This is a genomic window from Pelosinus sp. UFO1, assembly GCF_000725345.1.
GTDB lineage: Bacteria > Bacillota > Negativicutes > DSM-13327 > DSM-13327 > Pelosinus.
Window position 1 is genome coordinate 610,001 of record NZ_CP008852.1, and the last position, 57,671, is coordinate 667,671.

49 protein-coding genes, 12 tRNA genes, 3 rRNA genes and 1 other annotated feature (2 of these 65 running past the window's edge) are annotated in these 57,671 nt (G+C 39.7%); of the genes, 58 read left to right on the top strand and 6 right to left on the bottom strand.

The window, feature by feature from the left end; genetic code table 11:
• From UFO1_RS02575 to rrf, 3 genes are all read left to right on the top strand, one after another.
• Nucleotides 1-999, top strand: a 16S ribosomal RNA gene (locus UFO1_RS02575) (it extends 560 nt beyond the left edge of the window).
• 308 nt (nt 1,000-1,307) lie between these two features.
• Nucleotides 1,308-4,239, top strand: a 23S ribosomal RNA gene (locus UFO1_RS02580).
• Nucleotides 4,240-4,330: 91 nt separating this feature from the next.
• A 5S ribosomal RNA gene (rrf, locus tag UFO1_RS02585) occupies nt 4,331-4,447 on the top strand.
• The 16S, 23S and 5S rRNA genes sit together here, the layout of an rRNA operon.
• Nucleotides 4,448-4,915: 468 nt before the next feature.
• On the opposite strand, the gene UFO1_RS02590 is transcribed toward rrf, so the two are convergent.
• Nucleotides 4,916-5,407 carry a rubrerythrin family protein gene (locus UFO1_RS02590; RefSeq protein WP_038667599.1) on the bottom strand — a complete coding sequence of 164 codons (492 nt, stop codon included), beginning with the start codon at nt 5,405-5,407 and terminating at the stop codon, nt 4,916-4,918.
• Nucleotides 5,408-5,545: 138 nt separating this feature from the next.
• Between UFO1_RS02590 and UFO1_RS02595 the strand changes: the two genes are divergently transcribed.
• From UFO1_RS02595 to UFO1_RS02615, 5 genes are all read left to right on the top strand, one after another.
• Complete coding sequence (locus UFO1_RS02595) at nt 5,546-7,588, top strand: sigma 54-interacting transcriptional regulator (protein WP_038667602.1); 2,043 nt, start codon at nt 5,546-5,548, stop codon at nt 7,586-7,588.
• 414 nt (nt 7,589-8,002) lie between these two features.
• Nucleotides 8,003-8,998 (top strand): dihydroxyacetone kinase subunit DhaK, encoded by a 996-nt coding sequence (gene dhaK, locus UFO1_RS02600; protein WP_038667604.1) that lies wholly within the window; start codon nt 8,003-8,005, stop codon nt 8,996-8,998.
• A 16-nt stretch (nt 8,999-9,014) separates the two neighbouring features.
• Nucleotides 9,015-9,647: a dihydroxyacetone kinase subunit DhaL gene (gene dhaL, locus UFO1_RS02605; protein WP_038667607.1), complete on the top strand. Its 633-nt coding sequence runs from the start codon at nt 9,015-9,017 to the stop codon at nt 9,645-9,647.
• A gap of 15 nt (nt 9,648-9,662) precedes the next feature.
• Nucleotides 9,663-10,055 carry a dihydroxyacetone kinase phosphoryl donor subunit DhaM gene (dhaM, locus tag UFO1_RS02610; RefSeq protein WP_038667610.1) on the top strand — a complete coding sequence of 131 codons (393 nt, stop codon included), beginning with the start codon at nt 9,663-9,665 and terminating at the stop codon, nt 10,053-10,055.
• Between the two features lie 180 nt (nt 10,056-10,235).
• Nucleotides 10,236-10,502 (top strand): HPr family phosphocarrier protein, encoded by a 267-nt coding sequence (locus UFO1_RS02615; RefSeq protein WP_038667614.1) that lies wholly within the window; start codon nt 10,236-10,238, stop codon nt 10,500-10,502.
• Between the two features lie 151 nt (nt 10,503-10,653).
• Here UFO1_RS02615 and speD read toward each other — a convergent pair whose 3' ends face one another.
• On the bottom strand, nt 10,654-11,112 hold the full coding sequence (gene speD, locus UFO1_RS02620; RefSeq protein ID WP_038667617.1) for an adenosylmethionine decarboxylase: 459 nt from the start codon (nt 11,110-11,112) through the stop codon (nt 10,654-10,656).
• A gap of 238 nt (nt 11,113-11,350) precedes the next feature.
• On the opposite strand from speD, the gene UFO1_RS02625 reads away from it, so the two are divergent.
• The 9 genes from UFO1_RS02625 to disA all read left to right on the top strand — a co-directional run bounded on the left by UFO1_RS02625 (nt 11,351) and on the right by disA (nt 21,310).
• Nucleotides 11,351-12,298, top strand: coding sequence for a nitronate monooxygenase (locus UFO1_RS02625; RefSeq protein WP_038667619.1), 948 nt, complete (start codon nt 11,351-11,353; stop codon nt 12,296-12,298).
• 38 nt (nt 12,299-12,336) lie between these two features.
• On the top strand, nt 12,337-13,527 hold the full coding sequence (locus tag UFO1_RS02630) for an FprA family A-type flavoprotein (protein WP_038667622.1): 1,191 nt from the start codon (nt 12,337-12,339) through the stop codon (nt 13,525-13,527).
• 93 nt (nt 13,528-13,620) lie between these two features.
• Nucleotides 13,621-14,145 (top strand): hypothetical protein, encoded by a 525-nt coding sequence (locus UFO1_RS02635; RefSeq protein ID WP_038667625.1) that lies wholly within the window; start codon nt 13,621-13,623, stop codon nt 14,143-14,145.
• Nucleotides 14,146-14,258: 113 nt separating this feature from the next.
• On the top strand, nt 14,259-14,705 hold the full coding sequence (locus UFO1_RS02640; protein WP_038667628.1) for a CtsR family transcriptional regulator: 447 nt from the start codon (nt 14,259-14,261) through the stop codon (nt 14,703-14,705).
• Nucleotides 14,706-14,717: 12 nt separating this feature from the next.
• Nucleotides 14,718-15,242 carry a UvrB/UvrC motif-containing protein gene (locus UFO1_RS02645; RefSeq protein WP_038667632.1) on the top strand — a complete coding sequence of 175 codons (525 nt, stop codon included), beginning with the start codon at nt 14,718-14,720 and terminating at the stop codon, nt 15,240-15,242.
• Nucleotides 15,243-15,245: 3 nt separating this feature from the next.
• Nucleotides 15,246-16,316, top strand: coding sequence for a protein arginine kinase (locus UFO1_RS02650; RefSeq protein ID WP_038667635.1), 1,071 nt, complete (start codon nt 15,246-15,248; stop codon nt 16,314-16,316).
• 1 nt (nt 16,317) lies between these two features.
• The gene (locus UFO1_RS02655; protein WP_038667637.1) at nt 16,318-18,759 is read left to right on the top strand and encodes an ATP-dependent Clp protease ATP-binding subunit; all 2,442 of its coding nucleotides are present in this window, start codon (nt 16,318-16,320) and stop codon (nt 18,757-18,759) included.
• A gap of 113 nt (nt 18,760-18,872) precedes the next feature.
• Nucleotides 18,873-20,237, top strand: a complete 1,365-nt coding sequence (gene radA / locus UFO1_RS02660) for a DNA repair protein RadA (protein ID WP_038667640.1) — start codon at nt 18,873-18,875, stop codon at nt 20,235-20,237.
• A complete protein-coding gene (disA, locus tag UFO1_RS02665; protein WP_038667643.1) occupies nt 20,234-21,310 on the top strand; it encodes a DNA integrity scanning diadenylate cyclase DisA in 1,077 nt (358 codons plus the stop codon). Before radA ends, disA begins: the two co-directional genes overlap by 4 nt.
• Nucleotides 21,311-21,335: 25 nt before the next feature.
• Here disA and UFO1_RS02670 read toward each other — a convergent pair whose 3' ends face one another.
• The 3 genes from UFO1_RS02670 to UFO1_RS02680 form a co-directional block, all read right to left on the bottom strand.
• Entirely contained in the window at nt 21,336-21,662 is a 327-nt protein-coding gene (locus UFO1_RS02670) for a hypothetical protein (protein ID WP_038667647.1), read from the bottom strand.
• Nucleotides 21,663-21,686: 24 nt separating this feature from the next.
• On the bottom strand, nt 21,687-22,850 hold the full coding sequence (spoIIP, locus tag UFO1_RS02675) for a stage II sporulation protein P (protein WP_038667650.1): 1,164 nt from the start codon (nt 22,848-22,850) through the stop codon (nt 21,687-21,689).
• Nucleotides 22,851-23,020: 170 nt separating this feature from the next.
• Nucleotides 23,021-23,413, bottom strand: a complete 393-nt coding sequence (locus UFO1_RS02680; protein ID WP_038667653.1) for a hypothetical protein — start codon at nt 23,411-23,413, stop codon at nt 23,021-23,023.
• A gap of 290 nt (nt 23,414-23,703) precedes the next feature.
• Here UFO1_RS02680 and UFO1_RS02685 point away from each other — a divergent pair, with 290 nt between their 5' ends.
• The 3 genes from UFO1_RS02685 to ispD all read left to right on the top strand — a co-directional run bounded on the left by UFO1_RS02685 (nt 23,704) and on the right by ispD (nt 26,895).
• Nucleotides 23,704-24,198: a CarD family transcriptional regulator gene (locus UFO1_RS02685; protein ID WP_038667656.1), complete on the top strand. Its 495-nt coding sequence runs from the start codon at nt 23,704-23,706 to the stop codon at nt 24,196-24,198.
• A 125-nt stretch (nt 24,199-24,323) separates the two neighbouring features.
• The gene (locus UFO1_RS02690) at nt 24,324-25,451 is read left to right on the top strand and encodes a PIN/TRAM domain-containing protein (RefSeq protein ID WP_038674847.1); all 1,128 of its coding nucleotides are present in this window, start codon (nt 24,324-24,326) and stop codon (nt 25,449-25,451) included.
• Between the two features lie 256 nt (nt 25,452-25,707).
• A complete protein-coding gene (gene ispD / locus UFO1_RS26095) occupies nt 25,708-26,895 on the top strand; it encodes a 2-C-methyl-D-erythritol 4-phosphate cytidylyltransferase (RefSeq protein WP_038674849.1) in 1,188 nt (395 codons plus the stop codon).
• Nucleotides 26,896-26,952: 57 nt separating this feature from the next.
• On the opposite strand, the gene UFO1_RS02700 is transcribed toward ispD, so the two are convergent.
• Nucleotides 26,953-27,510: a rubredoxin-like domain-containing protein gene (locus tag UFO1_RS02700; RefSeq protein ID WP_038667659.1), complete on the bottom strand. Its 558-nt coding sequence runs from the start codon at nt 27,508-27,510 to the stop codon at nt 26,953-26,955.
• A 192-nt stretch (nt 27,511-27,702) separates the two neighbouring features.
• On the opposite strand from UFO1_RS02700, the gene UFO1_RS02705 reads away from it, so the two are divergent.
• The 38 genes from UFO1_RS02705 to fusA form a co-directional block, all read left to right on the top strand.
• Nucleotides 27,703-27,969 (top strand): hypothetical protein, encoded by a 267-nt coding sequence (locus tag UFO1_RS02705; RefSeq protein ID WP_038667661.1) that lies wholly within the window; start codon nt 27,703-27,705, stop codon nt 27,967-27,969.
• Nucleotides 27,970-28,105: 136 nt separating this feature from the next.
• Complete coding sequence (gene gltX / locus UFO1_RS02710; RefSeq protein ID WP_038667664.1) at nt 28,106-29,569, top strand: glutamate--tRNA ligase; 1,464 nt, start codon at nt 28,106-28,108, stop codon at nt 29,567-29,569.
• A 110-nt stretch (nt 29,570-29,679) separates the two neighbouring features.
• Nucleotides 29,680-29,892: a binding site (T-box leader), on the top strand.
• A 52-nt stretch (nt 29,893-29,944) separates the two neighbouring features.
• Nucleotides 29,945-30,622 carry a serine O-acetyltransferase gene (cysE, locus tag UFO1_RS02715; protein ID WP_038667666.1) on the top strand — a complete coding sequence of 226 codons (678 nt, stop codon included), beginning with the start codon at nt 29,945-29,947 and terminating at the stop codon, nt 30,620-30,622.
• Nucleotides 30,603-32,048: a cysteine--tRNA ligase gene (gene cysS, locus UFO1_RS02720; protein WP_071841979.1), complete on the top strand. Its 1,446-nt coding sequence runs from the start codon at nt 30,603-30,605 to the stop codon at nt 32,046-32,048. The genes cysE and cysS overlap by 20 nt, the downstream gene beginning before the upstream one ends.
• Nucleotides 32,045-32,545 (top strand): Mini-ribonuclease 3, encoded by a 501-nt coding sequence (locus tag UFO1_RS02725; protein WP_038667669.1) that lies wholly within the window; start codon nt 32,045-32,047, stop codon nt 32,543-32,545. The genes cysS and UFO1_RS02725 overlap by 4 nt, the downstream gene beginning before the upstream one ends.
• On the top strand, nt 32,542-33,225 hold the full coding sequence (gene thyX, locus UFO1_RS02730) for an FAD-dependent thymidylate synthase (protein WP_038667672.1): 684 nt from the start codon (nt 32,542-32,544) through the stop codon (nt 33,223-33,225). The genes UFO1_RS02725 and thyX overlap by 4 nt, the downstream gene beginning before the upstream one ends.
• Before the next feature lie 472 nt (nt 33,226-33,697).
• On the top strand, nt 33,698-34,447 hold the full coding sequence (gene rlmB, locus UFO1_RS02735) for a 23S rRNA (guanosine(2251)-2'-O)-methyltransferase RlmB (RefSeq protein WP_038667675.1): 750 nt from the start codon (nt 33,698-33,700) through the stop codon (nt 34,445-34,447).
• Nucleotides 34,448-35,800 (top strand): VanW family protein, encoded by a 1,353-nt coding sequence (locus UFO1_RS02740; protein ID WP_038667677.1) that lies wholly within the window; start codon nt 34,448-34,450, stop codon nt 35,798-35,800. It begins immediately after the preceding gene.
• A 75-nt stretch (nt 35,801-35,875) separates the two neighbouring features.
• Entirely contained in the window at nt 35,876-36,391 is a 516-nt protein-coding gene (locus UFO1_RS02745; protein WP_038667680.1) for an NYN domain-containing protein, read from the top strand.
• A 143-nt stretch (nt 36,392-36,534) separates the two neighbouring features.
• Nucleotides 36,535-37,242: an RNA polymerase sporulation sigma factor SigH gene (sigH, locus tag UFO1_RS02750; RefSeq protein WP_038667682.1), complete on the top strand. Its 708-nt coding sequence runs from the start codon at nt 36,535-36,537 to the stop codon at nt 37,240-37,242.
• 335 nt (nt 37,243-37,577) lie between these two features.
• Complete coding sequence (pfp, locus tag UFO1_RS02755) at nt 37,578-38,837, top strand: diphosphate--fructose-6-phosphate 1-phosphotransferase (protein WP_038667685.1); 1,260 nt, start codon at nt 37,578-37,580, stop codon at nt 38,835-38,837.
• 181 nt (nt 38,838-39,018) lie between these two features.
• Nucleotides 39,019-39,822, top strand: a complete 804-nt coding sequence (locus tag UFO1_RS02760) for an undecaprenyl-diphosphate phosphatase (protein WP_038667688.1) — start codon at nt 39,019-39,021, stop codon at nt 39,820-39,822.
• A gap of 160 nt (nt 39,823-39,982) precedes the next feature.
• Nucleotides 39,983-40,058 (top strand) — tRNA-Thr (locus UFO1_RS02765).
• A 20-nt stretch (nt 40,059-40,078) separates the two neighbouring features.
• Nucleotides 40,079-40,163 (top strand) — tRNA-Tyr (locus UFO1_RS02770).
• A gap of 150 nt (nt 40,164-40,313) precedes the next feature.
• Nucleotides 40,314-40,389: transfer RNA gene (locus UFO1_RS02775), tRNA-Met, on the top strand.
• A 77-nt stretch (nt 40,390-40,466) separates the two neighbouring features.
• A tRNA-Met gene (locus UFO1_RS02780) sits at nt 40,467-40,542 on the top strand.
• A gap of 47 nt (nt 40,543-40,589) precedes the next feature.
• Nucleotides 40,590-40,665 (top strand) — tRNA-Thr (locus UFO1_RS02785).
• A 73-nt stretch (nt 40,666-40,738) separates the two neighbouring features.
• A tRNA-Met gene (locus tag UFO1_RS02790) sits at nt 40,739-40,815 on the top strand.
• Between the two features lie 79 nt (nt 40,816-40,894).
• A tRNA-Thr gene (locus UFO1_RS02795) sits at nt 40,895-40,970 on the top strand.
• Nucleotides 40,971-40,983: 13 nt separating this feature from the next.
• Nucleotides 40,984-41,068 (top strand) — tRNA-Tyr (locus tag UFO1_RS02800).
• A 150-nt stretch (nt 41,069-41,218) separates the two neighbouring features.
• Nucleotides 41,219-41,294, top strand: a tRNA-Met gene (locus tag UFO1_RS02805).
• A 47-nt stretch (nt 41,295-41,341) separates the two neighbouring features.
• A tRNA-Thr gene (locus tag UFO1_RS02810) sits at nt 41,342-41,417 on the top strand.
• 65 nt (nt 41,418-41,482) lie between these two features.
• A tRNA-Met gene (locus UFO1_RS02815) sits at nt 41,483-41,559 on the top strand.
• Between the two features lie 231 nt (nt 41,560-41,790).
• The gene (tuf, locus tag UFO1_RS02820; protein ID WP_038667690.1) at nt 41,791-42,993 is read left to right on the top strand and encodes an elongation factor Tu; all 1,203 of its coding nucleotides are present in this window, start codon (nt 41,791-41,793) and stop codon (nt 42,991-42,993) included.
• A 315-nt stretch (nt 42,994-43,308) separates the two neighbouring features.
• Nucleotides 43,309-43,458 carry a 50S ribosomal protein L33 gene (gene rpmG, locus UFO1_RS24255; protein WP_071841980.1) on the top strand — a complete coding sequence of 50 codons (150 nt, stop codon included), beginning with the start codon at nt 43,309-43,311 and terminating at the stop codon, nt 43,456-43,458.
• A gap of 22 nt (nt 43,459-43,480) precedes the next feature.
• Nucleotides 43,481-43,556: transfer RNA gene (locus UFO1_RS02825), tRNA-Trp, on the top strand.
• Between the two features lie 49 nt (nt 43,557-43,605).
• On the top strand, nt 43,606-43,821 hold the full coding sequence (gene secE, locus UFO1_RS02830; protein ID WP_038667693.1) for a preprotein translocase subunit SecE: 216 nt from the start codon (nt 43,606-43,608) through the stop codon (nt 43,819-43,821).
• Between the two features lie 40 nt (nt 43,822-43,861).
• Entirely contained in the window at nt 43,862-44,392 is a 531-nt protein-coding gene (gene nusG, locus UFO1_RS02835; RefSeq protein WP_038667695.1) for a transcription termination/antitermination protein NusG, read from the top strand.
• 87 nt (nt 44,393-44,479) lie between these two features.
• Nucleotides 44,480-44,905 carry a 50S ribosomal protein L11 gene (gene rplK / locus UFO1_RS02840; RefSeq protein ID WP_038667698.1) on the top strand — a complete coding sequence of 142 codons (426 nt, stop codon included), beginning with the start codon at nt 44,480-44,482 and terminating at the stop codon, nt 44,903-44,905.
• Nucleotides 44,906-44,964: 59 nt separating this feature from the next.
• The gene (gene rplA / locus UFO1_RS02845) at nt 44,965-45,666 is read left to right on the top strand and encodes a 50S ribosomal protein L1 (RefSeq protein WP_038667702.1); all 702 of its coding nucleotides are present in this window, start codon (nt 44,965-44,967) and stop codon (nt 45,664-45,666) included.
• Nucleotides 45,667-45,896: 230 nt separating this feature from the next.
• On the top strand, nt 45,897-46,427 hold the full coding sequence (gene rplJ, locus UFO1_RS02850; RefSeq protein WP_038667705.1) for a 50S ribosomal protein L10: 531 nt from the start codon (nt 45,897-45,899) through the stop codon (nt 46,425-46,427).
• 39 nt (nt 46,428-46,466) lie between these two features.
• Nucleotides 46,467-46,835 carry a 50S ribosomal protein L7/L12 gene (gene rplL / locus UFO1_RS02855; protein ID WP_038667708.1) on the top strand — a complete coding sequence of 123 codons (369 nt, stop codon included), beginning with the start codon at nt 46,467-46,469 and terminating at the stop codon, nt 46,833-46,835.
• A 513-nt stretch (nt 46,836-47,348) separates the two neighbouring features.
• Nucleotides 47,349-51,179, top strand: a complete 3,831-nt coding sequence (gene rpoB / locus UFO1_RS02860; protein ID WP_038667710.1) for a DNA-directed RNA polymerase subunit beta — start codon at nt 47,349-47,351, stop codon at nt 51,177-51,179.
• A 23-nt stretch (nt 51,180-51,202) separates the two neighbouring features.
• Nucleotides 51,203-55,150: a DNA-directed RNA polymerase subunit beta' gene (gene rpoC, locus UFO1_RS02865; RefSeq protein ID WP_038667713.1), complete on the top strand. Its 3,948-nt coding sequence runs from the start codon at nt 51,203-51,205 to the stop codon at nt 55,148-55,150.
• Nucleotides 55,151-55,560: 410 nt separating this feature from the next.
• Nucleotides 55,561-55,806, top strand: a complete 246-nt coding sequence (locus UFO1_RS02870) for a ribosomal L7Ae/L30e/S12e/Gadd45 family protein (protein ID WP_038667716.1) — start codon at nt 55,561-55,563, stop codon at nt 55,804-55,806.
• A 95-nt stretch (nt 55,807-55,901) separates the two neighbouring features.
• Nucleotides 55,902-56,276: a 30S ribosomal protein S12 gene (gene rpsL / locus UFO1_RS02875; protein ID WP_038667719.1), complete on the top strand. Its 375-nt coding sequence runs from the start codon at nt 55,902-55,904 to the stop codon at nt 56,274-56,276.
• 37 nt (nt 56,277-56,313) lie between these two features.
• The gene (gene rpsG / locus UFO1_RS02880) at nt 56,314-56,784 is read left to right on the top strand and encodes a 30S ribosomal protein S7 (RefSeq protein ID WP_007937795.1); all 471 of its coding nucleotides are present in this window, start codon (nt 56,314-56,316) and stop codon (nt 56,782-56,784) included.
• A 35-nt stretch (nt 56,785-56,819) separates the two neighbouring features.
• Nucleotides 56,820-57,671 carry the 5' portion of an elongation factor G gene (fusA, locus tag UFO1_RS02885; protein ID WP_038667723.1) on the top strand. It continues 1,227 nt past the right edge of the window, so 852 of the gene's 2,079 nt are visible here — the first part of the coding sequence; the start codon lies at nt 56,820-56,822; the stop codon falls past the right edge of the window.

Below are 57,671 nucleotides of genomic sequence, written 5' to 3' on the forward strand. Positions count from 1 at the left end.
TTGTCCGGAATTATTGGGCGTAAAGCGCGCGCAGGTGGGATAATAAGTCTGATGTTAAAGTTCGGGGCTCAACCCCGTGAAGCATTTGGATACTGTTATTCTTGAGTGCAGGAGAGGAAAGTGGAATTCCTAGTGTAGCGGTGAAATGCGTAGATATTAGGAGGAACACCAGTGGCGAAGGCGACTTTCTGGACTGTGTCTGACACTGAGGCGCGAAAGCCAGGGTAGTGAACGGGATTAGATACCCCGGTAATCCTGGCCGTAAACGATGGGTACTAGGTGTTGGGGGTATCGACCCCTCCAGTGCCGGAGTTAACGCAATAAGTACCCCGCCTGGGGAGTACGGCCGCAAGGTTGAAACTCAAAGGAATTGACGGGGGCCCGCACAAGCGGTGGAGTATGTGGTTTAATTCGACGCAACGCGAAGAACCTTACCAAGGCTTGACATCGTCTGATGATCCTAGAGATAGGAAGTTCTCCTTCGGGAGACAGATAGACAGGTGGTGCATGGCTGTCGTCAGCTCGTGTCGTGAGATGTTGGGTTAAGTCCCGCAACGAGCGCAACCCTTATCCTATGTTGCCAGCGCGTAATGGCGGGAACTCATGGGAGACTGCCGTGGATAACACGGAGGAAGGTGGGGATGACGTCAAGTCATCATGCCCCTTATGTCTTGGGCTACACACGTACTACAATGGGCTTTAATAGAGGGTAGCGAAGCCGCGAGGTGAAGCCAAACCCAAAAACAAGCTCTCAGTTCGGATTGCAGGCTGCAACTCGCCTGCATGAAGTCGGAATCGCTAGTAATCGCAGATCAGCATGCTGCGGTGAATACGTTCCCGGGCCTTGTACACACCGCCCGTCACACCACGAAAGTTGAGAGCACCCGAAGCCGGTGAGGTAACCAGCAATGGAACCAGCCGTCGAAGGTGAGATCAGTGATTGGGGTGAAGTCGTAACAAGGTAGCCGTATCGGAAGGTGCGGCTGGATCACCTCCTTTCTATGGAGATTTGAATCATTGAAATATATGGTTCTAATCCAAGGTCGACACATCTGGTCGTTCATCTACTTACATTGCTTAGTTTTGAGGGAATACGTCCTTGTTGCTACAAGAAATTGTAGTGATAAGAAATGTAGTACCTTATATGTTCTTTGAAAACTGCACAGAAGAAAGCAAAGTAATAATTCTAATAGCAATATTAGGGTGATTACCGAGCATGTTAGGATTTTTTAAAAACGTATGATCCTTCTAGGATTGTACACCACTAATGATTGCTCATTTATGAGCAGTCGATTAGCAAGACAATAAGTCAAGCTAATAAGGGCATACGGTGGATGCCTTGGCGCCAAGAGCCGATGAAGGACGGGGTAAGCTCCGATAAGCTAGGGGGAATCGCAAGCAGGTTTTGATCCCTAGATTTCCGAATGGGGAAACCCAACAGTGGTAATGCACTGTTACCCATACCTGAGAGTATGAGGAGGGCACCTGGGGAACTGAAACATCTAAGTACCCAGAGGAAAAGTAATCAAGTGAGATTCCCTAAGTAGCGGCGAGCGAACGGGGAAGAGCCCAAACCGAGTCAGTTTACTGATTCGGGGTTGAGGACCGGCATAATTCGAGTCAGGCTTAGTCGAACTACCTGGAAAGGTAGACCATAGGGGGTAACAGTCCCGTAGACGAAAAGCAGAGCAAGATGGCTGAGTTCCAGAGTACCACGAGACACGTGAAACCTTGTGGGAAGCAGGGGGGACCACCCTCCAAGGCAAAATACTCCTTGGCGACCGATAGCGTATAGTACCGTGAGGGAAAGGTGAAAAGCACCCCGGGAGGGGAGTGAAAAAGAACCTGAAACCGTATGTCTACAAGCAGTTGAAGACCCTTATGTGGTCAACAGCGTGCCTATTGAAGAATGAACCGGCGAGTTACAGTAACTAGCGAGGTTAAGCAGAAGATGTGGAGCCGCAGCGAAAGCGAGTCTTAATAGGGCGAATAGTTAGTTGTTGTAGACCCGAAACCGCAGTGATCTATCCATGGCCAGGTTGAAGCGCAGGTAAAATTGCGTGGAGGACCGAACTCGTGAACGTTGAAAAGTTTTGAGATGAGTTGTGGATAGGGGTGAAATGCCAATCGAACGCGGAGATAGCTGGTTCTCCCCGAAATAGCTTTAGGGCTAGCCTCAAGAAATAAGTACAGACGGTAGAGCTCTGATTGGGCTAGGGGCCTTATAGGTTACCGAACTCTGTCAAACTGCGAATGGCTGTACTCGGACCTTGGGAGTCAGACTGCGAGTGATAAGACCCGTAGTCAAGAGGGAAACAGCCCAGACCATCAGCTAAGGTCCCAAATGCCGTACTAAGTGGCAAAGGATGTGGAACTTCAGAAACAACCAGGATGTTGGCTTAGAAGCAGCCACCATTTAAAGAGTGCGTAATAGCTCACTGGTCGAGAGGTTTTGCGCCGAAGATGTCCGGGGCTAAAGTACGGAACCGAAGCTATGGATTTGTACCTTTGGTACAAGTGGTAGGGGAGCGTTCTATACGCTTTGAAGCAGTACCGTAAGGAGCTGTGGAGTATATAGAAGTGAGAATGCCGGTATGAGTAGCGAAAAGACAAGTGAGAATCTTGTCCACCGAAAGCCTAAGGTTTCCTGAGCAACGCTCGTCGTCTCAGGGTAAGTCGGGGCCTAAGCCGAGGCGTAAATGCGTAGGCGATGGACAACTGGCAAACATTCCAGTACCACCCACATCCGTTTGAGTGATGGAGTGACACAGAAGGGTAAGTAATCGCATGAATGGAAGAAATGCGTCTAAGCTTGTAGGGTGTTTAGTAGGCAAATCCGCTAAACGTATAGCCTGAGGAGTGACGGGGAGTTGCTAGTGATAGCGATGAACTTACTGATCCCACACTGTCAAGAAAAGCTTCTAGCGAGGCTGTGGGTGCCCGTACCGCAAACCGACACAGGTAGGCGGGGAGAGAATCCTAAGGTGCGCGGGAAAACCCTCGTTAAGGAACTCGGCAAAATGTCCCCGTAACTTCGGGAGAAGGGGAGCCCTTTTAGGTGATTACCCTTGCGGTATGAGCTAAAGAGGGTCGCAGAAAAGAGGCCCAAGCGACTGTTTACCACAAACACAGGTGCCTGCTAAAGCGAAAGCTGACGTATAGGTGCTGACACCTGCCCGGTGCTGGAAGGTTAAGGGGAGTGCTTAGAAGCAATTCGAAGGTGTGAACTGAAGCCCCAGTAAACGGCGGCCGTAACTATAACGGTCCTAAGGTAGCGAAATTCCTTGTCGGGTAAGTTCCGACCCGCACGAAAGGTGTAACGACTTGGGCACTGTCTCAACGAGGGACCCGGTGAAATTGAAATACCTGTGAAGATGCAGGTTACCCGCGACTGGACAGAAAGACCCCATGGAGCTTTACTGTAGCCTGACATTGAATTTTGGTAAATGATGTACAGGATAGGTGGGAGACTGCGAGATATGTACGCTAGTATGTATGGAGTCATTGTTGGGATACCACCCTTTATTTACTGGAATTCTAACTTTAATAGTAACGACATTAAGGACAGTGTCAGGTGGGCAGTTTGACTGGGGCGGTCGCCTCCGAAAATGTAACGGAGGCGCTCAAAGGTTCCCTCAGCGCGGCCAGAAATCGCGCGAAGAGTGCAAAGGCAGAAGGGAGCTTGACTGCGAGACGTACAGGTCGAGCAGGGACGAAAGTCGGACTTAGTGATCCGGTGGTACCGCGTGGAAGGGCCATCGCTCAACGGATAAAAGCTACCCTGGGGATAACAGGCTAATCTCTCCCAAGAGTCCATATCGACGGGGAGGTTTGGCACCTCGATGTCGGCTCATCACATCCTGGGGCTGTAGTAGGTCCCAAGGGTTGGGCTGTTCGCCCATTAAAGTGGTACGTGAGCTGGGTTCAGAACGTCGTGAGACAGTTCGGTCCCTATCCATCGCGGGCGCAAGAGACTTGAAGGGAACTGCTCCTAGTACGAGAGGACCGGAGTGGACGAACCAATGGTGTACCAGTTATCCCGCCAGGGGTACAGCTGGGTAGCTACGTTCGGAAAGGATAAACGCTGAAAGCATCTAAGCGTGAAACCAGCCTTAAGATGAGGTCTCTCATAGCGTAAGCTAGTAAGTCCCCTTGTAGATGACAAGGTTGATAGGCCAGGTGTGTAAGTCCAGCAATGGATTCAGCTGACTGGTACTAATAGGACGAGGGCTTGACTTAATTTAGTTAGTAGCGCAGCTACTAACGACTAACATGTAGTCTTTCTTCTGTGAAGTTTTGAAGGAACATATGAAAATATGTACTTCTAAAATCCAGTGGCGATAGCTAAGGGGTTCCACCTGTTCCCATACCGAACACAGTAGTTAAGCCCTTATACGCCGAAAGTACTTGGTTGGAAACGGCCTGGGAGGATAGGTAGTTGCTGGTTATATGGAAAAGCACTCACTTTTGTGAGTGCTTTTTTTATTGGCAAATGAATATTGTGTTGGTATTGTTGGTCGCGCCAGCTTCATATTATTAACGCTTCGCCATTAGCATTTAACCTCCCCTTATAATAACATAAACCTAGCGCTTAATCTGAAAATAAAAGTGCAGATAGATTCGAAGTGCTAGAGATGTCGGAGTCAGGTTATAAACAGACTGGGGATAATCTTGTGCGTTATTAATAAATAATGGTAGCAGTAAGTCTAAAATAGGATAGATTATATCTATACTGTAAGAGGGATAGGGATATTGTGCAACGAATTTAAAAGATACTAACAATATATAGGTGATATGTGGATATCTACATAATAGTGCTTTTAAGGATTTATAGAAATTTGATTAGAAAATTTCTATAAAAGAAAAAGACCACTTCCAAGAAGTGGCCTTTCGGTTATAATAAAAAATATATGTATTAGAATTTTTTATAAGCTTGCGCTTTTGCTCCACAGATAGGACATGCATCTGGTGCACTACCTTCGTGAATATGACCGCAGATAGTACAGAGATAATAGTCAAAGTTTTCTTTAGTATCTAAGCTAGTAAGTGCTTTTTGGTATAATTTAGCATGTACTTTTTCGGCTTCGTTAGCAAGTGTAAAAGAGCGTATTGCCGCAGTAGTATTTTCTTCTGTCTTTGCATCTGCAAGGAATTGTGGGTACATTTCACTAAACTCGTAGGTTTCGCCAGCAATGGCTGCTTGAAGATTATCGGCTGTTGTTTTTACTTTACCTAAGGCATTCAAATGAGAATGAGCATGAATCATTTCAGCTTCTGCAGCTGCACGAAAAAGCTTAGCAGCTTGTGTATACCCTTCTGCTTCCGCTTTTTTAGCAAAAGCTAAGTACTTAATATTGGCTTGTGATTCACCAGCAAAACCGTCAGCTAAGTTTTTTTCAGTTTTCATTTTTAAATTACCTCCAAAACGTATTTATTATCTATTAACTATTATTATCCATTAATGAAGAAATGTCAAGTAATATTTTTCCATAATCTTATTGATAGAGTCTTTTTTACTTACCGTTGTATAAAAGAGGGTGATACATTGTATTATGAAAAAAAAGCAGTTATTCAACACCAAAAAGGAATACATACAAGGGTTGCTGCTATGATAGTACAAAAAGCTCATGAGTTTAATATGAAATATCAAACTTCAATATTCTTTCGCTATAAAGATCGAGAAAAAATACTAGCAAATAGTTTGATGCTATTTTGTTCTCTAAGAATAAAGGCGGGAGATGAAGTATGGGTTATAGGTAGCGGGAATTATGCTGAATTAGTAGTGGAGCAGATGGTAGCATTCTTAGAAAGTGATTTTCATTTGGACAATGCTGAGACGATTAGTAAAGTTGATAAGTTACTTCAAGATAATTCTTTTACGGCAGAACAGATTTTTAATAGTATGGCGAATGGATTAATGGTAAGTGATGAAAATGACTTAGTGACTATATTTAATCCAGCTGCAGAAGGGATTTTAGGAATTCCCGCCAGCGCCGTTATCGGCAAAAAAGTATATGACGTAATTCCTAATTCGAGACTACATCTTGTTAATAGATCAGGAATCCCTGAACTGGCTTGTAAGCAACTTATTGGCAATTCTAGTACAATTACGAATCGTACTCCGGTTATAATTGATGGGCAGATCAAAGGAGCGGTTGCTATTTTTGAAGATATTTCCGCGCTAGAAAAGGTCACATGGGAATTACAAGAAATCAAAGAGTTAAAAGAGCGGTTACAATTAATTTTAGAATCAGTACAAGATGGTATTTGTGTTGTTAATAAAGACGGATGTATTACATATGTAAATCCGGCATATTTACGAATTGTTAATCAGCAGTATGAAGAATTAGTCGGTCAAAATACAAAAGAAATTTCTCCTCAAGGAGCTCGATCTACAGTTCTTTCGTCTGGAAAGCAGATTTTGAGTAATATTAGCCAAAAATCTAATGGAGTGACTGTAGTTGCCAATGTTAATCCTATAATTGTTGATGGGGAATTAACAGGAGTTGTATCCGTCGTAAAAGATATTACAGAAGTTCATAGTTTCATGGAGAAATTAAATCATATTTCTGCAAAAGCTGAGTATTTAGAGCAAGAGTTATGGCGCACGAAAAAGCCAAATCGTGCATTTGAACATTTTATTGGACGCAGTGGTAAAGTATTAGATGCTTTAGCTATGGCAACCAAAGCCGCGGAAGGATCTTCTAATGTATTAATTCGTGGTGAAAGCGGTACGGGTAAGGAATTAGTAGCAGAAGGAATCCATTACGCTAGTGTTAGAGCGAATGGTCCCTTTATTCGGGTTAATTGTGGCGCTATTCCAACTAATTTATTGGAAAGTGAACTTTTCGGACATGAAAAGGGTGCTTTTACAGGAGCTATTCGTAGAAAGCTGGGGAGATTTGAATTAGCGAACAAGGGCACAATTTTTTTAGACGAAATAGGTGAAATGGAAAAAAGTATGCAAGTAAAGTTATTGCGTGTATTACAGAAAAAAGAATTTGAGCGGGTAGGTGGGGAAGTTACAATTAAAGTAAATGTGCGGATTATCGCCGCTACTAATCGGGATTTAGAAAAGATGTTGATAAGTGGTGAGTTCCGGGAAGATTTATATTATCGCCTAAATGTTATTCCCCTCTTATTGCCACCACTAAGGGAACGGAAAGAAGATATTCCCATGTTAGTTGAGTATTTTCTAGATAAGATAAGTCGCGAATTAGCAAAACCTCCTAAAAGTATTAAGAGTGATGCTTTAGCAGTACTTATGCAATATAAATGGCCAGGGAACGTTCGGGAGTTAGAAAATATGATCGAGAGAATGGTGACCTTAACAGAAGGAAGTTCAATCTCAGCAAAACATTTGCCTAGTTATCTAAAAGAAGAACTCTTGTTAGAAAAAAAAGAACAGAATAACTTTATTACGGATGATATTGTTTTAACTTGGAATGAGTATGAAAAATTGATAATAAGACTGGCCTTGGGAAAGTACGGGAGTTTTAATAGTGCTGGTAAGGCATTGGGGTTGACCCATAAAACGATAGCAGCGAAAGCAAAAAAATATGGAATTGAAAAAACAGTATCTTGGTAATTTAAGGATGTAATTGGTAAAAAGTATCAACAAAATAGAGTTGCTTGATACTTTTTACCAATATTACTTTCTTAAAGTAAGCTACATTAATTTATTAAAAGAAAAGAACTTGGATTTGCCAAGTTCTTTTCTTTTGTTGGAGAAATTTGTAGCTAGTGAAAAAGACTGAAGGTTAAGGCTTATACCATGTTATCGTACATAAGAAGAGCAGATCCTATAGCAAATTTATGTTACTATTTGATTAAAAACTTCATTGTTAGAGTAAATTTTAATGCCAAATTTTTCTTTTGGCACGATTATTGCTTGTATTACTATAAGTAAGGGATAATGTTACTTCGGATGTAATTCTATTTCCTTATGTAAATCGGAATCTGCCACAAATGGGATATAAAATAACGAAGGGGAGTAAACAAAATGAAAAAAGTTATTAATGTACCAGAACAGGTAGTAGAGGAAATGTTACAAGGAATAGTGTTGGCACACCCACAGTATGTAAAAAGAATAGAAGGCTTTGATGTATTGGTAAGAGCCAATGCACCAGAAAGTAAAGTTGCCTTAGTTAGCGGTGGTGGTAGTGGTCATGAACCTTCTCATGCTGGTTTTGTTGGTAAAGGAATGTTAGATGGTGCTGTTGCTGGTGCTGTATTTACTTCACCTACACCAGACCAGGTGTACGAAGCAGTAAAAGCAGTAGATAATGGCAAGGGAGTACTTTTAATTATAAAAAATTATAGCGGTGACGTCATGAATTTTGAAATGGCAATTGAGATGGCAGAAGCTGATGGGATTGTTGTTGACAAAGTAATTGTTAATGATGATGTAGCAGTGGAAAATAGTACATGGACGATTGGACGCCGAGGGATTGCTGGTACAGTATTAGTACATAAAATTACAGGCGCTAAAGCCGAAGCTGGTGCAGATTTGGCGGAGGTAAAACGGGTTGCAGAGAAAGTAATCAGTAATGTAAGATCTATGGGGATGGCACTTGCTCCGTGTACAGTACCAGCAGCTGGCAAACCTAGTTTTATACTGGAAGATAATGAAATTGAAATTGGTATGGGGATTCACGGTGAACCAGGTACACACCGTGAGGCATTAAGGTCAGCTGATGAAATTACAGATCATTTAGTAGATAAAATTTTGGCTGATATGCCATTAGGCACTGGCGAAGAAGTAGCGGTACTAATTAATGGGTTGGGAGCTACACCATTAATGGAGTTATATGTAATAAATCGTAAAGTTGCAGCTATACTAGGAGATAAAGGGATTAAAATTGCCAAGACTTACGTAGGTAATTACATGACTTCTTTAGAAATGGCTGGTTTTTCAGTTAGCATATTGAAGCTTGATGGTGAGTTAAAAGAATTATTATTCGCTGCTGCGGATACACCGGCGTTGGTACAGTTTTAAAGGGGGCTTTGTTTCTATGGGTGGATATATATTTGAAGCTATTAATACGATCGGAAAAGCGATTATCCGTGATAAACAAATGTTAACAGATTTAGATGCTGCAATTGGTGATGGAGATCATGGCATTAACATGGCAAGAGGCTTTGAGGCAGTACAGGCCAAGATGCAGGCATTAGAAGCGGAAACCGATATCGGTAAGATTATGAAAACCATTGGTATGACGTTAATTTCCAGTGTTGGAGGTGCTTCTGGCCCATTATATGGTACAGCTTTTTTACGGGCTGCTGGCCCAAGCCAAGGTAAAACCCAGCTTGACACTGATACTGTTGGTTTGATGCTAGCAGCAGCTATTACAGGGATTAAGGAACGGGGAAAAGCGATTCGTGGAGAGAAAACCATGTTAGATGCTTTAGAACCTGCCTATGATGCATTTATAGAAGGTGCAAAAGAAAATAAAACTGTAATCGAATGTTTAGAGTTGGCATGTAATGCTGCTCAGGAGGGTGTCGAATTTACTAAAACGATTGCAGCAACCAAAGGTCGGGCCAGCTATCTTGGCGAACGTAGTATTGGACATCAAGATGCTGGGGCCACATCATCTTATATTATGTTGCGTACTTTATTGGAGTTTCTTCGCGGTAATAATTAGGAGGTCTGTAGGGATATGGTAGGAGTCGTTATTGTTTCACATAGCCAAAAGGTTGCAGAAGGTATAAGAGAAATGGCATTACAAATGGCTAACCCTAACCAGCAGATCATTGCTGCTGGTGGAATGGATGATGGTAGTATAGGTACAGATGCATTCAAGGTGAGTGAAGCCATTGTTTTGGCCAATACGGGTGATGGTGTTGCAGTCCTAGTCGACCTTGGTAGTGCAGTGCTCAGTACGGAAACTGCTTTTGATTTTCTGGATGATGAACTACGTGCTAAAGTAGAGATTGCAGATGCCCCTATATTGGAAGGAGCCATTAGTGCTGTTGTGGAAGCCTCTCTAGGCAGCTCACTGTCTGCTGTAATAGCAACTGCGGAAGGTGCACGTACGTTAAATAAGTGCTGAAAAAATCCCTGTTTTGTTAGCTAAGTGCCATAATTAATAAGCGTAATGAACCACAAAGACGCTGCCACCTCTGGTGGCACACAAAGGAGGGTATCATGTCCTTTGTGCCTTTGTGGTTCAACTATTTATGTAGGAGCCAGCTACTAGATTTTCAATAATAATTTTTAGTGAGGGATACATATGATTGAAAAACAAATAACGATTACAAATAATAGTGGGCTACATGCTAGGCCAGCAGCTCAATTTGTACAAAAGTCGGCAAGTTTTAAAAGTAAAGTTAGAATTACAGGGAATAATAAGACAGCGGATGGTAAGAGTATTCTAGCCGTAATGGGAATGGGTATAAAACAAAATGCTCAAATTAATATTACTGTTGAAGGCGAAGACGAGAAAGAATGCATTAAAGCCTTAGAAGAGCTTATTGCTAGTAATTTTGGTGAAAATTAATAAGAAAAGACTTGGCTTGTGCCAAGTCCTCGGACGCAGGCAGAAGCCTTAGTCGTTCTTACTTGGAATCAAGAAAGTGTTATACTTTCTGATTCCGTAAAAAAACCGTTATTACAGGGTTTAAGCCTGTGATAACGGTTTTTTTATTAATCTATTTAGAACGAGATAAAAATTTAAAAACTTTTACTCCTGTATCTCGCACGCGGCGTATAGGAGTAACGCTAACTTTAATTTTTGGTTTCATATCACTGATAGAACCGAAATCACCTCGTTTAATATTGGTAATTTTCGTCTTTTCAGGTTTTAAAAAACGTTTCAATGCATTAGATGCTTGGTTAAGTTGACTGTTATCGCTACAAGTAAAGACATCGATGGCAGCATATCCTTTTTCTGGGTAACTATGTACGCTCATATGACCTTCTGCTAATAGTGCTAACACTGTTAATCCTTGTGATTCAAATTTATGATAAGTGAAATTGAGTAGTGTCATATTGGATTCAGCAATGGCTGCTGTCATTGCCTTTTTTATAAATTCAATATTAGTAAGACTTTCAAAGTTACATCCATACATATCAATCGTTAGGTGTCTGCCAATTATCCCCATTATCATACTAAATTCCCCTTTATAAGTAATGATTAAAGCCTATATCTACGTCGTATATTATATGTATTATATAGCATTTCATTATAAATTGATTAACGACAATTGTAAAGTATAATTTTATGTAAAAATACAGAAAATACTGGATATTCGTTTTATGAAAATAAGAGAAGAGTTTTTGCAGGAAAATGTAATTAAATCGTGAATTTTCCCAAAGATAATATATTTCAAGAAAGGAAGATCAAAGATGAGTACAAAACTAACAACGATGCTAAATATAAAATATCCTATCATCCAAGGCGGCATGGCATGGGTATCTGACGGAAAGCTAGCAGCAGCTGTATCAGAAGCTGGTGGTGCTGGTATTATTGCAGCAGGCGGTCGCAATGCCCAATGGGTTGGTGAACAAATTCGTTTAGCAAAATCCCTTACGACGAAACCATTTGGTGTCAATGTACAACTTATGGCATCAGATAAAGAAGAAATTATGGATGTAATTTGCAAGGAAAAAGTAGCCTTCGTTACCCTTGGGGCAGGAAATCCAATTCCTTTTTTCTCACAGCTAGATGAAGCAGGTATTAAAAAAATTCCAGTAGTACCTAATGTTAAATTAGCAAAACGGGTGCAGGAAAAAGGTGCTGATGCGATTGTAGTAGAGGGAATGGAAGCGGGAGGTCATATTGGAGTATTGACGACTATGGCTTTAATGACGCAAGTAATTCCAGCGGTTGATATTCCAGTTATTGCAGCGGGTGGATTTGCTGATGGACGTGGATTAGTAGCTGCCTTGGCAATGGGAGCATCAGGAATACAAATGGGCACTCGTTTCTTAGTAGCAGAAGAATGTGCTGTTCATTCCAATGTAAAACATAAACTAATTGCTGCAACTGATAACGACAGCGTAGTCACAGGAGCGCTTCACGGACATGCTGTTCGTGGTGTTAAAAATAAATTTACAGATCGTTTCTTGGAATTAGAACGTCAACATACATCGGAAGAAGAACTCGCTCGTTTGGCAACAGGTACAAATCGTCTAGCCGCCATTGATGGGGATGTGGAGAATGGAATGGTACAAGCTGGTCAAAGCTTACTCCCATTGACTAAAATAGAACCAGTGAAGGATATTATTGAGCATATTATTGAAGAAGCTAGTTTGGTGTTAGGGGCTATAAGAAAAGCACCTAATTTACTATAAACAAAAATGAAGTTGGGAGACTTAGGAGGAAATTTACTATGATGAATAATGTTCAAATTGCAAAAGGTGTATACTCTGTGGGGGCAGTTGACTGGACCATGAGAGATTTTCATGGTTATGCTACACCCAGAGGTATTACTTATAATTCCTATTTAATTGTGGATGAAAAAATTTGTCTAATCGATACAGTAAAAGCACCTTTTGGAGCAGAATTACTAGAGCGCGTCAGTCAAATTGTTGACCTTACCAAAATTGATTATATTGTGTGCAATCATACAGAACCTGACCATGCAAGTGCATTACCGATGGTTATGGAAAAGGCACCACAGGCCAAAGTGGTTTTGACAGCGCAAGGTAAAGAATCCATCATAAAGCATTATCAAAAAGATTATGATTTCCAAGTAGTAAAAGAAGGCGACGCATTAGATTTAGGTCGTAATCAACTAAAATTTATAACTCTGCCTATGCTGCATTGGCCAGATTCTATGGCTAGTTATCTCACTGGTGAAGAAATTTTGTTTTCTAATGATGCCTTTGGACAGCATATTTGTACGTCAAATCCATTTGATGATGAAAATGAAATCCATGATATTATGCAAGAAGCAGCTAAATATTATGCTAATATTTTACTTCCTTATACGAGACTGGTTGGCGGCGCGTTAAAAAAGGCAGAAACTGTGCCAATTAAAATGATTGCTCCTAGCCACGGCGTAATATGGCGTTCCCATATTACCGATATTTTGAAAAAATATGAGCAATGGGGTACTGGATATCATGATGATACAGTAGTAATTGTTTATGATACTATGTGGGGAGCAACAGAAGATATGGCTCGCCGTATCTTAGAAGGTGTTGCGGCTTCAGGGGCAAAAGCAAAGTTACATAGACTAAAAACATCAGCGATGAGTGATATTATGAATGACATCTTAGAAGCTGGTGGGGTTATTCTTGGATCATCAACCCAACATAATACAGTATTAGCAACAATGGGTGGGTTCCTATCGTATATACAAGGCTTGAAACCTGTTAATAAACTTGGGGCTGCCTTTAGTGCCCATGGTTGGGCTGGCGGTGCGCAAAAGATCCTTGAGAATTCTTTGGAGGCTGCCGGAATAAAAGTTGAATCTTCTGAATTAGCGCTAAAATGGGTAACGAGTAAAGATGAGAAGGAACAATGTTTTAATTTTGGGCTAGAATTTGCGAAAAAAGTACAAGCGAATAAAAAATAAATGGAAGAGAAGAGAGCGAAAACGCTCTCTTCTTTTTGGCATAGATCTGCCTTTATTTGTGTAATACTATAGAAAAGGAAAGAGGGAATTAGCATGTTTACCTGGCATCATGGATTCTGGATCTACTTTTTAACACGTCATCATCCAATGGTTTGGAATTTTTTAATTGGTTCCATGTTGCCTGATTATATTTATATCATTGCTGTAGGGATCATGTTGCTGCATGGGCAATTGTCATGGATTGATTTGTTACACTTAGACCCAGCTAAAATGATGTCTCTATTACCCATGTATCCGTGGGTTGTAAAAATAGATCTGATTGGTCACTCTATAGTCGTTTGGGGTATTGTATTTATTACTACCTTACTCGTCCAGGTAAAAGGGGTGCAAGCCTTTGTCATAGGGTGGGGTACCCACTTACTGATAGATAGTTTGACTCATGCTGCCTATGCAAATTATTTATTGTATCCCCTGTCTCTATTTAGCGTTCACAGTCCAATCTCCTACTGGGAAATCCAATATTTTGCGAATGAATTTAAATGGATCAATCGAATATTGATGTCACTTGCGGTCTTATATTTACTCTGTGAGTGGTTAAAAACGAAAAAGAAGCAGTAAAATTACCTTTTTACAGGAAAGGCTAATTTTTTTTTATTATATAGTTGCAAAAAGTCAAAAAGTCAAATAAAATAGAGTAAAGGTCAAATACGTAGTAGGCAGGTAGGGATACTATGAGTAATTTAGCAGATATTATTGAAAAACTCATTTTGCATAAACTTGCAAATGAATGTGAAGATATCATTGTATTAAAGCGTAATGAAATGGCGGAAGAAATTGAATGTGCCCCCTCCCAAATTAGTTATGTGTTAAGTACACGTTTTACAATAGAGCGAGGCTTTTTAGTTGAGTCAAAGCGTGGATCAGGGGGATTTGTGCGCATCGAACGTATTCCCGTACATACAATGATCTATGAGGATGCTGCAGAGCAAATTCTTGAAGATACCATATTTACAGAAGCAGTAGAAATTGTTAAAAGTCTTACAGCCCAGGGGATGTTGACAGGAAGGGAGGCTGGTTTGATCATGCATTTTTTTGATCTGATTTATAAACACATAGAGCCAGAAGAACGAGCCCCTATGTTACGATCCTTAATACTCAAATTGGCTGAATTTACGTGAGGAGGGTGTAATATGTTATGTGATGATTGCAATAAACGTACAGCTTGTATGCATATTACCAAAATAGTAAATAATCAAAAAACAGAAAGAAACCTATGTGCTGAATGTGCAAAAGCTGCTGGTGAAATTAGTTTAGCATTTGATACTCAGTTCTATGTTCATGATTTTTTAAAAGGTATGTTTAATCATGGGCTTTTTGCTGATCCTAAAATAGTCGAGGGGCAAGCCCATTGCCCAGAATGTAAAATGACTTACGATGATTTTAATCGAAAAGGAAAAGTAGGTTGTGGTGCTTGTTATACGGTCTTTGGAGAACAATTTGATCCATTACTAAAACGAATTCATGGTGCAAGTAGTCATACTGGAAAATTCCCTAAGCGTAGTGGCAGTACATTAAAGATTAGGCAGCAAATCAAAAATTTGCGTCAGCAATTAGAGCAGTATGTATTAAATGAAGAGTATGAAAAAGCTGTTATCCTGCGGGATGATATTAAAAAATTAGAAAAAGAAATTGGCTTAAAGGGCAAGGAGGAGTAGCAAATGACAATTGAAAATTTGCTGAATCAACCTTTCGTGTACTGGATGAGTAGTGGTGCACAAGATGGTGATATTGTTCTTGCCAGTCGCATTCGCTTGGCACGCAATTTGGAGGGAATACCTTTTCCACAAAGGGCCAATGCAGAACAACTGTCTCAGATCGTAGCTCAGGTTAAACAATCTTTATGTGATTTAAATATAGATGGTCAGCCAGAGTATATGTTTCTTGATTTAGAAAAGTTACCTCTGCTAGAAAGGTTAGTATTAGTTGAGAAACATATTATCAGTCCTAATCATGCCCGGGAAGCAGGGAATCGAGCCCTAATTATAAAACAGGATACAACAGTAAGCATTATGGTTAATGAAGAGGATCATCTACGGATACAATGCTTAATGCCGGGACTTAACTTAATGGAGGCTTTCGCAAGTGCCAATCAAGTAGATGATATTATTGAAAATAAGCATACCATTGCCTTTAATGAAGAATTAGGGTATTTAACTTCTTGTCCGACCAACCTAGGTACAGGACTCAGAGCCTCTGTTATGGTACATTTACCTGCTCTGGTTCTCACAGGACAGATTAATCGAATCGTGAATGCCGTAACTCAGCTTGGTTTGACAGTTAGAGGTTTATACGGTGAAGGAACGGAAGCGGTGGGGAATATATTTCAAATATCTAACCAGCTTACCCTGGGATTTACGGAACAGGAAATTATTGATAATTTGTACAGTGTGGTCAAACAAGTAGTAGATCATGAACGAACGGCCAGGGGTGGTCTATATGCAGAGACTACAGATATGCTAGCTGACCGGGTATGGCGGTCCTACGGTATTTTAAAATATGCCCGTAGTATGTCAGGTCAAGAGGCATTGTCTCTTCTCAGCGATGTACGAATGGGATATGAACTGGAAATTATCAAGGATGTTCCAGAATGTAATTTTAACGAACTTATGGTGATTACCAGACCTAATTTTTTACAAAAAATGAGCTGTCGTCCTGAACTAAGTGGAAATGATCGTAAAAAATTAAGGGCTCAAATTATTCGAGATAAGTTTTTGAAGGAGGAGAAATAAAATGTTAGGACGTTTTACAGAAAGAGCGCAAAAAGCTCTATACTTTGCACAGCAAGAAGCGGTAGGGTTGGGTCATGATTATGTAGGTACAGAACATCTATTGTTAGGTTTACTGCATGAAAAAGAGGGCGTAGCAGCAAAAGGGCTATTATCCCTAGATATTACAATTGAAACCATTCGTTCTGCTGTAGAACAAATCGTGGGGCGGGGCAAAGGGAATAACTCACAAGTAGCCTATACACCTCGTGCTAAACGTTGCATTGAGTTAGCAATTGAAGTTGCAGCCGACTTAGGCCATAATTACGTGGGTACAGAGCACTTATTGCTTGGTTTATTGCAAGAAGGGGAAGGCATAGCAACCCAAATATTAAATGGACTTGGCATTGATGTTCAAGTAGTAAGTCAAAAGGTAACGGAACTCTTGAGTGGGTTTGTTCCTTCAGGGCAGGGAGCAAATCCACAAGCTGGGGGAAAACAACAAAATTCCAATACACCTACACTTGAGGAGTTTGGCCGCGATCTTAATAAACTAGCTCGAGATGGGAAAATTGATCCTGTTATTGGACGGGAGTTAGAGATTGAACGTGTATTACAAGTTTTAAGCCGACGTACGAAAAATAATCCTGTATTGATTGGTGAGCCTGGGGTAGGTAAGACTGCAATTGCAGAAGGTTTAGCCCAACGTATTGTGCAAAACAATGTGCCTGAGATGTTGAGAGTAAAAAGAGTTGTATCTCTTAACATGGCTTCCTTGGTCGCAGGCTCTAAGTATCGGGGTGAATTTGAAGAACGCCTAAAGAAAGTTATGGAAGAGGTACGGCAAGATGGTAATGTAATTTTGTTTATTGACGAATTGCATACATTAATTGGTGCTGGTGCCGCAGAAGGGGCCATAGATGCCGCAAATATTTTAAAACCTACCTTAGCTCGTGGCGAAATACAAGTAATTGGTGCTACCACCCTCAATGAGTATAAAAAGTATATTGAAAAGGATGCGGCTTTGGAACGTCGTTTTCAGCCGATTACAGTAAACGAACCATCTGTAGAAGATGCGATTAGCATCTTGAAGGGCATCCGTGATAAGTATGAAGCTTTCCATCGGATTAGTATTACTGACGAAGCGATTGAAGCTGCAGTTACCCTATCCCATCGCTACATTTCCGACCGTTTTCTACCAGACAAGGCCATAGATTTAATGGATGAAGCCGCAGCAAGGGTCCGCCTTAAAACGTTTTCCTCACCAACCAATGTGAAAGAACTAGAAAAAGAATTAAAACAAGTGCAGACGGAAAAAGAAGCCGCCATTGCAGTACAAGAATATGAGCAGGCAGCTCGTCTTCGCGATGAAGAAAAAAAGCTAAAAGAAGAATTAGATAGCAAACAAAAAGAATGGAAACAGCAAGGCAATGAGCAGCTTGTCGTTTCTGGTCAAGAGATAGCTCATATCGTAGCAGTTTGGACAGGTATTCCCGTTGAAAAATTGGCCCAAGAAGAAGCGGAACGTTTACTAAATCTGGAAGAGGAATTGCATAAAAGAGTGATTGGTCAGCACGATGCTGTCAAATCAGTAGCCAGAGCAGTGCGGCGAGCTAGAGCAGGGCTTAAAGATCCAAAACGTCCTATTGGTTCCTTTATTTTCCTAGGACCAACAGGTGTTGGTAAAACAGAGCTAGCAAAAGCATTAGCTGCTACTTTGTTCAGTGATGAAGATTCTATGATTCGTTTAGATATGTCCGAGTATATGGAGAAACATACAGTATCTCGCTTAATTGGTGCACCTCCTGGGTATATCGGTTTTGATGAAGGAGGTCAGTTGACGGATGCAGTAAGGCGTAAACCTTATTCAGTCATCTTATTGGATGAAATAGAAAAAGCCCATTTTGATGTATTTAATATTTTGTTACAAGTGTTAGAAGATGGTAGGTTGACAGATAGTCAAGGTCGTAAAGTTGATTTTAAGAATACGGTAATTATTATGACTTCCAATGTCGGGGCTAAGCACTTACGAAAAGATAATGCTGCCTTAGGATTTTTAGCAGATGATAAGGTGAATAATGAAGCTGAAAATGCTAGAAATAGAGTGATGGAGGAAGTGAAACGAACTTTCCGTCCAGAATTTATTAATCGTGTTGATGAACTGATCGTATTTAGTAGCCTAAACGATAAAGAACTGACTCAGATTGTCGACATTATGCTAGAGGAAGTTAGTAAGCGTTTGCAGGATAATAACTTATCATTGGTATGTAGCGATGGGGCAAAATCAGAACTAGTTAAAGAGGGGCGAGATTATGCTTATGGCGCTAGGCCGCTTAGACGTGCCATTCAAAAATTAGTAGAAGACGAAATCGCTGAATTAATGTTGCGTCGGCAAGTTACAAGTGGTGATACCGTGTTGATTGATGTGGATGAAGACGGAAAAGTGAATTTGGCGAAAAAACAATAAATAATGCCATTTTTGCAGGAAAACAAATGAAATAAAGCGAAGAGCACTTTATAATAGCAACTATATATTTGCGTGTTATAAAGTGCTTGTTTTTGTGAGAAGGGGTAACGGGATTGTCTAAAACTAAAATTCATTTTGTCTGCCAAGAGTGCGGTGCTGATTCGCCAAAATGGCTCGGGCGGTGTCCAGGTTGTGAGGCTTGGAATAGCATGGTTGAAGAAACATTAGGTAAGGCAGAAGGGAAAAATCGCCATAGTACCAGCAGTGGTGCAAAACCGCGTCCAATTACGGAAGTGGATAACTTTCCAGTACCAAGGTTAGCAACTGGTGTAGGAGAGTTTGATCGGGTGTTAGGCGGCGGTATTGTACCAGGTGCTCTTATTTTAATTGGTGGTGACCCTGGTATTGGTAAATCTACTATGCTCTTACAAGTGGCTTGCAGTGTAAGTCAGACATATGGAACGGTATTATATGTCTCTGGTGAAGAATCGGCAGCACAAACGAAAATGCGAGCTGAGCGGCTTAATAAATTAAGTGATAAATTATTGATTATGACGGAAACCAATCTGGACGATATCGCAGTAGCTGCAAATCGTCTTAAGCCTGCATTGATGATTATTGATTCGATTCAAACGATGTATAGTCCAGAAATTCCCTCCGCTCCAGGTAGTGTAGGCCAGGTTCGTGAATCCACTGGAAAACTTTTACGTTTAGCAAAAGAAAGTGGAATTCCGATTGCGATAATTGGGCATGTGACAAAAGAAGGAAACATTGCCGGTCCGAGAATTTTAGAGCATATGGTGGATGTGGTTCTATATTTTGAAGGTGAAAAAAGTTATGCTTTCCGTGTCTTGAGAGCGATAAAAAACCGCTTTGGTTCTACCCATGAGAGTGGCATTTTTTCCATGGAGGAAGAAGGTTTAATGGAGGTAAAAAATCCCTCAGGGTTACTGTTGTCTGAAAGAGCAGAAAGTGCACCAGGATCAGTAGTTCTTGCTTGTATGGAGGGAGTTAGACCCTTACTCATTGAGATTCAAGCCTTGGTTAGCACGACTTGTTTTGGTATGCCTAGACGTATGGCGGCTGGTTTTGATTACAATCGACTAATTCTTCTAATGGCGGTATTAGAAAAGAGGGTAGGCTTAACTTTAGCCAACCAAGATGCCTATGTAAACGCAGTAGGAGGTATTCGTATTACTGAACCTGCAGCAGATTTAGCCGTCATCTTAGCTGTTGCTTCTAGTTTTCGCAACGTTTCACTTGATGCGAGAACTGTTGTTATGGGAGAGGTTGGTTTGACTGGTGAGGTACGTATGGTATCGAGGGTAGATGTACGTATCAGTGAAGCAGCTACCATGGGTTTTAAACGGTTTGTTATTCCTGCTGGGAATATGACTGGGCTTAAAATACGCCAGCAAGGACTTAAAATAGTCGGAGTGAGTAATGTACTAGAAGCAATGGAGGCAGTGTTTGTATGACGAAGAACCGAGAAGATAAATTATGGGACGCAAAATTTATTAAAACAATTAAGAAATTAGTACCTGGGACACCCTTACGAGAAGGTTTGGAAAATATTTTGCGGGCGAAGATGGGCGTCTTAGTGCTGGTAGGTAATAATCAGCCTTTAATGGATGTGGTAGATGGTGGATTCTCCTTAAATTGTGAGTACACTCCTGCGGGATTTTATGAATTAGGGAAAATGGACGGTGCTTTGATTTTGTCTTCGGACCTAAAACATATCCTATATGCCAATGCTCAATTAGTTCCTGATTCCAAAATTCCTACAACGGAAACAGGTACAAGACATCGTACGGCAGAAAGGGTAGCAAGGCAAACCGGAGGACTTGTAATTGCAATTTCACAAAGACGTAATCTGATTACCATGTATCTTGGTAACTTAAGGTATACTCTTAAAGATATTACAGTAAGTTTAAGCAGGGCCAACCAAGCGTTACAAACTTTGGAAAAGTATCGTAAGGTTTTAGTCAGGAGTTTAACGAACCTAAGTGCCTTAGAGTTCGAAGATTTTGTTACATTATTGGACGTGGCTGAGATTGTTATTCGTGTTGAACATGTGAACCGGATTGCTAGAGAAGTTGAGCGTCATATAATAGAATTAGGCAGTGAAGGCCGCTTGGTCAATATGCAAATGGAAGAATTATTATCTGAACAAGACGATATGGAACTGTTGCTTAAAGACTATTGTAATGGGGCTCAGAATTTTCAGCAGGTTCGTGAACAGTTAGCTGCATTGCCAGAGGAAAGTTTAGAACCTTATACTATATGCCGTATATTAGGTTACGGAACGACCCCGAATACGCTAGATATACCTGTAGTACCTCGAGGTTATCGGGTTTTGAGCCGCATACCTCGGTTACCTATGTCTATTGTAGATAATTTAGTAACCCATTTTCGGACCTTACATTGTATTTATAATGCAACTACTACCGAACTTGACGATGTAGAGGGGATTGGTGAAGTTCGGGCAAAAACAATAAAGGACGGCCTAAAGCGAGTGCGAGAACAAGCACTGCTAGACCGTCATGTATGAATGTAATACAGAATGATGGTAGATATTATTTCTTTTTATATTTTTCTAAATTAATGTCTTCGACAAACCGGGCATAAGCTCGGTTTTCTTCTATTCTTACAACTTTATAGAGTTTATTTTCCTCAGAAAGAACTTCATCTCCAACAGATACCACTAAAGGTACATACATCAAGGTATGACCATCTTTTTCATCAACAACGAGGTAGTAATCATATACTTTTTGAGGCTCTGGTTCTGGTTTTTGTTGAATTGAAAAGATATTAAGAGGCAAGAGATGTAAAAAGCTGAAAGCAATAATGCTTAAGAGTAAAATTCCCCCTGTTAACCATATAAAAGGACGCTTGAATACCATGATAACAACTCCTTGGGAGATGTATTAATCTTTTCTTTTTCTGTGTGGTCCTAAAAAATTGGTGAATTCATATTTATAAAATTTGTAAAGCTTATTCTTGGCTTCTTGCCAACTGCCAGTGCTAAGATAAAGATAAGCGATAGTGCTAATGAGTACTGCGCCTACAACTGAGAAGATATCATAAAGCGCAGCTTTATTTTCTTCTGATACTGCATTGGTACCATTCCCTTGAGCAGTATCTGTTGTAGAAGGGAGATTTTCTGCATCTGACACGGCGGCTGGTGAAGGAGCAGCAGTCATTGGATTTGGACTAATAATAGATGGAATGACATCGGCAAATAACGCAGCGCTACGCTGTGCGGCCTCTCTTGTATTGTATTGGGTACCCACTTCGACGAGCATGGAATGAGGATTTAAATCTTGGTTATAATTTCCATGGGCAATGAATATACCACGAATTAATCCTTGATAGGCTGCATCCGCATTCGCTTTTATTGTCTTGGCATATTGCAGAGTCGTTTCACGGTTTTGGTTTTGCTGGCCGACTACTAATAAGATTCTCGCAGTATCTTCTCCGTTGATAGTTGTTTGATAGTATGTAAGTGGTGCGCTATCACGGTGGATGTCAAACAATGCTGCAGGCTGACGTTCCAGTAATCTCATGAAGGTACGTCTAGAACGCTGGTAAGCATTAGCATCATGAGGCTCGTGAAGGGTTTTGTCATGTTCTGTTTGATAACCTAACTCATTAAGACGATTACTTAAACTATCGCCTACCAACATAATACTGCCTTTACCTGGCTCAGTCGCAACAGTATCAGTGGGGATATATGACTCGTCATTGTGAGTGTGATAAATGGCAATTAGCGGCTGATAGCCTGCTGGCGTTCCTTGGACGGGTATCGAAATTGTACGTAGAGAAAGACTTGATTCAGTTTTAACAAAGCGAGCTTTAGCTAACGAGCCTTCAATGAGGGTAATTTCATAAAGCGTATTATCCTCGTTAATATATTTATCACCAACATGAAGGGCTAGGCCTAGTTGTAAAATAACATTATTGTTCTCGTCCACTATAGTGTTGTAGCCAGATGTTAATTCGAAACTATCGGAGGAATTGGCGGCCAAAGCGTAAGGAAGGGAAGAAAATGAGAGTAGGAGCGTGATGATTATTACTAGGAAAGCAGACATGATTTCACCCCGTTACATTTTAAATAAGCTACATTGAGGATGGCAAAAATAATCACAACCTCCTGCATATTTGTATCATGTCCCTATGCTAATTGCTTTATGTAATAAAAAAACGCGACTATTACTAGTCGCGTTTTACAGTAGAAATAAGCAGTTTTAATTGCCCAATATTAGGATAAATGAAAAAATCCCAAAGTGGTAACAGTGTTACATTCCTTGTGCATTACTTCATTGAGGCTAATTCCTGATAAGTTGCAAAGTGCAGCTAAATAAAATAGACTATGTCCTAATTCTTTGGTTATTATTTCTTTACACTGTTCGCAAGGCTCACCTGATAAATGAGAAGACATGAATTTTTTCAAGTGGCTATATTCAATGTCAGCAGGTGCTTGCTGGCGGGTGGCATTTACTGTTACGCAACCGCATTCAGTAACTGATTTGGCAAAAGCACGATTGACTCTGGCACTTGCCTCTTGGTATTTTGTCATAATATCAAGGATACTGCGATGGCGAATTAAGTAATCATCTACAGCGGTTTGGAAATCAGAGCATTTTTCATCCATTACGAAACACCTCACTTTGTATTAATTATATAAATATCAATCTATGATTGTCAATATTGTGGGAGATGAATTTGCAATTTAAAATTTTTTATGTAAATCTTACTTGAATTCATAATATTCTAAATGGCTATAATTAGCCATTTAAGTAGGTAATTCACGATTTCCGTCAAAAATAGCGATCATAAGGTAATAAAATAATGTTTGACAATAATTATTGCGCTATGCTAAAATATACAATTTTGACAATGTGTTTTATTTGTGTTATACTACGTAGCATAGGAGTTGATGCTATGTTAGCTATAGGGGACAAAGTGGTATATCCCATGCATGGTGCAGGTGTCATTGAGGCAATTGAAAAACATGAAGTGTTTGGACAACTGCAAGATTACTATATTCTTACGATGCCTTACGGTGGTATGAGAGTGATGATTCCTATGAAGAATGTTGAAAATATTGGTCTTAGAGAAGTGATTGACGAAGTAGGAATTACCAAAGTTGTAGATATACTAAGGGCTACTTCAGTGCAAGAAACGGCCAGTTGGAATAAGAGATTTAATTTAAACTTAACAAAAATAAAAACTGGCAGTATATATGAAGTGGCTGAAGTTGTTCGGAACCTTATGCTCCAGGATAATTCAAAAAAACTGTCAGCTGGTGAACGAAGACTACTCGAAACCGCAAGAAAAATTATGGTTAGTGAACTAGTTTTAGCTTGTGGTAAGGACTTGGGTAGTATAGAAGAATGGATAGATGAGTTAATGCAAGAAAATACGCCAGGCAACTGACGTATTTTTTTGTTAATGTTAGGATATAATAGATAATGTTTCCACCCTATATTCTAAAGATACTAGGGTTGTGGGAATACGGAAAGTCTTATATAATAATAAACAGTAAAGGAGGTGTAATTTTGTTGGATAAAATTTTGAGATTTATCATTGCACTATTAGCGGCTATTTCAGGCGTGATGACAGCAAAATGGTTAGGAACGAGTTCTTTTTTGTCATCTATAGTGAGTGATGAATTTTTGCGGGTAGGCTTTATCAGCAGCAGTGATACGATGGTCACTATCTTGCTAGCTGCTTTTGGTGGTTTAGCAGGTGGGATAATTGGTTATCTATTAGCACCTTTTTGTATCAAATATTTATGGCAGTTTACGTATTGGATAGAAGCAAGGCTTAATAAAATGCCAGTATATGATGTTATTGCAGGCTCGATAGGACTGGCTGTTGGTTTAATTATTTCTAACTTAATTGGATCTGCATTTATGCATATACCGATTATTGGTAGCTATGTTCCAGGAATTATTAGTATAATCTTAGGGTATCTTGGGGTAAATATTGCTATTCATAAGCGTGAAGAAATAGTTGGACTATTAGTAGGTTTCTCATGGAAAGGAAAAGAGAAGCAAAAGGAAAAAGTAGTTACTCAACCCCACTATAAAATTCTAGATACGAGTGTCATTATTGATGGGCGTATTGCGGATATTTGTACAAGTGGATTTGTGGAAGGAATTCTTGTAGTTCCTGTATTTGTATTAGAGGAATTACAACATATTGCTGACTCTTCAGACTTGCTTAAACGTAATCGTGGTCGCCGAGGTTTAGATATCTTAAATCGTATGCAAAAGGAGTTAGGTTTGCATGTAGAGATTTATGAACAGGACTTTGAGGATATTGCTGAAGTAGACTCAAAACTGGTTAAATTGGCACAATTACTTAAGGGGAAGCTTGTCACCAACGATTATAATTTAAATAAAGTTGCTGAGTTGCAAGGTGTAACTGTTCTTAATATTAACGAATTATCAAATTCTGTGAAACCTGTCGTGTTGCCAGGAGAAGAAATGGTAGTTCATGTTGTGAAAGATGGTAAAGAGCTTGGTCAAGGTATCGGTTACCTTGATGATGGTACAATGATTGTTGTTGATAGTGGTAAAAAACACATGGGGGATACCATTGGTGTATTAGTAACCTCAGTGCTACAGACAGCTGCTGGACGAATGATTTTTGCTAAACCTAAAGGCATGGAAAAAGGTGCATAAGCAAAAAAGTAGTCATCACGTCTTCAAGTTATGCTCTTAAGCAGGCTTGAAGACATTTTTTTTTGCGGAATCGGTAAGTCGTTTTCACGCCTTTATGTTTCAGAAAAAGTAGCTACATTTGCAAGGGGGTGTAGGTGTTTTTGTAATAGCAAAGAGATCCTACATTCAATTTAAAAGAGGTAATTTGACAGGAAGATAGAACAATTAGGTTATACAATAATAAATAATGGAACTAAAGGAAAGGCAGGATAATAAAGTGGTTACAGTCATCATACCAGCTGCAGGACAAGGAAAGAGGATGAAAACGAGCAGTAATAAGGTCTTTTTGCCACTCGTTAATATGCCTGTGCTGTTACATAGTGTATTAGCTTTCTCAGCATGTTCTGAAGTAAATAATCTAGTTGTCGTAGTTGCCATTGATGAAGTAGAACAAGTAAAAAATATGCTCAGTAGCTTGATAGGAATAAAGGCGTGGCAAGTAGTGATAGGTGGTAGTGAACGACAACATTCTATCGCAAATGCTCTTAAGGTGGTCTCAAAGGAAACAGAGGTAATTTTAGTCCATGATGGTGCGAGACCTCTTGTGACAGAATCCTGCATTCAGGGTGTGATTAATGCTGCTCGTATACATAAGGCTGCCGTAGTTGCTGTAGCTGTGAAAGATACGATTAAAACAGTAGATGCAGATGGATGGGTCACAGGTACTCCCGAAAGGCGTACTTTATGGGTGATACAAACACCTCAGGGCTTCGATGCACATCTTTTGCAGCAGGCATATGAGAAGGCCAGGCTGGAGGGCTATATTGGAACGGATGATGCCTCTCTTGTTGAAAGATTGGGTGCACAGGTAAAGGTAGTGCCTGGTAGTTATGATAATCTTAAGGTTACGACACCAGAAGATTTAACGATAGCTGAGGCGTTGCTAATAGAAAGAAAGAGGGAACAGAAAGGATGTGCAGCTGAAAGCATGGTACGAGTTGGTATGGGATATGATGTTCATAAATTAGTAGAAGGAAGAAAGCTAATATTAGGTGGTGTTGAAATACCTTATATACATGGATTAGAGGGACATTCGGATGCGGATGTTGTGCTGCATGCTATTAAAGATGCTCTTTTGGGGGCGGCTGCATTAGGTGATATTGGTAAGCATTTTCCTGATACAGATGTACAGTATAAAGGGGTTTCTAGTATTTTGCTCTTAAAGAGGGTTGGAGAAATTCTTGAGGAACATGGTTATTCAATAAATAATATTGATGCCACGATTATAGCAGAACGTCCTAAAGTAGCAGCGTATATCCCTGAGATGAATCATAATATTGCTGCTGCTCTAAGAATTGATTTAGGGCAAGTCAATGTAAAGGCTACAACAACAGAGGGGCTAGGATTTGCTGGTAAGGGAGAAGGCATCGCTGCTCATGCTGTGGCTTCCATCTTTAAAAGATAACATAACAAAACTGCCAGCCTTCTTGAGGCTGGCAGTTTTGTCTCTTATAGATCTTACTTAACCGGGCATCATAGAATTAAACATACTAGAACCTGCTTTCCCAAGATAAATGCCGCAGATTGTAGATAAGATGCTCAAAATAATAATAATGATCATGTTACTTGTAGTAAAACCATTTACCAGGTATAGTACGAAAATAGCAATGGATAATACTTGAAGGATAGCTCCAACAATTGCTTTTCGGATTAAAAGAGGTGTTTTTAATTTTTTAAAACGGATTTTACCGTCAATGATTCCTGTAATGAAACCTAAAAGTACAGAAAAGGGGAAGGCGATAATAGAAAGTTTTGCCGCAATGAGGAATTCTCCTCTTAGAGGATCGTCAACCCCAAAAGCAAGACATAGCATAAAAATAATAACAGCCATAAAGACTTGAGGAAAATGCACACTGATCGGATGAAGATGCTGATCAATAATAAATGTGCGACGTGGAGAGATTTTTTTTGTATAAGGTTCGAAAACCGTTTTTGGTAATCCGCAGGCAGGACATAGGTCATCTACATGGTTTTCATCCATTATAAATCCGCAGGCTTTACATCTAACATAAGTTTTCATGTTACGACCTCCTTATTAATCATTAATATTGTTTACCTTAGTTTTAATTCACCATAGTTTTCCATTTTTCCTGTATTTCTAAGAAAAATAATGTAGAAATAAGGAGTATTTGTATAAAATTTGCGCGTAGATACATATTATAAATAATCTGGATTTTATTTGTCCTAGTGATAATGATAGGGAGGGTTATTTATGCGCAAGAGTATATGTATTTTATTTGCAATGGTAATGCTAATCTGGCCGAATGTTGTACTGGCTGCAGAGTATATGCTCAATATAAATGTTATAAAGCAAGAGGATGGTACTACCTGCACAGAATTATGGTACGACAATAAGATGGTTTGGCGAATTGCGGTTTTAGCGGATGGCGCTAAGCCAGTCTCGGGATTTTACAATACAAAAACAACCTATATTGCACCTGATATTAGAGATGGATTGTTTATGATAAAAGTGCAATAAGATAACTTGGGCACTTGCTAGACTATATGGCAAGTGCCAAAAGCTTTTTTTGCATAAATATATAGAATCTGCTAGAATTATATGGAACTAACGAAAATGATTCGGTATAGAAAGAAGTTTTTGGGGGGAAGTTTACATGTTACAACAGGAGATTAGAGTAAGGTTTGCGCCAAGTCCAACAGGTCCCTTTCATATTGGTGGTGCCCGTTCGGCTTTATTTAATTGGTTATTGGCTAAAAAGTTTAATGGTAAATTTATCATGCGAATTGAAGATACGGATTTGGAGCGTTCTACAAAGGAATCAGAAGAGGGAATTAAAGAGGCTCTTCGTTGGTTAGGTATAACCTGGGATGAAGGTACTGACGTAGGAGGGCCATATGGACCTTACCGCCAGACGGAGCGTTTAGATACATATGATACCTATACAAAACAATTGTTAGAGAATGGACAGGCTTATTATTGCTACTGTAGTGAAGAGGAAATTGATGCGGAAAGGCAGGCGCAATTAGATAAGGGTGAAAACCCTCGTTATGGCGGTCGCTGTCGACATCTTACAGAAGAAGAAAAGGCGGATTTTATTAAACGGGGTGTAAAACCTACCGTACGTTTTCATGTAAAAGAGAATCAACAGATTATGTTTAAAGATATGGTCCGTGATACAGTAAGTTTTGATTCCAATGGTGTTGGTGATTTTGTAATTGTTAAATCCGACGGGGTTCCCGTATATAACTATGCCGTAGTAGTAGATGATGCCTTAATGAAGATTACTCATGTCATTCGTGGCGAGGAACATTTATCGAATACTCCTCGGCAAGTTGTTTTATATGAGGCATTAGGGTTTGTTCCTCCAGTTTTTGGGCATATTTCTCTCATTTTAGGCACTGACCGTACAAAGATGAGCAAACGCCATGGTGCAACGGCAGTTGATAGCTATCGGAAGCTCGGATATTTGCCAGAAGCAATCGTCAATTTCTTGGCTCTTTTAGGTTGGTCTCCTGGTGGAGAAAAGGAATTCTTCTCAATAGAAGAGCTCATTCAAGAATTTTCTATGGAACGAGTAGCAAAAAATCCAGCAGTCTTTGATCTCGATAAGTTAAATTATATCAGTGCCCAATATATCAAAAAAGCGGACCCTGAACTAATTACGGAACTTGCTTTGCCACATTTAAAAGAGGCAGGTTATATTGGCGATGGGATTAGCGGGGAAAAGAAACAATGGCTGATTGAAGTGGTAACGCTACTGCAAGAATATATTAGTTATGCAGCAGAAATTGTCAATCATATTGATATATTCTTCAATGATAATGTGGAATTTGAGAATGACGAAGCGATGCAAGTATTGAAAGATGCTGATGTCCCTGCTGTTATGGAGAGCTTCCGCGAAAAACTAACAGCATTAGAAGTGGTAGATGCACCTAGCGTAAAAGCTCTTCTAAAAAGCATTACAAAAGAATTAAAGCTAGGTGGGAAAAAAGTATTTATGCCCCTTAGGGTTGCCTTAACAGGTAAGATGCATGGTCCAGATTTGGATAAGGTAGTTGCGTTGCTTGGTAGAGAAAGAATAATTAATCGATTGACTACCACGTTAACTAAAATTTAATTGACACTGCTATCTTCCCTTAGTATAATTTCATATATGATAAAAAAGGGTAATGTATGCAAGGTACTTTTTTTGTCGATATCGCATAGATATATACATAGATATATATTAGAAATGTAATGACTGGGATAAGTAAGTGTAAATCTGCCATCCAGAGAAGTATCGCCACTGGCTGAGAGTGATACTAGGTAAGATACGCCCAAATGCACCCAAGAACAGGTTGGTCGAAGTTATAGTAGGCCCGCTCGGTAGCAGCCGTTATTGTGCGATTAAGGGGCATTTTATGCCTAAGCAGAGTGGAACCACGGACCACTGTCTCTGTATGAGACAGTGGTCTTTTTGTTGACTATTTCAATAAGAAAGGGGGGAGATCCTATGTTTTCTCGTATAAAAAAAGATATCAAAGTGGTATTTGAGAGGGATCCGGCTGCTAGAACTGTATGGGAAGTATTGTTGTGTTATCCAGGGCTTCACGCTATTTGGCTGCATCGTATTGGACATTATTTTTTTAAAAGGGGTTTTGTAGTATTACCTCGTATGATTTCCAATTTAGCTCGCTTTTTAACCGGGATTGAAATTCATCCAGGTGCTACAATTGGCGAGGGATTATTTATTGATCATGGCACAGGTATCGTAATTGGGGAAACTGCTGAGGTTGGTGATAATGTTACCTTATACCAAGGAGTTACTTTGGGCGGGACAGGTAAAGAGAAGGGGAAGCGTCATCCGACCATTGGAAATAATGTAGTCGTTGCCAGTGGAGCCAAAGTATTAGGATCTTTTTCAGTAGGCGATAACTCAAAAATTGGTGCTGGTTCTGTTGTATTAAAGGCCGTGCCGCCTAATTCCACGGTAGTTGGTATTCCAGGGCAGGTAGTGTGGCATAATGGTAAAAAGGTAAATGGATTAGAGGACATTGATTTAGAACATGATGATTTACCAGATCCAGTGCAAGAGATGATGCAATGTTTACAGCGTAATATGTTTAAAATGGAAGAACGGATAAGTCAGTTAGAAGAGGAGTTAGAGAAACGTGACATTAAGAGTTTATAATACGATGACGAGACAAAAAGAGGAGTTTGTGCCTAATGAGGCAGGAAAGGTTAAAATGTATGTCTGTGGGGTAACCCCTTATAACCATCCTCATATTGGTAATGCTAGGCCCTTTATTACTTGGGACGTGATTAAACGATATCTTACTCACTGTAAGTATGAGGTTTATCATGTACAGAACTTTACAGATGTAGATGATAAAATTATTAAGGCTGCCAATACAGAAGGAGTGACATGGGATACTATTGCCAACCGGTACATTGCTTCTTATTTTGAAGTAATGGATAAGTTAAATATTCTTCGGGCTGATATATATCCTACAGTATCAGAGCATATGACTGAAATTATTGCTCTAGTTCAGGGGCTAGTGGATAAAGGTTATGCTTATATTGTTGATGGCGATGTTTATTATAGCGTAGAGAAGTTTGATGACTACGGGAAATTAAGCGGACGTGACATTGAGGATATGAAGGCAGGAGCTAGAGTGGATGTGGATGAACGTAAACAACATCCTATGGATTTTGCTTTATGGAAAAGTGCGAAACCAGGTGAGCCTGCTTGGGAAAGCCCTTGGGGAAAGGGGAGGCCAGGTTGGCACATTGAGTGTTCAGCTATGTCCCTTAAATATTTAGGAAACAGTTTTGATTTTCATGGTGGTGGCAGTGATTTGATTTTCCCTCATCATGAAAATGAAATTGCTCAATCAGAAGCCTTTATGGACGAGGAACAACCCTTCGTCCGTTATTGGCTACATAATGGTTTCATCACGGTAAACGAAGAAAAAATGAGTAAATCCTTAGGAAATTTCTTTTTAGTAAAGGACATTCTAGAACATTATTCTGCTGAAGTATTACGATTTTTTATTTTATCTACGCATTACCGCAGCCCTCTTGATTTTAGCGATGAGCGTTTGTCTGAGGCACAGCGCAGTCTGGAAAGATTACGTACGGCTGTAGAGAATGTAATGTACTTGGAGAAACAGCTAGATACAGGTATTAGTGATAAAACCGATGAATTAAAGAAAGTGTCTCAAAAAGCAATAGAGGATTTTTATAAGGCTATGGATGATGATTTTAACACCTCTTTAGCCATTAGTGTCATGTTTGGTTTAGCTAAAGAAATTAATGTATACTACAATGCAGTGTTAGCAGGCAAAGTACAGCATACAAAAGAAGGCTATAGGTTGCTGCGCGAAGCATATTTTATGATGGCTAACGTATTGGGAATTTTAGTGCAGGGACAACAAGATAAAGTGGATGATAACCAAGAACTAGTTGAGCAACTGATGGATATTATTATTGATATTCGCCAACATGCTCGTCAAAATAAAGACTGGTCTACTGCGGATAAAGTTCGTGATAGCCTTAGTGCAGTAGGTATCGTTTTAGAAGATTCCGCTCAAGGCGTAAGGTGGAAAAAACGATGAAATTTGACCAATTTCAGTTTCTATTACAAAATGCATTTTGCGAAAGTGAAGGGGATGGGCCTCCAAAGGTAAAATACAAAGATATACCAGTGGAACGTTTACATCCGTTGGTGTTAGCCTATGTGGGTGATGCTTACTTTACATTGTATGTGCGAACGACACTTTTATCCTATGAACAAAATAAGGTCAGAGTACTTCATACACTTGACTCAAAAATCGTTTCTGCCACTATGCAAGCTGTAGCTTACCAGTCTTTAGAAAGTGGGCTAACAGAGCAGGAAATGAGTATTGTTAAACGAGGGCGAAATGCCAAGTCAACAGTGCCGAAAAGTGCCACTGTGGCTGAATATCGTAACAGTACAGGTTTTGAGGCATTATTAGGGTATCTGTATTTAGGCAAAAAATACGAGCGTTTGTCAGAACTTGTGGAAAAAGCATTTGCGGTCATTTCCCGGGAAATGACAAAGGCTGCTAAAGATAGCGGGGGAAAGAAATGAAAGTAAAAATGATATCTCATACTCCTAATCCAGAAAGGATGGTAGCAATGTCAGCCCGGCTTTGCTATTCGCCAGTTGGAGCAGAAGATTTAGTAGAAACTATGTCTGACTCGCAAGTAGAAAAGCTAGTTAGTAAAATTGTCGAAATGGAACATTTATCGACATTAGAACATGTAAGCTTTACTTTTGCCGTAGAAGGTGTTTCACGTGTATTGACCCATCAGTTGGTTCGTCATCGGATTGCATCTTATTCTCAACAATCTCAGCGTTATGTTAGTGAACATGATTTTGAATATATCCTGCCGCCGACAATTGCATCGAATGAGGTTGCTAAAGAAAAGTTTGAACAGTTAATGCAGCAAATTCGTAATACCTATAATGAATTAGTTGACCTAGGTGTCCATAAAGAAGATGCTAGATATTGTTTGGCTAATGCTGCGGAAACTAAAATCGTTGTAACAATGAATGCTAGAACCTTATTGCATTTTTTTGAACTTCGTTGTTGTGCAAGGGCCCAATGGGAAATTAGAAGATTGGCAGAACTGATGTTAGCTGAGGTGAAAAAAGCTGCTCCTTTACTTTTTAAAAAAGCAGGTCCTACTTGCATAACTGGCAATTATTGCAGTGAAGGTGAACTAACTTGTGGTCGCCTCGCGGCTATGCAAGGTAGTGCTAAATAAAAGCCTTAAATTTTAGATGAACCACAAAGACACAATACCGCTGCCGCGGTACACAAAGAGTAACAGAATGTATAAGCCTCTTTGTGTCCTTTGTGTTTTTGTGGTTCATATGATTTAACGCTAGAATGCAGGAATAAATAAAAGCGTATTTATCCGATGACTAAACCGCTCTAAGACTCCCATCTACATCTCGTTAACAGCCTGTAATATCCTGCCCTCTGGTTAGGATAACAGTCTGTAAAACTCGAAGTAAGTTCGCTCTAAGGATTTTCGAATCCAAGGCTCACTTATATAAGTGGGAGTTAAGAGTGGCTAAGTCCCTGAATCAAGTCTTCTTTATAAGTAGATGTACTTAAGCAGGGGTCGGTGGATGTTAGAGTATAAGTTAGGCAAGATTACGTGTTAATACATACCTTATGAGAAAAAGGGAAAAATAGAGTGTCATCAAATGATGATAGAGAGGGGAAACATAATGTCAGAAGCAGAAGAATTTATTATGGGACGAAATAGTGTAATGGAGGCCTTGAAAAGTGGTCGGCCAATCAATAAGATATTCGTGGCAAAAGGAGAAAGACAAGGTTCTATTCGTGAGGTAATCGCCTTGGCCCGTGAAAAACGACTCATAATACAAGAGGTAGAAATAAGTAAGCTAGATGGAATGACAGAAGGGAAAAAACATCAAGGAGTGGTAGCTAGCATACCGCCAGTAGACTATGCAGAATTAGAAGATATTTTATCCAAAGCGACGGCGCCTGAAGAGACTCCTTTTCTTGTTTTGTTAGATGAATTAGAAGATCCTCATAACGTAGGGGCTATTTTGCGTACGGCAGATGCTGCGGGAGTACATGGAGTTCTAATGCCAAAAAGACGCAGTTGTCCTCTATCAAGCACTGTAGCCAAGACTTCAGCTGGAGCTGTAGAATATGTACCTGTAGCTAGGATTGGGAACGTATCTCAAACGTTAGAAGAGTTAAAAAAGTCGGGTATGTGGATCGTTGGGGCTGATATGGATGGGGAAAAGAATTACTATGATGCAGATTTGACAGGACCGATTGTTGTAGTTGTAGGGAATGAGGGCAAAGGTATGGGACGTCTAACAAAAGAACATTGCGATTTTGTAGTGCGCATTCCGATGTTAGGGAAAATTAGTTCCTTAAATGCCTCTGTAGCTTGTTCTTTATTATTATATGAGGTTGTCAGACAACGGGAGATGAAAAAATAAGTGAAAAATACGTGGTTAGGAATGACCGCGCTTGGCATTTTGCTAATAGGCTGTTTAGGTTTGCTTCTTTTTATATCGTTTTATCCTAATGTATATAAAGGGGTGGCTGTAGAAGGGGTAGATATTAGTGGACGTAGTCGAGAAGAAGTAGCTGAATTATTAGCAACATGGAGAAAAGAGTATCACAATAAATCAATTATGGTATATCATGACGGAACAAAGGTAAAGGTAGATGCCAGCAGTATTGATTTAGATATTGATGTGGATACTACCCTGGATGAGGCTTTACGTTATGGGCGGACTGGATCCTGGTGGGAAAGAATAAGAAAAATTGGGACAAGTTTGCAGGAAGGCTATCCTATTTCCCTTGCTATCAAGTATAATAAAGATAAATTGAATAACCTGTTTGAAGAATGGAGAGGGGCGATTGAGCGCCCAGCTCGTAATGCTACTTTTAGTATGGTAGCAGGAACCATTATTCCTCAGGAACAGGGGTATAGCTTGGAGTCAGATGCCTTGGAGCCTCTTATCCTAGAGACTTTTAAGAAGCCTGATAACAACGTTGTTACGTTACCAGTAAAAATTCTCTATCCTAAAATAACAGTGGATGATATCGCATCTACTGGTATAAAGAAAATTTTGAGTAGCTATACGACTACTTTTAATAAGCAAGATACCAATCGTACAGCTAACATACAGTTGGCGGCTTGGAAAACCAATGGAACGATTTTAGAGCCGGGTAAAGCTTTTTCTTTTAATGAGATAGTCGGTCCACGAGAAAAGGAATACGGCTTTAAGGAAGCTCTTGAAATTGTCGACGGGGAGTTTGTTCCAGGCGTTGGTGGTGGTATATGTCAAGTATCCTCAACCTTGTATAACGCGGCTATCTTGGCAAATCTATCAATCACGGAAAGGTATAACCACTCGAAGCCTTTGTCTTATGTACCTTTAGGGCGGGATGCTACAGTAGCATTTGGCACTTTGGATTTTAAATTTGTCAATAATACTCCTGGACCTTTGCTTATTATGGCGGAAGTAGTAGGGAATAAACTAATAGTAGGTATTTTGGGACAGCAGCCTTTACAGGAAAAGGTAGAAATTAGAACGCAAGAGCAAGAGAAAATTCTACCATCAATTATTAAAAAACAAGATGATAGTTTATATATCGGAGAAACATTAGTAGATAAAGAGGGAAAGCCAGGTTATGCAGTAACCACCATAAGGCTGATACAGCCAAAAGAGGGCCAGATTAGAAAAGAAGTATTATCGAAGGATATCTATCTAGCAGATGATACGGTTGTAAAAGTGGGGACAAAAAAACCGTCTTTCGCAGGTTCAATTGAGAGCAACTAAGATGTAAGATGATATGAGTATGTAATAGGAAATTTATGAAATATAGTCTGATGCTTAGGTTATGGGAGAATTATTATGAAAGATGTTCTATTGGTTGATGGATATAATGTAATTCATGCTTGGCCAGAATTGAATATTTATAAAAATAATCTTGAAGATGCTCGGGACAAATTGATTGGCATTATGGCCGGCTATGGTGCTTTTCAAAATTTAGAGGTTACCGTAGTTTTTGATGCGAATGCGGTGAGCGGGGCTAGAGTATTTGAGGAGATGACTGGAAAAATCACAGTTGTATATACCCGTGAAGGAGAAACTGCAGATAGCCATATTGAGAAAATGTCTTATGATCTAGTTCGCCTAAGAAGGCAGGTTTATGTAGTTACGTCTGATTGGGTGGAACAAATGGTCATATTAGGGGCAGGAGCTTATCGCATTTCTGCTAGGGAACTTTTACAAGATGTGAAAAAGGTTAATAAGTTAATCAGAGAAGGTTTTTCAGAGTCTCCTCTTACCTATAGGCGGCAAGAATTAGAGGGGCGTTTGAATAGTGATGTCGTAAAACGTCTACATGAACTTCGTAAAAGGGTGTAGCTAGACAAGTTAAGCTTGACGAAATAGAGGACAGTAAGGTATAATTTGCTTTGAAGTGGCATGTACACATAACTTAGAGCACTAATCCTTTAGTGCATTTTCTTTTTGTGAATGTGTAGCAATTTGAGAGTGGGGGCGATGCGATGCGTTTTAATACTCAATGCGATTTGTATGGCTCATTTGAAAATATGAGTGACGAAGAAATTGTGCTTGATGCAAAAGATAGTGATAATACAATCGCACTCGACTACTTGATTAACAAGTATCGCAATTTCGTTCGAGCGAAAGCTAGGTCATATTTTTTGATTGGTGCCGATCGTGAGGATATTATTCAAGAAGGTATGATTGGACTTTATAAAGCCATTCGTGATTTTCGCACTGATAAACTTTCTTCTTTTCGGGCCTTTGCTGAACTCTGCGTAACTCGCCAGATTATAACAGCTATAAAAACAGCTACAAGGCAAAAACATATTCCCTTGAATTCATATGTATCTTTAAATAAACCTATTTATGATGAAGATTCAGATCGAACTCTACTAGATGTATTATCAGGTTCCAAAATATCCGACCCTGAGGAACTAGTGATTAGTAGAGAAGAATTTATTGATATTGAAGAGAAAATGGGAGAGATTTTGAGCGATCTTGAGTGGAAAGTGCTCATGGCATATCTTGATGGTAAGTCTTATCAGGAAATCGCTGTAGAACTAGACCGCCATGTGAAATCAATTGATAATGCTCTGCAGAGGGTGAAACGTAAATTAGAACGGTATCTAGATAATCGTGGGGATGATAGCGATATTCAAGATATGTACAAAGGTCTTGCCGGCTTTGGCAAAGAGACCCAAGGATAGTCTGGTTATGGTGATAAGAGCAATGATTAGCATATAAGGAAAAACTTAGCGTTAGCTTTGTTTTTCCTTTTTTTTATTATCCCTGTAAAGATTTGTATTTTTTCTAAAAATAAACCAGTCTTTAAAGGGATTTTATTATATATGTCGAAAGAAAATAGTAAGAATATTCCAAGAAATGAAAACTATTCTATTTGAAAAAGAATGCTACTGCTTTTGATGAAGAGATATAACACTTTATTTATACTGTACACAACATTCTAAAAAGGTATGAAAAGAAATATGATTATGTATTGTAATGCCTAATAGTAATATTAATGTATAGGGGGATTTATAGTATGATGGAATCCAAGAAAACAGTAGCTATTCTATGTGGAGGCGGTCCAGCGCCTGGAATGAATAGTGTAATTAGTGCAGTAACAATTGAGGCTATAAAGCATGGATGGAATGTACTAGGGATTTATGAAGGATATACTCACTTGTGTAATGCAGAAAAAAATGTTGTGCCTCTAACCATTGATATGGTTAGTAGAATACACCTTGATGGTGGTAGTATATTAGGAACAGCTAGAGCAAACCCAACAAAAAGCGATGCTCATTTGCGTAATGTAGTAAATACATTAATTGAGATGGGGGTCACTCACCTTGTAACAATTGGTGGAGATGATACTGCTTATTCTGCATGCAAGGTAGCAGAGTATGCCAGAAGGGTATTAGGCATTGACCTGTTCGTAGTTCATGTACCTAAAACCATCGATAATGATTTGCCCTTACCGGAAGGTATCCCTACTTTTGGCTTCGAAACAGCTCGCGCATTAGGCAGCCAGCTTGTTACCAATTTAATGGAAGACGCTAAAACCACCAGTCGTTGGTATTTTGCAATTGCGATGGGGCGTACTGCGGGACATTTATCCCTAGGTATTGGAAAAAGTGCAGGAGCAACTTTAACCATTATTCCAGAGGAATTTGGTGATAAGAAGATTCGGTTACAGATGCTTGTTGACATTCTAGTGGGTTCCATTATTAAACGTCTGACAAGCAAAAGAAATTATGGTGTAGCTGTGGTTGCCGAGGGATTAGTAGAAAAAATCGCAGTTGAAGATTTAAAGGAATTAGATTGTACATGCTTTGACGAACATGGTCATATCCGTTATACGGAGTTAAATTTCCCAGAATTATTAAAACAAGCAGTCGTGAAAAACCTTGCGGAATTAGGAATAAAGATGACGATTGTAGGTAAAGAAATAGGTTATGAATTACGTTGCGCACCGCCAAATGCTTTTGATATTGAATACACTCGTAATTTAGGTTTTGCAGCCTTTGAATTTTTGAAAAATAATGGCACGGATGCACTTATCACGATTCAAAATAATGTAATTATCCCAATTCCTTTTGAAGAGATATTGGATATGAATACGAAAAAAACACAAGTACGTATGGTAAATGTGAACTCAGTGCCCTACCGTATTGCACGAGAATTTATGATTCGCTTAGAGAAAGATGATTTGTATTCTCAGACAGATTTGAAGAAAATGGCGTTGATGATTAATGTAGATCCAGATGATTTTGTTAAACGTTTCGCCTACTTATTAGATTAAGCATAGACTAAACTGCAAGGCAAATGCCACACTCCCGTGGCATTCGTCTTTGCGGTTTATTTTTTTTATGTGCTATTTAAGAGAAAAAAGAATATTAATTAAAGGATGTATTTGAACTAAGTTTTGCGGTATAATAGCTTTTATGGGTATTTTTTTATATTGAATAAGGATGTGTGATAATTTGAGTGAAAATTTAATTGCTGTAATTATTGGTATTGTAGAAGGTGTAACGGAATATTTACCTGTTTCTTCTACAGGGCATATGATTTTAGTAGGAAGTATGTTAGGGTTTGAAGGTGAGAAGGCCAGCGTATTTGAGGTGTTTATTCAGCTTGGTGCTATTTTATCCGTAATTTTCTTATATCGTGAAAAGTTTGCTCGCATACTCAGGCCGCAAAAGGTAAGTATGTTTGGCGGTGGATTGTCCATGCAACATATATTAGCCGGAATTGTCCCTGTGATGGGGATTGCCTATTTATTACATAAACCGATCAAAACCTATCTGTTTTCACCATACACTGTAATTGTTGGACTAATTTTAGGTGCTATTTTAATGCTTGTTGCTGAAAAAGTAGCAAAACGTCCAGTTACTACAGATGTAGATAAAATGACGTTGAAACAAGCTTTTTTTGTAGGATTGTTTCAAGTGTTAGCCCTATGGCCTGGTTTTTCTCGCTCTGGCTCTACGATTTCAGGGGGGCTTTTGCTCGGAATGAGTCGTGCTGCTGCTGCTGAGTTTTCATTTATTATTGCTGTGCCCCTTATGGCAGTGGCATGTTTATATGATTTGCTAAAGGTGTGGGATAAATTAAACATTGCAGATCTGCAAATGTTCGCTATTGGCTTTGTTGTTGCTTTTGTTGTAGCCTATCTATCGATTGTTTGGTTTATTAGCTTTTTGAATAAGTCTACATTAGCTTCTTTTGCTTATTATCGTTTTGTATTGGCTGCTGCTTCCTATTATTATTTCTTCGGTAGAATATAGGAACGCTAAGTATATAAACGATATTATGAAAAAACCATTGACATAATGAGAAAAATATAATATATTATTTAAGCAGCACATGACGGGTTGTAAAGATGATGAAAAAACATGTTTACAAAACCAAGATGTTGTGATATAATTAAATCTCGTCAAAGGTTATGCTGGAATAGCTCAACTGGTAGAGCACCTCACTTGTAATGAGGATGTTGCGGGTTCAAGTCCTGTTTCCAGCTCCATTTTATTTTCAGTATAAAATGGATGGGTTCCCGAGTGGCTAAAGGGAGCAGACTGTAAATCTGCCGGCTCCGCCTTCGCTGGTTCGAATCCAGCCCCATCCACCACTATTATCATTAGTGTCTAGGGTGTTGATAAATATTTAGATGCGAGGCACGACGAGAACACGAGCGAAGGCATACTGGCGTATGTTGAGCGAGTGCTCGCAGGAGTAACAAAGCAGATGAATGTTTAGCGACAGCCGTTGTATTGGATATCGCGGGATGGAGCAGTTGGTAGCTCGTCGGGCTCATAACCCGAAGGTCACAGGTTCAAGTCCTGTTCCCGCAACCAACGTTTTTAAAATTAGTTTAGTTGTTAGTAAAGCTAAACTATGTTTAAAATATTAATTACTAATCTCAATGAAACATCGCGGGGTGGAGCAGTTGGTAGCTCGTCGGGCTCATAACCCGAAGGCCACAGGTTCAAGTCCTGTCCCCGCAACCAATGTTTATAACTATTTTAAAACATAATTTTTAAAGTGGTTTCATATTGCTGGTGTAGCTCAGTCGGTAGAGCGTATCCTTGGTAAGGATAAGGCCACCGGTTCAATCCCGGTCACTAGCTCCATTTAATGCTATGGAAAAATATCTGATATTGCTAGTAGTGTCTAAATGGATAGTAAGTGACAATGAATAAATATGGCGGTGTAGCTCAGCTGGCTAGAGCATGCGGTTCATACCCGCAGGGTCCGGGGTTCAAATCCCTGCGCCGCCACCAAAAAAAAGATATTGACATAACAAATTGATTGTTGTATAATAGTAAATGTCGCTGAGGAAAACAATGTGACATAACACATGCTGGAATAGCTCAACTGGTAGAGCACCTCACTTGTAATGAGGATGTTGCGGGTTCAAGTCCTGTTTCCAGCTCCATTTTGCTGTCTATGGATGGGTTCCCGAGTGGCTAAAGGGAGCAGACTGTAAATCTGCCGGCTCCGCCTTCGCTGGTTCGAATCCAGCCCCATCCACCATTATTATCATTAGTGTCTAGGGTGTTGATAAATATTTAGATGCGAGGCACGACGAGAACACGAGCGAGGGCATACTAACGTATGTTGAGCGAGTGCTCACAGGAGTAACAAAGCAGATGAATGTTTAGCGACAGCCGTTGTATTGAATATCGCGGGGTGGAGCAGTTGGTAGCTCGTCGGGCTCATAACCCGAAGGCCACAGGTTCAAGTCCTGTCCCCGCAACCAATGTTTATAACTGTTTTAAAACAAAGCTTTTAAAGTGGTTTCATATTGCTGGTGTAGCTCAGTCGGTAGAGCGTATCCTTGGTAAGGATAAGGCCACCGGTTCAATCCCGGTCACTAGCTCCATTTGATACTATGGGGAATGGATATTACTAATAGTGTAGATGGACTGTAGGTGACAATATAAATATGGCGGTGTAGCTCAGCTGGCTAGAGCATGCGGTTCATACCCGCAGGGTCCGGGGTTCAAATCCCTGCGCCGCCACCAAACAAGTAATAAAACTTCGTCTTAAGACGAAGTTTTTTTGTTATCCAGCAGGAGTTTTAATAAAAAAATAGAATATTGTAGCTTTGTAAAATAAAGTAAGTATAATAAAATTTCAGAAGTAGAAGACTCAAGTTGTAGCTGGTATGATATGCAACGCTAGACCTATGGGTTTTCGTTTGGAATGGAACCACTATTTCATGGTTATGTAATAAAATTAAGGGGGATTTTTAAATGGCAAAGAAAAAGTTTGAAAGAAATAAACCACATATTAACATTGGAACAATTGGTCACGTCGATCATGGTAAGACATCTTTAACAGCTGCAATTACTATGACTCTTTCTAAACATGGTGGCGGAGAATTCATGGCTTATGACATGATTGATAAAGCTCCAGAAGAAAGAGAACGTGGTATTACAATTAATACAGCTCACGTTGAGTATGAAACTGAAAAACGTCACTATGCTCACGTTGACTGCCCAGGCCATGCTGATTATGTAAAAAACATGATCACTGGTGCTGCACAAATGGATGGAGCGATTCTAGTAGTAAGTGCTGCTGACGGCCCTATGCCACAAACACGTGAACATATTCTATTGTCTCGTCAAGTAGGCGTACCTTCTATGGTAGTGTTCTTGAACAAAGCTGACTTGGTTGATGATGAAGAATTAATCGAATTAGTTGAAATGGAAGTTCGTGAACTTCTTTCCAGCTATGATTTCCCTGGTGATGATATTCCTGTAGTTTGTGGTTCCGCTGTACAAGCACTTAACTGCGGTTGTGCAAGTCGCGAATGCAAATGGTGCGGTAAAATATTCGAATTAATGGATGCGGTAGATGAATACATCCCAACTCCTGTTCGTGCAACAGACAGACCTTTCTTGATGCCTGTTGAGGACGTGTTCACGATTACTGGTCGTGGTACAGTTGCTACTGGCCGTGTAGAACGTGGCGAAATCAAAGTTGGCGACAACATTGAAATCGTTGGTATGACTGAAAAGCCTAGAACTGTTGTTGTAACAGGCGTAGAAATGTTCCGTAAATTGTTGGATTCAGCAGTAGCTGGTGATAACATTGGTGCATTATTACGTGGTGTTGAGCGTAAAGATATCGAGCGCGGTCAAGTATTGGCTAAGCCAGGTACAATTAAACCTCACACAAAATACAAAGCAGAAGTATACGTGTTGTCTAAAGAAGAAGGCGGTCGTCATACTCCATTCTTTACAAACTACCGTCCACAATTCTACTTCCGTACAACAGATGTTACTGGTGTAGTACATTTGCCAGAAGGTGTAGAAATGGTAATGCCTGGTGACAACATTCAAATGTCAATTGAGCTCATAACTCCAATTGCAATTGAAGAAGGTTTACGTTTCGCGATTCGCGAAGGTGGCCGTACTGTTGGCGCTGGCGTAGTAACTGCAATTGAAGCGTAACATTATTAATAAAAAGAAAGCCTGGATATGCCAGGCTTTCTTTTTATTAATATTACACTTTCAAACCTTTGTGGAGTAGAGCAAAAGCCCAGTAAGTTATTTGTCTTGACATTTTAATAATATGCGTATAGAATCTCTATGAATGGATATAGCTATAAGACAGGGGGACTCCCTGTTTTATTTTATTATCTAGCACAGCATGATTTTCCACAATATAGTAGGGATCTAGTATTGACAGTCTGCTATAAGTATGCTAGATTATATTAGTGGCATTTTGAATTAGTGCCGTATTTACAGGTAAGAGAGGTGTACAGGATGCGCAATGCGGTAACGTTGGCCTGCACTGAATGCAAACAACGCAATTATCAGACCAATAAAAACAAAAAAAATGATCCGGATAGATTGGAATTCAGTAAGTATTGCAAGTTTTGCAAAAAACATACTTTACACAAAGAAACGAAATAAGCTATTATTAAATTTCGTAAGTAGGGGTGTAGCTCAATTGGTAGAGTAGCGGTCTCCAAAACCGTTGGTTGCGGGTTCGATTCCTGCCGCCCCTGCCAGTTGGTCTTTAATGCTTGAATTAGCAGTACAAGACAGGGATGTGAGAAAATGGTTGCCCAAGAAACAGCGGTTCAAACCAATTCTTCGCGCTGGAAGAAATTTTTTCGCGAAGTAAAAGCGGAATTAAAAAAAGTATCTTGGCCTAGCAAACAAGAACTTGTTTCTAATACAGGAGTGGTATTTGTTGCTGTATTACTAGTTGCAGGTTTGATATGGGCAATTGATGCTGTATTTACCCAGTTATTACATTTTATTATCAAGTAGGCTAAGGGGGTGGGGACGTAAGTAGGCGTCCCTGAAGGTAATGGAATCTGAAAAAAATTGGTATGTAATCCATACATATTCTGGTTATGAAAACAAAGTAAAAGCTAATCTGGAACGTAAAGTCCATTCTATGGGCATGGAAGATGAAATCTTTCGGGTAGTAGTACCTATGGAAGATGAAGTTGAAATGAAAGATGGCAAAAAGAAGATTACTAAGAAAAAAGTTTTCCCCGGGTATGTTTTGGTAGAAATGATTGTCAATGATAAATCGTGGTATGTTGTACGCAACACGCCAGGTGTTACAGGTTTTGTTGGCTCTGGTACTAAGCCTATCCCGCTTACCGATGCCGAAGTGAAAAACATTCTTAAATCGATGGGCATTGAAGAGCTTAAGCCGAAGTTAAATATCGAAGTTTCTCAAGTAATTCGTATTACCTCTGGAGCTTTCGAAAATTGGACAGCCAAGGTGCTTGAAATTTATCATGACCGTAGCAAACTCAAAGTCCTTGTTGACATGTTTGGACGGGAAACACCAGTAGAATTAGATTTTTCTCAAGTAGAGAAAGTTTAAATAAAGTTCTTGAAACTTTATGATACAGGTGGGAGGGTAGAAATACCCGCAAAACCACATTATGTATATAAGGAGGTGTAAGCTAAAATGGCTAAAAAAGTTGTAAAACTTGTAAAATTGCAAGTTCCTGCTGGTAAAGCAACTCCAGCGCCTCCAGTCGGCCCTGCACTCGGTCAAGCTGGTGTGAATATTATGGCATTTGTTAAGGATTTTAATGAAAGAACCGCTAGTCAAGCTGGTCTTATTATTCCAGTTGAAATTACCGTATTCGAAGATAGATCCTTTACTTTTATAACCAAGACTCCGCCAGCTCCAATTCTGCTTAAGAAAGCTGCTGGAATTGAAACTGCTTCAGGAGAACCAAATAAGAAAAAAGTTGCTAAAGTATCTCGCGACAAAGTTCGTGAAATCGCTGAAGCAAAAATGCAAGATCTTAACGCTGCTTCTGTAGAAGCTGCTATGCGTATGATCGAAGGCACAGCCCGTAGTATGGGTATTGATATCGTAGACTAGTCTTTGATATCATGTGGGAGGATTTTCCGCTACACCACAATTATGAAGGAGTTTTTAATATGCCGAAACATGGTAAAAAGTATGAAGAAGCTGCTAAGCTGATTGAAGCTAACAAGTTATATGAAACTGAAGAAGCCATAGAACTTGCTAAAAAAACAGCTAGCGCTAAATTTGATGAGACCGTTGAAGTTGCTATTAAATTGGGTGTTGATCCTAAGCATGCTGATCAGCAAGTTCGTGGCGCTGTTGTATTGCCTCATGGCACTGGTAAAACCAAAACTGTTTTGGTTTTTGCTAAGGGCGAAAAGGCAAAAGAAGCAGAAGCTGCAGGCGCTGATTTTGTTGGTGCTGATGATTTGGTAGCTAAAATTCAAGGTGGTTGGACTGAGTTTGATGTAGCAGTTGCTACTCCTGATATGATGGGTACTGTTGGTCGTTTAGGTAAAGTATTAGGCCCTAAAGGTTTAATGCCAAACCCTAAAGTTGGTACAGTTACATTAGATGTTACTCGTGCTATTAATGAAATTAAAGCCGGTAAAATCGAATATCGTACTGATAAAGCTGGTAATATCCATGCACCAATTGGTAAGACATCTTTTGATAATGCAAAACTTATTGAAAACTTCCAAACTTTGGTTGATGTCTTGAACAAAGTGAAACCAGCTGCTGCAAAAGGACAATACATGCGTAGTATCACTGTGAGCACTACTATGGGTCCTGGCGTAAAAGTAAATCCACTTAAGGTCTCTACCAAGAGATAATTGTATGTAAGAAGCAAAGGGATAATCTTCGACGTTACAACTAAATAAATTATTTTGGCTGTAGACAGCAGGTATTGATAATGAACGAAAGTAAGATGAAAATCTTTCTTTGGAGTTCGCCTGCCGAGGTCGGGGATTATGACTGTAGCTTTTGCTATTAGCGACCTCCGGCTTTTATCTGCCGTGAGGTCGTTTAGTTTTTGTTAATCTTTTAAAGGAGGTGGATTTTAGTGGCTGTAACATCAGAAAAAATATCAATCGTTTCCGAACTTAAAGGGAAACTGTCTGCTAGTAAAGGTGCGGTATTAACAAATTACCGTGGTCTTACTGTGGCGCAAGATACTCAACTTCGTCGTAAATTACGCGAAGCTGGTGTAGAATACCGTGTAGTAAAAAATACTATGACACGGATTGCTGCTCAGGAAGTAGGTATTGAAGGTTTGGACGTTTATCTTGAAGGTCCAACTGCAATTGCTATATCTGAAACAGACCCAGTTGCTCCAGCGCGTGTAATTTCTGATTTCGTAAAAGAACATAAATTGAAAGCATTGGAAGTTAAAGCTGGTTTGTTGGAAGGTAAGGTTATTGATGCTGAAGGCGTTAAAGCTTTGGCAAACCTACCATCCCGCGAAGTTCTTCTTTCCCAAATGTTGGCTGGCATGCAATCTCCGATTGCTGGTTTTGTCAATGTTCTTCAAGGTTCTATCCGCAAATTCGTATATGCGCTTGAAGCTGTGCGCAAACAAAAAGAATCAGCTTAAAAAAATATAAAATTATAAAATTAACGGAGGTTTTTTAAAATGACTCAACAAGAAATTATGCAAGCTATTGAGAACATGAGTGTTCTTGAATTATCCGAATTGGTGAAAGCTCTAGAAGAAAAATTTGGTGTATCCGCTGCTGCTCCTGTGGCTGCTGCTGCTGCTCCTGTAGCTGCTGGTGCTGCTGCTGAAGAAAAAACTGAATTTGATGTTATCCTTACTAATGCTGGCGCTAGCAAAATCAACGTAATCAAAGTTGTTCGTGAAATCACAGGCCTTGGCTTGAAAGAAGCGAAAGAAGTAGTTGATGGCGCTCCTAAAGCAGTAAAAGAAAAAATTGCTAAAGCTGATGCTGACGCAATCAAAGCTAAGCTTGAAGAAGCTGGCGCAACTGTAGAAGTTAAGTAATTATAATTTAGTTTATATTACTAAATTTTAAAGTAAAAAATATAAAGAGTACCCATTGTGGTGCTCTTTATATTTTTTTTACTAAAAGTATTTTGTAAGTATTGACTAAGAAGCCTTATTGTGGTATCATTGTTCAATGCAAAGAATGTTTATTTTAGGGTAATATTTTTTTTATTGTGTGGGTATAAAAATTCGATTGGTAGGAAATAGTAATATATGGAGGATGGAATTTCGTTTCATCATGTAGACAAATGCAAGGTCTTTTATTTGACTGGAGAAACCTTGCTTTTTTTGTATTGTGGTGCCACCCTAAATTAATCGGTGCTGCTTGTTACCGTCTTTCACTGTATAATTATTATATTTTGCTTAATTGTTATATTATATTATGTGCCACGCAATAATGGATTATGTAAAGGTTTTATACCAGTGGCAGGATCTTGTCTTTTTAGTACATATGAATGAGAATGCTGCTAAGGTGTAGAGTTTAATTTGGGCTAAGGGGTGAAGGATTTAATGTTTAATCCTGTTCCGGTTGGCAAAAAAATCAGATATAGTTATGCCAAGATTAAAGAAGTACTGGACATGCCCAATCTGATTGAAATTCAGAAAAATTCGTATAACTGGTTTCTGAAGGAAGGGCTACAAGAGATTTTCCATGACATTTCGCCGATTCAAGACTTTACGGGTAATTTAGTATTAACCTTTGAAAAGTTTACATTAGGCGAAGCCAAGTATCACGTCGAAGAATGTAAAGAGCGGGACGTTACCTATTCTGCCCCTTTACGTGTTAATGTTCGATTAATTAATCGTGAGACTGGTGAAATTAAAGAACAAGAAGTATTTATGGGTGATTTCCCGCTAATGACCGAAAATGGTACATTTATCATTAATGGTGCAGAGCGGGTTATTGTTAGTCAGTTAGTACGCTCGCCTGGTGCGTACTATAATGAATCCATCGATGCGACAGGTAAAAAACTGTATAATTCTACAGTGATTCCTAATCGTGGTGCGTGGTTAGAACTAGAGACAGATGCCAATGATGTGATGTCTGTCCGTGTTGACCGTACACGAAAACTGCCAGCAACTGTATTGATTCGTGCCTTAGGTTACGCATCTAATGCTTCTATTGCTGAACTGTTCCATGATGATGTGCGAATTCGCGCCACGCTAGAACGGGATAACACCAATTCTAGAGAAGAAGCCCTAGTTGAAATATATAAAAGGCTTCGCCCGGGTGAGCCGCCTACAGTTGACAATGCTACTCAATTACTGGAATCCTTATTTTTTGATTCTAAGCGTTACGATTTAGCAACGGTAGGTCGTTATAAATTAACCAAAAAATTAGGCTGGCGCAGGCGTCTAATGGGTAAGACACTTTATCAACCAATCGTAAATGCTGAAACGGGTGAAGTAATCGTTGCTGCAGATACTATCGTGGATGAGAAAGTACTTGACCATATTGAGCAAAGTGGTGTGTTTGCAAGTGATGCCTTAATTGAAGTAAAAGTTAAATTAAAAGATGGTTCACCAGTTAAAATGCTGTGTAACCCTACTTTGCCTTATAATCATCGGACTATTACAAGAGAAGATATTTTAGCCTCGGTTAACTATCTTTTAAATTTGATGGATGGTTTTGGCAATGTGGATGACATTGATCATCTAGGTAATCGACGTTTACGTTCTGTAGGTGAACTTCTTCAAAATCAATTCCGTATTGGTTTATCTCGTATGGAACGGGTAGTAAAAGAACGTATGACCATTCAGGATGTAGATGTAATTACTCCTCAAGCTTTAATTAATATTCGTCCTGTCGTGGCTGCAATCAAAGAATTCTTTGGTTCTAGTCAGTTGTCTCAGTTTATGGATCAAACCAATCCATTGGCAGAGTTGACACATAAACGTCGCTTAAGCGCCTTGGGACCTGGTGGACTCAGTCGTGAACGCGCTGGCTTTGAAGTACGTGACGTACATCATTCTCACTATGGACGTATGTGCCCTATTGAAACGCCAGAAGGTCCAAATATCGGTTTGATTGGTTCTCTATCAACTTTTGGACGTATTAATGAGTTTGGCTTTATTGAAACTCCTTATCGGAAAATTGATAAGGATAACCGTATTGTGACAGAAGAAGTTCGCTATTTGACAGCTGACGAGGAAGATGAAGTCGTATGTGCTCAGGCGAATGAACCATTAGGAGAAAATAACTGGTTTGTTGAACCTAGGGTTACGGTACGTCATAGGCACGAAATTTTAGTCATTCCAGCTGAAAAAGTTGACTATATGGATGTATCTCCTAAGCAAGTTGTATCCATTGCTACTGCTATGATTCCATTTTTGGAAAACGATGATGCGAATCGTGCCTTAATGGGTGCGAACATGCAACGTCAAGCAGTGCCACTTTTAAGAACTCAGGCGCCACTTATTGGAACTGGGATGGAATATAAAGCCGCCCGCGATTCTGGTGTTTTGATTTTAGCAAAGAACGCTGGTGTAGTTGAAAAAGTTACTGCTACCGAAATACGGGTACGTACAGAACGTGGTACTTTGGATAACTATAAATTACTTAAATATTTGCGTTCCAATCAGGGAACATGCATCAATCAAAAACCAATCGTTTACAAAGGTGAGCAGGTAGAAAAAGGCCAGGTATTGGTTGATGGGCCTGCTACTGATCAAGGTGAATTAGCATTAGGTTTTAATGTCCTGGTGGCTTTCATGCCGTGGGAAGGTTATAACTATGAAGATGCGATTTTATTAAGTGAAAAAATTGTAAAAGATGATATATATACCTCCATACATATTGAAGAATATGAATGTGATGCCAGAGATACAAAACTAGGCCCAGAGGAGATTACTCGAGATATTCCAAATGTGGCGGAAGAAGTACTGAAAGATCTTGATGATCGCGGTATTATTCGTATTGGTGCGGAAGTACGTCCGGGGGATATTCTAGTAGGTAAGGTTACTCCAAAAGGCGAGACAGAACTTACCGCAGAGGAACGTTTGCTTCGAGCCATTTTTGGTGAGAAAGCCCGTGAAGTTCGTGATACGTCACTTAGGGTTCCACATGGTGAGGCTGGTAAGATTGTTGACGTTAAAGTATTTAGCCGGGAGAACGGTGATGAATTACCGCCAGGCGTGAATTTCTTAGTACGTGTATACATTGCCCAGAAACGTAAGATTTCTGAAGGTGACAAAATGGCTGGTCGCCATGGTAATAAAGGGGTTGTTTCACGTATTATGCGTGAAGAAGATATGCCTTTCTTGCCAGATGGTACCCCAGTACAAATTGTACTAAATCCACTGGGCGTACCGTCCCGTATGAATATCGGACAGGTACTTGAAACCCACTTGGGAATGGCTGCTGCTGCTTTTGGTATGCAAATTAGAACGAACTCTCCTGGCGTTGCAGACAGACTTAAAGAAGTAGGCTATGATGTTGATAAACATGGTCTGCCTAAACCTGGTATTGCTGGCATTAATCTAGCGACTCCAGTATTTGATGGAGCTCATGAGGAAGAGGTCTTTAGAACACTTAAGGCAGCTGGCCTTTCTGAGGATGGTAAAACTGTCCTTTATGATGGACGTACAGGGGAAGCCTTTGACAATCGTGTTACTGTAGGCTGGGTATACATGTTGAAATTAGCCCATTTGGTTGATGACAAGATTCATGCTCGTTCTACTGGTCCTTATTCTTTGGTTACCCAACAACCATTGGGTGGTAAAGCTCAATTTGGTGGTCAACGTTTCGGGGAAATGGAAGTATGGGCTTTGGAAGCATATGGTGCTGCCTATACATTACAAGAACTCTTAACTGTAAAATCCGATGATGTGGTCGGGCGTGTGAAAACCTATGAAGCGATTGTTAAGGGTGAAAACATACCTGAACCTGGAGTGCCTGAATCCTTTAAAGTTTTGATAAAAGAGCTGCAAAGTATCGGTCTTGATGTCAAAATTTTAAATGAAGATGCTCAGGAAATCATGATAGATGACATAGATGAAGATATTCATCAAGTGGCTAAGGAACTTGAGCTAAATATTGGCTCGCCAACGGCTGTGGCAGTGCCGCCTGATGAAGCACATACCCGCACTAAGGCTGAGTTAGAACCGGATGTTCTGGATGAATTCGAAGGTACTGATGAAATGGAACCCCTAGAGGAAGAATTAGATATTATCGCTGAAATCGGTGAGATGGATGAAGATAAGTTTGATTTAGACGATAGTGGTATTGTGGATGATCTTGAATTACCAGGCCGTAAATCGGTTAAAAAGGTAAAAGGTAAAGATAAAAAACAAACACAGCGTGACTTACTAGAAGAGATAGACGACGAGGAAATTGAGTAATTGGGTAAGGGAGTGATAACCCTTTGTTAGATGTAAACAATTTTGATTCAATGAGGATTGGATTAGCTTCTCCGGAGCAAATCCGCAAATGGTCATTTGGCGAGGTAAAAAAACCAGAGACCATAAATTACCGTACTCTTAAGCCAGAGCGTGAAGGTTTATTTTGTGAAAAAATATTTGGACCAACTCGTGACTGGGAATGTCATTGTGGTAAATACAAAAGAATTCGCTATAAAGGTATTGTCTGCGACCGTTGCGGTGTAGAAGTAACGCGTTCAAAAGTACGACGTGATCGTATGGGACATATCCAACTAGCAGCACCTGTATCTCACATTTGGTATTTTAAGGGTATCCCTAGTCGTATGGGGCTGATATTAGATATCTCGCCTCGTTCTTTAGAAAAAGTATTATATTTCGCTTCTTATATCGTACTTGATCCTGGTGATACACCGCTCATGAAACGTCAACTATTGACGGAAAATGAGTACAGGGATTACCGAGATAAATATGGTAATTCTTTCAAAGTTGGTATGGGAGCGGAAGCAGTTAAAAAGCTTCTTGAAGAATTAGATTTGGAGAAAATCTCCAAAGAATTAAAACAAGAGCTTAAAGAAGTTAGCGGCCAACGTAAAATTAGAGCGATTCGTCGTTTAGAAGTTACTGAGGCTTTCCGCAAATCGGGTAATCGTCCTGATTGGATGATCATGGATGTTGTGCCTGTTATTCCGCCAGAATTAAGACCAATGGTACAGCTAGACGGTGGTCGTTTTGCGACCTCTGATCTTAATGATTTGTACCGTAGAGTAATTAACCGCAATAATCGGTTAAAGCGTCTATTAGACCTAGGTGCTCCCGATATTATTGTGCGTAATGAAAAACGTATGTTGCAAGAAGCCGTTGATGCCTTGATTGATAATGGCCGTCGCGGTCGTCCTGTTACAGGTCCTGGTAATCGTCCTCTTAAATCCTTAAGTGATATGCTCAAAGGAAAACAAGGTCGTTTCCGTCAGAATCTATTAGGTAAACGGGTAGACTACTCTGGCCGTTCGGTTATTGTAGTTGGTCCTGAACTAAAGTTACATCAATGTGGTTTGCCGAAAGAAATGGCGTTAGAATTGTTTAAACCTTTTGTTATGAAAAAACTAGTGAATGCTGGTCATGCTCATAACATTAAGAGTGCTAAACGTATGGTAGAGAGGGTGCGCCCAGAAGTTTGGGATGTATTAGAAGAAGTGATTAAAGAACACCCAGTGCTCTTAAATCGTGCTCCTACCCTACATAGATTGGGGATTCAGGCATTTGAACCAGTATTGTCAGAGGGGCGCGCCATAAAACTTCATCCGTTAGTATGTACAGCATATAATGCGGATTTTGATGGTGACCAAATGGCGGTTCATGTACCACTTTCTGCGGAAGCACAATCAGAAGCCCGTATGTTGATGTTAGCTGCTCATAATATCCTATCAACCAAAGATGGTAAACCGGTGGTAACACCGACCCAAGATATGGTTCTAGGAGCATATTACCTCACCATGGAGAAAAAAGGCGATATCGGTGAAGGTAAGATAATGTGTGATATTAATGAAGCATTACTTGCTTATCATCAAAAAGAATTGTCCCTTCATGCCATAATTAAAGTACGTTTTCCAAAGTATGGTTTGGTAACTACTACTATGGGGCGTCTGATATTTAACGAAAACTTGCCTGAAGAAGTTCGCTATTTCTTCCAAAAAGATGGCGAATGGCATTTAGGTATTATGATGGATAAAAAAGAACTTGGTAAATTGGTAGCTGAAACCTATCGACAATTTGGTAATTCCAAAACAGCCGTAGTAATTGATAATGTTAAAAGACTCGGTTATGCTTTTGCTTGTCGTGCAGGTATGACAGTAGCTATTGCTGATATTAATATTCCTCCTGAAAAGAAGGATATTTTGGGTACTACCGAAGGTAGAGTTGATGTTGTCGACAAGCAATATCGTCGTGGTTTGATTACTGAAGATGAAAGATATAAGAAAACAATTGAACTATGGACGAAAGCTACTGATGATGTTACATCTGCGATGATGAACAATTTGGATAATTTTAATCCAATTTATATGATGGCTAACTCAGGGGCCCGTGGTAATATCCAACAGATTCGTCAGTTGGCTGGTATGCGTGGACTTATGGCTGATCCATCGGGACGAATTATTGACCGTCCAATCAAAGCAAACTTCCGTGAAGGTTTAACAGTACTTGAATACTTTATTTCCACTCATGGTGCTCGTAAAGGTTTGGCTGATACAGCACTTAGAACAGCCGATTCTGGTTATTTGACACGTCGTTTGGTTGACGTATCCCAAGATGTCATTGTTCGCGAAGAAGACTGTGATATTGTAGGAATTAATTTAGTACGTGAACGGGCACGATTGGCAAAATCCAGTGCTGGTGCGATTGAAGTATTGAGAGATACACTGTTAGGCCGAGTTTTAGCAGAAGATGTTCTTGATCCTAAAACTACGGATATACTGATTCCTCGTTCTACCATACTTGCAGATGATAGTTTGCGTATCATTGGCGAGCATGGAGTACCAGAAATTATATTACGTGGTATGTCAACTGTTATGGAAGAAGACATTAATGCATCTGCTTCTAACGAAACAATTGTGTTAGGCGCGCCGGAAGAAAAAATGCGCGAACTTCTTAAGAATGCTATGGTTCGTGAAATGTTGGGTAAAAACACGACAAATGCGATTACTGACAGTAATGGCGTTGAAATTGTTGCGGCAGAGACACCGCTTACTGAAGAAGCCATTGAGGCAGTTTTAGTGAGTGATGTACGCGAAGTGAAGGTTCGTAACAATAATATTAGGGGTATCGAGGTAGAAGCAATCACTGAAGGCTCTGGTGTTATCGAAGCCTTAAAAGATCGTATTGTTGGACGCTTTGTCGCAGAAGACATTATTGACCCTAAGACAGGTGAATATATCGTGAAAACCAATGATACCATCAATGAAGCATTGGCAGATCGTATCGTTGCTGTGCGTGAGCATGTATCCATTCGTTCCGTACTTACTTGTAGGTCTCAATTTGGAGTATGTATTAAATGTTATGGACGCAATCTAGCAACGGGGCATCCTGTTGATGTCGGTGAAGCAGTAGGTATTATTGCTGCTCAGTCTATCGGTGAACCTGGTACACAGCTTACTATGCGTACCTTCCATACTGGTGGTGTTGCTGGTGACGATATTACCCAAGGTTTGCCAAGGGTTGAGGAATTATTTGAAGCCCGTAAGCCAAAACGTCAAGCGATTATTACTGAAATTGATGGCGTAGCTGCTGTTGATGTAAAAGAAGTAAAAGGTATGCGTAAGATTACAGTAGTTCCTACTGTGGGCGAAGAACGTATTTATCCTATTCCTTATGGTGCTCGGATTATTGTGCGTGATGGACAGCAGATTATTGCTGGTGATCGCCTCACCGAGGGCTCAGTAAACCCACATGACATTTTGCGTGTCTGCGGTATTCAAGCGACACAAAGGTACTTGGTATATGAAGTACAAAAAGTATACAAATCCCAGGGTGTTGAAATTAATGATAAACATATCGAAGTAATTGTTCGTCAAATGCTCCATAAGGTGAAAACAGAGGAATCTGGCGACACTGAACTTTTACCAGGTGAATACATTGATACGAATACCTTTGAAGAAGAAAATGCAAAAGCAATTGAGGCAGGCGGTGAGCCATCTGTAGCACGTCCTATATTGCTTGGTATTACCAAAGCTTCTTTGGCAACAGACTCCTTCTTATCCGCGGCATCTTTCCAAGAAACAACTCGTGTACTTACGGAAGCTGCTATTAAGGGTAAAATCGATCCATTGCTTGGACTTAAGGAAAATGTTATTATCGGTAAGTTAATACCAGCAGGTACTGGTATGAGTCGTTATCGAAACATAAAACTTACCCATACAAAAAATGTAACGGTATAGTAGTAAAAAGGGGAACTTGATTTTTAAATCATGTTCCCCTTTTTTTATTCAAAATAAGGATAATGGCTTTATATAAGTAAAATGTTCTTCTTTGCTTTAGCCAATAGAAATCCTTAACTGTATTATCATAAAATATAAGATTTCACCAGATTATGAATTTTTTTTGACAAATTTTTTAAAAGTGATATAATAAATTTTGGCTATAAGAAAATCTAATATTTTCGCCTCTAAGTTTACAAAACATGGTAAAAATGACACACTCGGATGCGTGGTCATAAAAAAAGCCCACAAATATAGATAAAATAAGAATTTATTAAGAGATGTTTATTGACATTGTGTTTTGATAATGATAATATATTAGAGGGCCAGTTAGAAAATGCATTGGTTTGTTACGTAAGGGAGTGAACAATATGTCGCTCGAAATGTTAAAAACTGCAAAAAAGATAGTTGGTGTTAAGCAAGTGACCAAAGCTGTTGAAAAAGATTTGGTGCAAGTAGTTTATATTGCTCAAGATGCGGAACAACGCTTAATTGAACCTTTGCGAACGTTGTGTATTCGCAAAAAAACAGCAATAGAAATGACGCTTACCATGACTGAACTTGGTAAAACTTGTGGCATCGAAGTTGGTGCAGCAGCAGTAGCTGCTTTAAAGTAAAATGTAACCATGTTAAATGTTTTACCTTAAACTCAATGCTTGAGGTGAAATTTTTATATAATTAATCTAAGATAATTTGGAAGGGGGTGTATTGAATGCCAACAATTAATCAATTAGTACGTAAAGGTAGAGAGTCACTTATACAAAAATCTACTGCACCTGCTTTGAAAGAAAGCCCACAAAAGCGCGGTGTATGTACAAGAGTATATACAACTACTCCTAAAAAACCAAACTCTGCACTTCGTAAAGTGGCAAGGGTACGTTTAACAAATGGTATTGAAGTTACTGCCTATATCCCTGGTATCGGTCATAACTTGCAAGAACATAGTGTTGTGCTTATCAGAGGTGGTAGAATCAAGGATTTACCGGGCGTACGTTATCACATTGTTCGTGGTGCATTAGACACTGCTGGAGTGCAAAAACGTAGCCAAAGTAGATCAAAATACGGTACAAAACGTGCGAAGAAGTAAAATTTAATTAGATAACCCTGGAAAAGGAGGGGATAATATGCCAAGAAAAGGACCTGTTACAAAACGCGATGTATTGCAAGATCCGGTATACAATTCTAAAATTGTTACTCGATTTGTAAATAAAGTAATGTTAGATGGTAAGAAAAGTGTTGCTGAAAATATTGTGTATGATGCATTCGATATTATCCGGGCTAAAACCGGCAAAGATCCATTAGAGGTTTTTGAAACAGCAATGAAAAATGTTATGCCAGTTCTGGAAGTGCGTGCTCGCCGTGTTGGTGGTGCTAACTATCAAGTTCCGATCGAAGTACGTGCAGATCGTCGTTTGTCACTTGGGATTCGCTGGTTGGTGAATTACTCAAGACTACGCGGTGAAAAAACTATGCGTGAAAGACTTGCTGCTGAATTAATTGATGCTTCCAATAATACTGGTGCTACAATTAAGAAAAAAGAAGATACGCATAAAATGGCTGAAGCCAATAAAGCTTTTGCACATTATCGCTGGTAATTTTTAATGTTTCTAAACAGTAAGGAGTGATGATAGTGGCCAGAAAATTCTCGCTAAATAATACACGTAATATTGGTATTATGGCACATATTGACGCTGGCAAAACCACTACGACTGAACGGATACTGTTTTATACTGGCAAAGTACACAAAATCGGTGAAGTGCATGAAGGCGCTGCGACAATGGATTGGATGGTACAAGAACAGGAGCGGGGTATTACAATTACTTCTGCGGCTACTACTTGTGAATGGTCTGGACATCGCATTAACATCATTGACACACCAGGACACGTGGACTTTACTGTAGAAGTAGAGCGCTCACTCAGAGTGTTAGATGGATCTGTAGCTGTATTTTGCGCTAAAGGTGGCGTAGAACCACAATCAGAAACCGTTTGGCGTCAAGCTGATAAATATGGTGTGCCACGTATGGCATACGTTAATAAAATGGATATTCTAGGTGCTGATTTTTACCGAGTTGTCGATATGATGAAAAATCGTTTAGGTGCAAATGCAGTGCCAGTTCAACTGCCAATAGGCTTGGAAAATGGTTTCAAAGGGTATGTTGATTTGGTACAAATGAAAGCGGTTGTTTATACAGATGACCTTGGTAAATTTAGTGAAGCTGCCGATATTCCAGAAGACATGCAAGAGCATGTGGCTGAATACCGTCAAGGTCTTTTAGATGCAGTTGCAGAAAGTGATGACGAACTCATGATGAAATATCTTGAGGGCGAAGAATTTACTTTAGAAGAGATCTATGCTGGTATTCGTAAAGCTACGATTGCTTGTAAAATGACTCCTGTTTTATGCGGATCTTCCTATAAGAACAAAGGTGTGCAGCCGTTATTGGATGCAGTTATTGCATACATGCCGGCACCTACTGATGTT

Bases quoted from the DNA above. Each gene is read 5' to 3' on its own strand.
- UFO1_RS02590 (WP_038667599.1), bottom strand. From the start codon at position 5,407: ATGAAAACTGAAAAAAACTTAGCTGACGGTTTTGCTGGTGAATCACAA.
- dhaK (WP_038667604.1), top strand. From the start codon at position 8,003: ATGAAAAAAGTTATTAATGTACCAGAACAGGTAGTAGAGGAAATGTTA.
- dhaL (WP_038667607.1), top strand. From the start codon at position 9,015: ATGGGTGGATATATATTTGAAGCTATTAATACGATCGGAAAAGCGATT.
- dhaM (WP_038667610.1), top strand. From the start codon at position 9,663: ATGGTAGGAGTCGTTATTGTTTCACATAGCCAAAAGGTTGCAGAAGGT.
- UFO1_RS02615 (WP_038667614.1), top strand. From the start codon at position 10,236: ATGATTGAAAAACAAATAACGATTACAAATAATAGTGGGCTACATGCT.
- speD (WP_038667617.1), bottom strand. From the start codon at position 11,112: ATGATAATGGGGATAATTGGCAGACACCTAACGATTGATATGTATGGA.
- UFO1_RS02625 (WP_038667619.1), top strand. From the start codon at position 11,351: ATGAGTACAAAACTAACAACGATGCTAAATATAAAATATCCTATCATC.
- UFO1_RS02630 (WP_038667622.1), top strand. From the start codon at position 12,337: ATGATGAATAATGTTCAAATTGCAAAAGGTGTATACTCTGTGGGGGCA.
- UFO1_RS02635 (WP_038667625.1), top strand. From the start codon at position 13,621: ATGTTTACCTGGCATCATGGATTCTGGATCTACTTTTTAACACGTCAT.
- UFO1_RS02640 (WP_038667628.1), top strand. From the start codon at position 14,259: ATGAGTAATTTAGCAGATATTATTGAAAAACTCATTTTGCATAAACTT.
- UFO1_RS02645 (WP_038667632.1), top strand. From the start codon at position 14,718: ATGTTATGTGATGATTGCAATAAACGTACAGCTTGTATGCATATTACC.
- UFO1_RS02650 (WP_038667635.1), top strand. From the start codon at position 15,246: ATGACAATTGAAAATTTGCTGAATCAACCTTTCGTGTACTGGATGAGT.
- UFO1_RS02655 (WP_038667637.1), top strand. From the start codon at position 16,318: ATGTTAGGACGTTTTACAGAAAGAGCGCAAAAAGCTCTATACTTTGCA.
- disA (WP_038667643.1), top strand. From the start codon at position 20,234: ATGACGAAGAACCGAGAAGATAAATTATGGGACGCAAAATTTATTAAA.
- UFO1_RS02670 (WP_038667647.1), bottom strand. From the start codon at position 21,662: ATGGTATTCAAGCGTCCTTTTATATGGTTAACAGGGGGAATTTTACTC.
- spoIIP (WP_038667650.1), bottom strand. From the start codon at position 22,850: ATGTCTGCTTTCCTAGTAATAATCATCACGCTCCTACTCTCATTTTCT.
- UFO1_RS02680 (WP_038667653.1), bottom strand. From the start codon at position 23,413: ATGGATGAAAAATGCTCTGATTTCCAAACCGCTGTAGATGATTACTTA.
- UFO1_RS02685 (WP_038667656.1), top strand. From the start codon at position 23,704: ATGTTAGCTATAGGGGACAAAGTGGTATATCCCATGCATGGTGCAGGT.
- UFO1_RS02700 (WP_038667659.1), bottom strand. From the start codon at position 27,510: ATGAAAACTTATGTTAGATGTAAAGCCTGCGGATTTATAATGGATGAA.
- UFO1_RS02705 (WP_038667661.1), top strand. From the start codon at position 27,703: ATGCGCAAGAGTATATGTATTTTATTTGCAATGGTAATGCTAATCTGG.
- gltX (WP_038667664.1), top strand. From the start codon at position 28,106: ATGTTACAACAGGAGATTAGAGTAAGGTTTGCGCCAAGTCCAACAGGT.
- cysE (WP_038667666.1), top strand. From the start codon at position 29,945: ATGTTTTCTCGTATAAAAAAAGATATCAAAGTGGTATTTGAGAGGGAT.
- UFO1_RS02725 (WP_038667669.1), top strand. From the start codon at position 32,045: ATGAAATTTGACCAATTTCAGTTTCTATTACAAAATGCATTTTGCGAA.
- thyX (WP_038667672.1), top strand. From the start codon at position 32,542: ATGAAAGTAAAAATGATATCTCATACTCCTAATCCAGAAAGGATGGTA.
- rlmB (WP_038667675.1), top strand. From the start codon at position 33,698: ATGTCAGAAGCAGAAGAATTTATTATGGGACGAAATAGTGTAATGGAG.
- UFO1_RS02745 (WP_038667680.1), top strand. From the start codon at position 35,876: ATGAAAGATGTTCTATTGGTTGATGGATATAATGTAATTCATGCTTGG.
- sigH (WP_038667682.1), top strand. From the start codon at position 36,535: ATGCGTTTTAATACTCAATGCGATTTGTATGGCTCATTTGAAAATATG.
- pfp (WP_038667685.1), top strand. From the start codon at position 37,578: ATGATGGAATCCAAGAAAACAGTAGCTATTCTATGTGGAGGCGGTCCA.
- tuf (WP_038667690.1), top strand. From the start codon at position 41,791: ATGGCAAAGAAAAAGTTTGAAAGAAATAAACCACATATTAACATTGGA.
- rpmG (WP_071841980.1), top strand. From the start codon at position 43,309: ATGCGCAATGCGGTAACGTTGGCCTGCACTGAATGCAAACAACGCAAT.
- secE (WP_038667693.1), top strand. From the start codon at position 43,606: ATGGTTGCCCAAGAAACAGCGGTTCAAACCAATTCTTCGCGCTGGAAG.
- nusG (WP_038667695.1), top strand. From the start codon at position 43,862: ATGGAATCTGAAAAAAATTGGTATGTAATCCATACATATTCTGGTTAT.
- rplK (WP_038667698.1), top strand. From the start codon at position 44,480: ATGGCTAAAAAAGTTGTAAAACTTGTAAAATTGCAAGTTCCTGCTGGT.
- rplA (WP_038667702.1), top strand. From the start codon at position 44,965: ATGCCGAAACATGGTAAAAAGTATGAAGAAGCTGCTAAGCTGATTGAA.
- rplL (WP_038667708.1), top strand. From the start codon at position 46,467: ATGACTCAACAAGAAATTATGCAAGCTATTGAGAACATGAGTGTTCTT.
- rpoB (WP_038667710.1), top strand. From the start codon at position 47,349: ATGTTTAATCCTGTTCCGGTTGGCAAAAAAATCAGATATAGTTATGCC.
- UFO1_RS02870 (WP_038667716.1), top strand. From the start codon at position 55,561: ATGTCGCTCGAAATGTTAAAAACTGCAAAAAAGATAGTTGGTGTTAAG.
- rpsL (WP_038667719.1), top strand. From the start codon at position 55,902: ATGCCAACAATTAATCAATTAGTACGTAAAGGTAGAGAGTCACTTATA.
- rpsG (WP_007937795.1), top strand. From the start codon at position 56,314: ATGCCAAGAAAAGGACCTGTTACAAAACGCGATGTATTGCAAGATCCG.